This is a genomic window from Desulfovibrio sp., from assembly GCF_014803725.1.
Classification (GTDB): Bacteria; Desulfobacterota; Desulfovibrionia; order Desulfovibrionales; family Desulfovibrionaceae; genus Desulfovibrio.
The window spans coordinates 155093-210973 of the sequence record NZ_JAAVBE010000003.1 but is presented as its reverse complement, the minus strand read 5'-3'; the positions used below and the strand labels follow the sequence as shown (position 1 = coordinate 210973).

Genomic DNA, 55881 nt, shown 5'->3' with positions numbered 1-55881 from the left:
AAGGGCCGTTCGTGGACGGCCACCTGCTCAAGAAGGTCGATACCGCGGTGGCCAACAACGACCGCCGGGTGCTCAAGACCTGGTCGCGCCGCTCGACCATCCTGCCCGAAATGGTGGGGCTGACCTTTGCGGTGCACAANGGCAAGAAGTTCGTGCCTGTCTTTGTCACCGAAAACATGGTCGGGCACAAGCTGGGCGANTTCTCGCCCACGCGCACCTTCCACGGCCATGCCGCCGACAAGAAAGCCAAGGCCGGCAAGAAGTAGGGTAGGGATATGGAATCGAGAGCCATTGCGAAATACCAGCGCGTCTCGCCGCGCAAGGCCCGCCTTGTCGCCCGGAACGTCCAGGGCCTGGGGGTGGAGGAGGCCATGAACCTCCTGCGCTTCACGCCCAACAAGCCCGCGGGCATCATCTACGGCGTGGTCAAGAGCGCCCTTGCCAACGCCTCCCAGCTCGGGGGCGTGGATGTGGACGCCATGGTGGTGAAGGAAGTGCTGGTCAACGAAGGGCCCACCTGGAAGCGCTTCATGCCCCGCGCCCAGGGCCGCGCCAGCAAGATCCACAAGCGCACGAGCCACATCACCGTCATACTCCAAGAAGGCAAGGAATAGGCTATGGGCCAGAAAGTACATCCGTTCGGCTTCCGGCTTGGGTACAACAAGAACTGGCAGTCCCGCTGGTTCAGCAAGAAGGAATACCCGGCCTTCGTCCAGGAGGACCACAAGATCCGCGCCTTCGTGAAGAAGCTCCTCTACCATGCGGGGCTCTCCAAGATCGAGATCGAGCGGGCGGGCGGCAAGGTGCGCCTCATCCTTTCCACGGCGAGGCCCGGCATCGTCATCGGCCGCAAGGGCGTGGANATCGAGAAGCTGCGCACCGACCTGCGCCAGAAGTTCGGCCGCGAGTTTTCGCTGGAAGTCAACGAGATCCGCCGCCCCGAAATCGACGCGCAGCTGGTGGCCGAGAACATCGCCCAGCAGCTTGAGCGCCGCGTGGCCTTCCGCCGCGCCATGAAGCGCACGGTCTCCATGGCCCGCAAGTTCGGCGCCGAGGGCATCAAGGTCACCTGCTCCGGGCGTCTCGCCGGGGCGGANATCGCCCGCACCGAATGGTACCGCGACGGCCGCGTGCCCTTGCAGACCCTGCGCGCCGACATTGACTTCGGCTTTGCCGAGGCGCACACCACCTATGGCATCATCGGCGTCAAGGTGTGGGTCTATAAGGGTGAAATCCTTGACAAAGAGGTTGAACAATAATGCTTGCGCCCAAGAAAGTTAAATTCCGCAAGTGGCAGAAAGGCCGCTTGCGCGGGCTGGCGACGCGCGGCGCNTCCATCGCCTTCGGCGATATCGGCCTCAAGGCCATCCAGCACGGGCATCTTTCCAGCCAGCAGATCGAGGCCGCCCGTATCGCCATGATGCGCCACATCAAGCGCGGCGGCAAGGTCTGGATNCGCGTGTTCCCCGACCGCCCGGTGACGGCCAAGCCCCTCGAGACCCGCCAGGGCTCGGGCAAGGGCGCGCCGGTGGGCTGGTGCGCCCCGGTGAAGCCCGGCCGCGTGCTCTACGAGATCAAGGGCGTCAGCCTTGACCTCGCCCGCGAGGCGCTCACCCGCGCCGCGCACAAGCTGCCCATCAAGACCATCATCGTGGTAAGGGAGGGCATGTAATGGCTGCCAAGAAGAAAGGCGACAAGGAAGTCCGCGACGTGGCCGCCCTGCGCGCCATGGACGTGGCCGAACTGCGCGACAAGCTGGCCGACGAGCGCGAGGAGCTCATGCGCACGCGCTTCCGCCATGCGGCCGCNGCCCTTGAAAAGACCTCCGAGCTCAAGGCCCGCCGCCGNCAGGTGGCGCGCATCGCCACCATCTTGAACGAAAAGGAACAGAGGGCCTGAACATGCAAGCTCTGGAACACCGCAAGGGCAGGACGATGACCGGCATCGTGGTGAGCGACAAGAACGACAAGACCATCGTCGTGCGCGTCGAGACCCTGGTCAAGCATCCCCTGCTCAAGAAGTATGTGCGCCGCCGCAAGAAGTTCACCGCGCATGACCCCATGAACGAATGCGGCGTGGGCGACAAGGTCAAGATCGTCGAATACCGGCCCCTGTCGCGCAACAAGCGCTGGCATCTCGTCTCCATCCTCGAAAAAGCCGTGTAGGACAACGCCATGATCCAGGTAGAATCCACGCTCCAGGTCGCCGACAATTCGGGCGCCAAGAAGGTCGCCTGCATCAAGGTGCTGGGCGGCTCGCACCGCCGCTACGCCTCGGTGGGCGACATCATCATGGTNTCCGTCAAGGAGGCCATGCCCCACAGCAAGGTGAAGAAGGGCGACGTGATGAAGGCGGTCATCGTGCGCACGGCCAAGGAAGTGCGCCGCATGGATGGCAGCTACATCAAGTTCGACGGCAATGCCGCCGTGCTGCTCTCCAACCAGGGCGAGCCCGTGGGCACGCGCATTTTCGGCCCCGTGGCCCGCGAGCTGCGCGCCCAGAATTTCATGAAAATCATTTCCCTTGCGCCGGAAGTGCTCTAGGAGACCGCCATGAATATGTTTCGCATCCGCAAGGGCGACAATGTGATGGTGATCACCGGCAAGGACGCCGACAAGGACGTGCCGCGCAAGGTGCTCAAGATTTTGCGCAAGCATGGCAAGGTCCTTGTGGAGAAGGTCAACCTCGTCAAGCGGCACATGCGCGCCAATCCCTATGCCCAGCAGCCCGGCGGCATCGTGGAAAAGGAAATGCCCATCGCCATCTCCAATGTCATGGTGGTGTGCCCGGCCTGCCACAAGCCCACCCGCATCGGCTACCGCCGCATCGAGGTGGAGGGCAAGGAAAAGAAAGTGCGCTTCTGCAAGAAGTGCAACGAAGTCATGGAATAAGGTGAAACGATGACACGCCTTGAAAAGATATATCAGGAGAAGGTGGTCCCGGAGCTGCAGAAGGAGTTCAATTACACCTCCCCCATGCAGCTTCCCGGGATCGAGAAGATCTCCCTGAACATCGGCCTTGGCGCCGCCACGCAGAACAACAAGCTCATGGAAGAGGCCGTGGACGAGCTCTCCGCCATCGCGGGCCAGAAGGCCGTGATCACGCGCGCCAAGAAGTCCATCGCCGCCTTCAAGCTCCGCGAGGGCATGCCCATCGGCGCCCGCGTCACCCTGCGCAAGGACCGCATGTGGGACTTCCTCGACAAGCTCATGAACTTTGCNCTGCCCCGGGTGCGCGACTTCCGCGGCATCCCGGACCGCGGCTTTGACGGGCGCGGCAACTTCACGCTCGGCGTCAAGGAGCACACCATCTTCCCCGAGCTCGAGATCGACCGCGTGGAAAACCCCAAGGGCATGAACATCACCATCGTCACCTCGGCCAACACCGACAAGGAGGGCAAGTTCCTCCTCGACAAGCTGGGCATGCCCTTCCGCAAATAGGAGAATGCCATGTCCCGTACCTCGCTGGAAGTGAAGGCCCGGCGCAAGCCCAAGTTCAGCGCCCGCGCCTATAACCGCTGCCCGCTCTGCGGCCGCCCGCGCGCCTTCATGCGCCCGTTCGGCGTCTGCCGCATCTGCTTCCGCAACCTGGCCCTCAAGGGCGAACTCCCCGGGGTGCGCAAGTCCAGCTGGTAAGCCGGCGGACGAGCCTTTCCGGGCGGGAGCTTTCGCGTTTCGCGCTGCGGGAAGTGGCGGCATGGGGCCGCAAACCCCGCGGACACAACCTCAGGAGCTTTCGATGCTGACAGATCCCATTGCGGATATGCTGACGCGCATCCGCAACGCACATTTGGCCCTGCACAAGGAAGTGAATGTGCCGCGCTCGAAGATGAAGGAGGCCCTCGCCGCCATCCTCAAGCAGGAAGGTTACGTCGAAGATGTGGCCGTGGACGGCGACGTCATCACCATCACCCTCAAGTACTTGAAGGGGCGTCCCGTCATCACGGGCCTGAAGCGCGTGAGCACGCCCGGCCGGCGTGTCTATGTGAACTCGCGCCAGATTCCCAGGGTGCAGAACGGCCTNGGCATTTGCATTCTCTCCACGTCCAGCGGTGTCATGGACGGCGCTACCGCCCAGGAAAAGAAGGTGGGCGGCGAACTTCTGTGCGAAATCTGGTAGGCGGTGTCATATGTCTCGCATAGGCAAATTGCCCGTTCCCGTNCCGGCCGGCGTTGAGGTCAAGATCGGGACGGATGTTGTGGAAGTGAAGGGGCCCAAGGGCACGCTCTCGACGCCCGTNTCCCCGCTGCTCAANTATGAGCTNGCCGACGGCCACGTCACCCTGACNCGCCGCGAGGANACGCGCGAAAGCCGCGCCCAGCACGGCCTTCGCCGCACGCTGCTCGCCAACTGCATCGAGGGCGTGACCAAGGGCTTTTCCAAGGCGCTGGAGGTCATCGGCGTGGGCTACCGCGTTGCCGTCAAGGGCAATGTGGTGGAGCTCGCCGTGGGCTACTCGCACCCTGTCATCGTGGATCTCCCCGACGGCATCAAGGCCGCCGTCGAGGGGCAGGTGCTCACCCTCTCCGGGGTGGACAAGGAGCTTGTGGGCGAAACTGCCGCCCGCATCCGCCGCATCCGCAAGCCCGAACCCTACAAGGGCAAGGGCATCAAGTACGTGACCGAGACCATCCGCCGCAAGGTGGGCAAGTCCGGCGGCAAGAAGTAGGGGCTCTCTATGAACGTAAGCAAGAACGAATCCCGGCAGCGCCGCAAGATCCGCATCCGCAAAAAGGTGCGCGGCACGGCGGAACGCCCCCGGCTTGTGGTCTTCCGGTCGAACATGCATATCTACGCCCAGATCGTGAACGACCTCGACGGCGCGACCCTTGTCTCCGCCTCCACGCTCGCCCTCGNCAAGAGCGAGCCCGGCCTGCACTGCAACAAGGCCGGNGCCGAGCGCGTGGGCAAGGAGATCGCCCGCCTGGCCAAGGAAAAGAATATCAGCAAGGTGGTATTCGATCGCAACGGCTACATTTATCACGGCCGCATCAAGGCCGTGGCCGACGGCGCCCGCGAAGGCGGCCTGGAGTTCTGATATGCGTCAGGAAAACTCGAGCAACAGCGAGACCCAGCAGAACGAGCTGGGCGAAATCGAAAAGATCGTCTCCCTCAACCGCGTGGCCAAGGTGGTCAAGGGCGGCCGCCGCTTCAGCTTCAGCGCCCTCGTGGTCGTGGGCGACGGCAAGGGCGGCGTGGGCTACGGCCTCGGCAAGGCCCAGGAAGTGCCCGAAGCCCTGCGCAAGGCCACGGAGCGCGCCCGCAAGAACCGCGTGCGCATCCCCCTTCTGGAGGGCACGCTGCCCTATGAGGTGCTGGGCCGCTTCGGCGCCGGGCGCGTCATGCTGAAGCCCGCAAGCGAAGGCACGGGCATCATCGCGGGCGGCGCCGTGCGCGCGGTCATGGAGGCCGTGGGCGTGCGCGACGTGCTCGCCAAGGCCATCGGCACCAACAATCCCCACAATGTGCTGCGCGCCACCATGCAGGGCCTTGAGTCCCTGCGCAGCGCCGCCGAGGTTTCCGACCTGCGCGGCATGAAGCTCGAAGCCCCGAGGAAGTGACCATGGCCGAAATCAAAGTCAAACTTGTGCGCTCGCGCATCGGCACNACGCCCCACCAGCGCAGGATGTTGGACGCCCTTGGCCTGAAGCGCATGCAGATGGTCAAGACGTTCAAGGACACCCCGGCCATCCGGGGCATCATCGCCAAGGTTCCGCATCTTGTGGCCGTAGTGGAATAGCGGTCGCGCGAGGAGAAGACTATGCAACTGCACGATCTCTATCCCTTTCCTGAAGAGCGCAAACAGCGCCGCAGGGTGGGCCGNGGCCAGGGNTCCGGCCTCGGCGGCACTTCNGGCCGNGGNCACAAGGGCCAGAACGCCCGNTCCGGCGGCGGCGTGCGCCCCGGTTTTGAAGGCGGCCAGATGCCGCTCCAGCGCAGGCTCCCCAAGCACGGCTTCAAGAACGCCCTGTTCAAGATNCGCTANGACGTGGTGAACCTGGACACGCTGGCCGAGGCCTTCCCGGGCAAGACNGACATCACGCTGGAAGACATCTATGAGCGCNGGCTCGTCAAGGGCGGCTCCCTCGTCAAGGTGCTCTCCCGCGGCGACATCACCGCGCCCATGAANATCGAGGCCCACCGCTTCAGCCGCGCCGCCGTGGAGAAGATCCAGAAGGCCGGGGGCAAGGTGAACGAGCTTCTCGTGGAAGTGCTCACCGAGGCCCCGGAAGTGGTGGAAGAAGTTACGGAAGAAGTTGAAGCGAAATAGCCAGGGTTTCGGGATCTGACGCGCAAGGCTGCGGCATCACGGCCCCCNGGGGCTGTGATGCGCTTGCGCGTCTTGTCCCNTCTGGCGCGGCGCAGCTGTGGGCAGCTCGGCTGCGCCGGGCCGCGGCGCCCGCGGCTTTTGCTCACNGTAANGNACATCCGCTCCACGCGCGCCCCGGCGGGGCAGCNCAAACGAGAACGAGTCTTGCATGGCAACGGGAACGGCAAATACGATGGCGGGCCAGCCGGCCCTGGCGAAACGCCTGGGCTGGACCTTCCTCATCCTGTGCTGCTACCGGATCGGCGTCCATGTGCCGATCCCCGGCGTGAACGCNTCCGCCCTGGCCTCCTTCTTCGACAGCATGGCCGGCACGCTGTTCAGCCTTTTNGACATGTTCTCCGGCGGCGGCCTGTCCAACGTCTCCGTNTTCGCGCTCGGCGTCATGCCGTACATCTCGGCGTCCATCATCATGCAGCTNTTGCAGGTGGTNAGCCCGGACATCAAGCGCATGGCCCGCGAGGAGGGCCAGGCCGGCCGGCGCAAGATAACGCAATACACCCGTTACCTCACGGTGCTCATCACCCTGGTGCAGGGCCTNGGCATCGCCGTGGGCCTCGAGAACATGACGAGCCCGGCGGGCACGCCGGTGGTGCTNCATCCCGGCTGGGAATTCCGCATCGTCACCATGATCACCTTCACGGCGGGCTCGGTGCTCGTCATGTGGCTGGGCGAGCAGATCACCGAGCGNGGCATCGGCAACGGCATCTCGCTCATCATCTTCTGCGGCATCGTGGTNGGCATCCCGCGCGGCATCATCCAGTCCTTCGCGCTCATCGAGGCCGGCGACATGAGCATCTTCATGGCCATCGTCATCCTGGTGTTCATGGCCGCGGTCACGGTCTGCATCGTCTTTGTGGAGCGCGCGCAGCGGCGCATCCCCATCAGCTACGCCAAGCGCCAGGTGGGGCGCAAGATGTTCGGCGGCCAGAGCTCGCACCTGCCGCTCAGGCTCAACACNGCCGGCGTCATCCCGCCCATCTTCGCCTCNTCNCTNTTGCTCTTCCCGGCCACGGTGGGCCAGTTNTCNGGCAATGANTATGTGCGNCGCGCGGCNGAGTTCTTCTCGCCCAACGGNCTNATGTACAANGTGCTCTATGTGGNGCTNATGTTCTTCTTCTGCTACTTCTACACGGCCATCATCTTCGACCCCAAGGANATGGCNGAGAACCTGAAGAAGGCCGGCGGCTTCATCCCCGGCATCCGGCCCGGCGAAAAGACCGCAGGAATATATCGACAACGTGCTCTCNAGGCTCACGCTNTCGGGCGCGGTGTANATCTCGCTCGTGTGCCTCATGCCCATGCTGCTCATCCGCAANTTCAANGTGCCGTTCTATTTCGGCGGCACGAGCCTGCTCATCCTGGTGGGCGTCGCCATGGACTTCATGAACCAGGTGGAATCCCACATGATCTCCAGCCAGTANCAGGGCCTGATGCAAAAGGCCCGCAGGAGCGGCNNGGCCTAGGGCCGGCGGTGGGNCGATGAAAAAGTACCANGGNGCCTATATCAAGAACGACCGCGAGATCGCCTGCCTGCGCGANGCCAACCGCATGGTNGCCAATNTCCTCGACGCGGTGGGCGACNTGGTGGCCCCGGGCGTGACCACNANGCAGTTNGAGGANCTCGCGCGCGACATGTGCGCGGACTACAAGGTCAAGCCCGCCTTCCTCGGCTATTGCGGCTATCCCTTCGCCACCTGCTGCTCGGTGAACGAGCAGGTGGTACACGGCTTCCCNTCCGACNGGCCNCTTGAGGAGGGGGACATCGTGAGCGTGGACATGGGCGTGGTNTTTGANGGCTTNGTGGGCGATGCGGCGCGCACCTANCCGGTGGGNCGNGTGAGCGACGAGGCCCGGCGCCTCATGCGCGTNACCGANGAAAGCCTNTATGTGGGCATCGAGCAGGCGCGNCCNGGCAATGACGTGTACGCCATCGGCGCNGCCATCCAGAAGCATGTGGAGGCNGCCGGGCTCGGCGTGGTGCGCCGCTTCGTGGGCCACGGCGTNGGCGCCAANATGCACGAGAAGCCCGAGGTGCCCAATTTCCGGCCNGCGAGCCCCGGGCTCACNCTGCACAGCGGCATGGTCATCGCCATCGAGCCCATGGTGACGCTCGGCACNCANGAGGTGGACATCCTCGAGGACAAGTGGACGGCCGTCACCAANGACGGCAAATGGGCCGCGCATTTNGAGCACAGCGTNGCCATCACGCCCGACGGCCCGAAGATCCTGAGCATTTCCGACAGGGGNCTCAACCGGCACACCATTGCCGCTTGACAAGTTGGCNCAACACGGCTAAAGATTTCCGTTCTTGCCAGACATATGGNGCGGCGCGCNCNCAAGCNGCGTTGGCGCGAGCCCCGTTTTTCGGCGAAANCGGCANACGNNATGTGGAGTAGCGAGATGAAAGTCAGACCGTCCGTCAAGAAAATATGCCCCAAGTGCAAAGTCATCCGGCGCAAGGGAGTGCTTCGAGTCATCTGCGAAAACCCCCGGCACAAGCAGCGCCAGGGCTAGGGCAGGAGAACGATTGTGGCGAGAATAGCAGGTGTTGATTTGCCGCGCGGCAAAAGGGTGGACATTGCGCTTACCTANATCTACGGNATNGGCCGTACCACTGCCCTGAAGATCCTGGACACCACCGGGGTCAACTGGGAGCGCAATATTGACGATCTCTCCGCCGANGAGGTCAACGAGATCCGCAAGGANCTCGAGCAGCACTACAAGGTGGAAGGCGACCTGCGCCGCGAGGTTTCGGGCAATATCAAGCGGCTTATGGACATCGGCTGCTATCGCGGCCTGCGGCANCGNCGCGGGCTNCCCGTNCACGGGCAGCGCACNCANACCAATGCGCGCACGCGCAAGGGGCCGCGCCGCGGCGCCGTGGGCAAGAAAAAGTAATCGGCTCCTCCATCCAGCCAACTTGAGGGACAGTCATGGCAAGACCCAAGAAAGCGGTCAAGAAAAAGGAAAGGAAGAACGTGCCTCTGGGCATCGCCCACATNCAGGCCTCGTTCAACAATACCATCATCACCTTCACGGACACGCGCGGCAACGCCATTTCCTGGGCGTCGGCCGGGCAGAGCGGCTTCAAGGGCTCGCGCAAGTCCACCCCCTTCGCCGCCCAGGTGGCCGCGGAAACTGCCGCCCGCAAGGCGCAGGAAAACGGCATGCGCACCGTGGGNGTCTATGTGAAGGGCCCGGGNTCCGGCCGTGAGGCCGCCATGCGCGCCATCGCCGCCGCCGGCTTCCGCGTNGCCTTCATCCGTGATGTCACGCCCATCCCGCACAACGGCTGCCGTCCGCCCAAGCGNCGGCGCGTGTAGTTTCGCGGAGCTNCACCGCGCCGAACCAACGAAGAGGAACTATCCATGGCCAAATATACGGAAGCCAAATGCCGTCTCTGCCGCCGCGAGGGCTGCAAGCTNTTCCTNAAGGGCGACCGCTGCTTCACCGACAAGTGCGCCTATGAGCGCCGCCCCTANGCCCCCGGCCAGCACGGCCGCGCGCGCAAGAAGGTCAGCGAATATGCCGTCCAGNTGCGCGAAAAGCAGAAGACGCGGCGCGCCTACGGCGTGCTNGAGCGCCAGTTCCGCGGCTATTTTGAAAAGGCCGAGATGCACCGCGGCGTCACCGGCACCAACNTGCTNGTCACGCTCGAGCGCCGGCTCGACAANGTGGTCTACCGNCTGGGCTTCGCNAGCTCNCGCGACCAGGCCCGGCAGATGGTGCGCCACGGGCTGTTCACGCTCAACGGCCGCAAGGTGAACATCCCNTCGCTGCAGGTGCGCGTGGGCGATGTCATCGAGGTGCCGGAAAAGAACCGCAAGATCCCCGCGCTGGCCGTCGCCCAGGAGGCCGTGGCGCGCCGNGGCTGCCCCGCNTGGCTCGAGGCNGACGGCGCNGCCTTCAAGGGGACGGTCAAGGCGCTCCCGCAGCGTGACGATATCCAGTTCCCCGTCAACGAGCAGCTCATCGTCGAACTTTATTCGAAATAAGCCGGGGGCCNCATGCTTATCAAACAGGGCGAACGCCTCATCAACGCCCGCAANTGGTCGGAGCTCGTCAAGCCCGAGCAGATNCTGCGNGATGAGGAAAACGCAAGCGNCACNTACGCNAANTTCATNTGCGANCCGCTGGANCGCGGCTANGGCACCACCATCGGCAATGCCATGCGCCGCGTGCTCCTGTCGTCGCTTCAGGGNGCGGCCTTCGTGGCCGTGCGCATCAACGGNGTGCAGCACGAGTTCACCACCATCCACGGCGTTCTGGAAGANGTGACCGACGTGGTGCTCAACNTGAAGCAGGTGCGCCTGCGCATGGATACGGACGAGCCCCAGCGCCTCACCCTGCGCGCCGACAAGAAGGGCAATGTCACCGCGGCCATGATNCAGGCCAANCAGCATGTGGAAGTGCTGAACCCTGACCTGCACATCGCCACCCTCACCGAGGACATCCCGCTGGAAATGGAGCTNGAGGCCCGCATGGGCAAGGGCTATGTGCCCGCCGACATGCACGACGGCCTCGCCGAGGAGATCGGCCTCATCAAGCTGGACTCNAGCTTCTCGCCCGTGCGCAAGGTGGCCTACACGGTGGAGCAGGCGCGCGTNGGCCAGATGACCAACTANGACAAGCTCATCCTCGAGGTCTGGACGGACGGCTCGCTCACGCCCGAGGACGCCGTNGCCTACAGCGCCAAGATCATCAAGGACCAGATCTCGGTCTTCATCAACTTTGACGAGCGCGTCTCGGGCGACATGCACCTNGGCGTGGGCGACAACAGCGAGCTCAACGAGCATCTCTTCAAGAGCATCGANGACCTNGAGCTCTCCGTGCGNGCCACCAACTGCCTGCGCAGCGCCAATATNGCCACCGTGGGNGAGCTCGTGCAGCGCTCCGAGAGCGAGATGCTCAAGACCAAGAACTTTGGCCGTAAATCCCTGGACGAGATCAAGAGCGTCCTNCTGGACATGGGGCTTGATTTCGGCATGAAGGTGGACGGCTTCGACAAGAAGTACCAGGAATGGAAAAGGAAGCAGCAAAATGAGGCATAGCAATTCCGGCAGAAAATTNTCGCGGACGCCCTCGCACCGCAAGGCCATGTTGCAGAATCTCGCCAAGGCGCTGCTCATTCATGGCAANATCCGCACCACCGAGATGAAGGCCAAGGANCTGCGCCGCGTCGTGGANCCGCTCATCACCCTTGCCAAGCGCAATGACCTGCACGCGCGCCGCCTGGCCTACCGNGTGCTCAACGACCACGCCCTNGTCAAGCACCTGTTNGACGAGGTGGGCCCCATCTTCGCGGAGGTGCCCGGCGGCTATACGCGCGTGCTCAAGCTGGCCACGCGCCGCAAGGGCGACAATGCGCCCATGGCCATCATCGAGTTCTCGCGCACGGCGACCGCCCCCGCGGAGGCCAAGCCCGCCGCATAGCGCAGGCCCGCCCTGCGGGCTCATGCAACCGACACTTTCGGGGGCCGCACGGCCCCCTTTCTTTTTGTCCTTCTCCTTAAATTTCCCCGTCGTGCAGCGACCATTCGCTGGCCGGCAGCCCTTCCCGTTCCCAAGGCCCCGCGCTTGCCTTTACGCCCTTCGGCCTTATATTGATAGCGGCCGGAAAGCGCGGCCATGCCCGGCCACGCCCGGGCCGCGCGGCTTGCGGGCTTGTCGTGTCCATGCTAGATTTCCCCGATTTGCGAGGGTGGCGGAACTGGCAGACGCACTGGACTTAGAATCCAGCGCCTTCGGGCATGGGGGTTCAAGTCCCCCCCTTCGCACCACTGCCGACACCGGCCAGAAACCAAAGGAGCCCCTTGTGGAATACAGCGTCGAAGACATTTCCCCGGTCAAGAAAAAGGTGAGCATCACCATCGAGCCGCAGGAGGCGGAGGCCGCCATTCTCGGCGCTGTGGCCCTGTACAGGGATTCCGTACAAATGGACGGCTTTCGCAAAGGCAAGGTCCCCCCTTCCGTGGTGGAACAGCGTTTCCACGACCGCATCTATGACGAGGCCCGGCAGGATCTCATCAACGTGCATATCAACGAGGTGATGCAGAAGCTCGGCGTGCAGCCGGTTTCGGGCATCACTGTCAACGGTGCCGAGGCCCCGCTGGAGCGCGGCAAGGGCTATGCCTACACCATGGAGTTTGAAGTCCTCCCCACCTTTGAGCTGCCGCCCTACGAGGGCCTTGAGGTGGAGCAGGAGGCCGTGGGCGTGGACGACGCCGAGGTGACGGAAGTCATCGAGCGCATCCGCCGCGACCGCTCGAAGCTGGTGCCCGTGGACGGCACGGCGCCGGCCGTGGACGGCCAGATCGCCAATATCGACTTCGAGGCCTTCGAGAACGGCGCGCCCGTGCCCGGCGTCAAGGCCGAGGGTTTTGACCTCGCCCTGGGCGAGCGCGAGGCGCTGGAAGATTTCGAGGCCCTGGTCAAGACCATCCGCCCGGGCGAAGAGGGCGAGGCCGAGATCACCTTCCCCGCGGATTTCGTGGCCCATGACCTCGCCGGCAAGACCGTGACCATGAAGGTCAAGGTGCATGCCGTCAAGGAGCGCCAGCTCCCGGCGCTGGACGACGAGCTTGCCAAGCAGATGGGCCAGGAGAACGTGGAAAAGCTCAAGGCCGCCATCACCGACAGCTATGTCAAGACGCGCGAGCGGCTGCACAAGGGCGCGGCGCAGAAAAAGCTCCTCGACAGCCTGCTCAGGATGGTGGACTTCCCCCTGCCCGAGGCCATGCTCGAGGCCGACATGCGCACCCTCATGACCGACCTCGCCGTGCGCCTCGAGCGCCAGGGCAAGCGCCTGGACTCGCTCGGCAAAAGCGAGGAGGAACTGCGCAAGGAGCTTCTGCCCCAGGCCGAGGAGGCCACGCGCAGCCTTGTGCTGCTCCTCGCCATCGCCAAGAAGGAGGGCCTTGAGGTCAGCGACCAGGAAGTGCTCGCGCAAATCTACCAGAACAGCCTCCGCAGCGGGCAGGATTTCAAGACGCTCCAGCAGGAGTACGAGCGCAGCGGCCTCATCTTCCTTCTGCGTGACCGCCTCCTGGCCGACAAGGCCATGGACCGCATCTACGCCAAGGCCAAGGTGAAGGAAGTGCCCGCGGCCGATAGTGCGGCTGGCGCCAAGGCTGCCGACAAGGCCCCCGCGGACGCTCCCGAGGCCCCGGCGGCTGCCGAAAAAGCCGCTGACGCCCCTGCCGCCGAGTGATTCCCCGACGCCCCCGGGCGCCACGCCTTGTTTCGGTGCGCAGCCTGTGTTTCCGGGCCGCGNNNCCCTTTCNCCAAGCCCCCAGCGCGNCCGGAAGCCTCCGGCCGCAGACANNAAGAGGCATGCCATGTCGCTCATNCCCATGGTCATNGAAACCACAGGCCGNTCNGANCGCGCCTATGANATTTATTCCCGNCTGCTCAAGGACCGCATCGTGCTNCTNGGCACCGAGGTCAACGACACCGTGGCNTCNCTCATCTGCGCCCAGCTGCTCTTCCTNGAATCGCAGGACCCGGAAAAGGAGATCAGCCTNTACATCAATTCNCCCGGCGGCTCGGTGACGGCCGGCCTCGCCATTTATGACACCATGCGCTATATCACGGCGCCGGTNTCCACGGTGTGCATGGGCCTCGCCGCGAGCATGGGCGCCTTCCTNCTNGCCGCGGGCGAGCCCGGCATGCGATTTGCACTCCCCAACAGCCAGGTGATGATCCACCAGCCTTCGGGCGGCTTTCGCGGGCAGGCCACGGATGTGGAGATCCACGCCCGCGAGATCCTGCGCCTCAAGGAAAAGCTCAACCGCATCCTCGCCGANAATACNGGCCGNCCCTATGAGGAGGTCGTGCAGGCCACGGAGCGGGACAACTTTTTGACCCCGGAGGAAGCCAGGGACTTNGGCATCATCGACAAGGTCCTGGTCTCCCGCCGCGACGCTGCCAAGGACANCAAGGCATGAGTACGAAAAACCCGGTCAACGAGCCNNTGCGCTGCTCCTTCTGCGGGCGCAGCGANCTGGAGGTGCGCAACCTCATCGTCCAGGACGGCGCCAGCATCTGCGACAACTGCGTCAAGGCCTGCGGCGAGATCATCGCCCGCGACAGGATGGAGAGCGCGGACAGCGAGGAGCGCCTGCTCACGCCGCAGGAAATCAAGGNGCGCCTCGACGANTANGTCATCGGCCAGGACGAGGCCAAGAAGATNCTCGCCGTGGCCGTGCACAACCANTACAANCGCGTGTTCTGCGCCGAGGCCCTGGGGCAGGACGTGGAGCTTGAGAAAAGCAATATCCTCCTCGTGGGCCCCTCGGGCAGCGGCAAGACCCTGCTCGCCAAGACGCTNGCGCGCNTCNTGCGCGTGCCCTTCGCCATAGCCGACGCCACCACNCTCACCGAGGCGGGCTATGTGGGCGAGGATGTGGAAAANATCCTNGTCCAGCTCCTCCAGAACGCGGANTACGACNTCGAGGCCGCGAGCAAGGGNATCATCTATATNGACGAGATCGACAAGATCTCGCGCAAGGGCGACGGCCCCTCCATCACGCGCGACGTGTCCGGCGAGGGCGTGCAGCAGGCCCTGNTGAAGATCATCGAGGGCACCGAGGCCAACATCCCGCCCAAGGGCGGCCGCAAGCANCCGCAGCAGGAATTCATCCGCATGGACACGAGCAATATCCTGTTCATCGTGGGCGGNGCNTTNGTGGGNCTCGACAAGATNGTGGAATCGCGCGTGCAGGGCGCNTCCATGGGCTTTGGCGCCAAGGTGCGCTCGACCAAGGAGATGCCNCTTTCGGANCTCCTGGAAAANATCCATCCGCAGGANCTCGTCAAGTTCGGCCTCATCCCCGAATTTGTGGGCCGCATCCCCATCATCACCCATGTGGACGANCTGGACGAGCCGGACCTCGTGCGCATCCTCACCGAGCCCAAAAANGCGCTGGTGCGCCAGTACCAGAAGCTCTTTGGNCTCGACAACGTGAACCTGCGCTTCACGNCCAANGCGCTCAAGGCCATCGCCAAGCGCGCCATCGAGCGCAAGACCGGCGCGCGCGGCCTGCGCAACGTGATGGAAAAGATCATGCTGGACATCATGTACCGGCTGCCCTCNCTGCCCAATGTGCGGGANTGCGTCATCAACCGGGCGGTCATCGAGAAGGGCAAGGAGCCTGTCCTGCTCTATGGCGAAAACGGCGANCCCCGCGCCATCGAAGGCGCCAGGGACGCCTCCTGACCGCTTCGGCCCTGCCATAATGGAGAACNCCATGTCGGATGAAGCGCGCGGAAGCGCCATCGAGGAACTGCCGGTCATGCCCCTGCGGGAAGTGGTCATGTTCCCGCGGTCCATCATGCCCCTCTTCGTGGGCCGGGAGGCTTCCATCAAGGCCATCGAGGCCGCGCACGCCACCTACAGCAAGCAGATCTTCCTCGTGGCCCAGCGCGAGGCCGGCCTGGAAAAGCCGGACGCCGGNGACCTCTCNCCNGTGGGCGTGGTGAGCAAGATNCTCCAGATNCTGCGCCTGCCCGACGGCACCATCAAGGTGCTCTTCGAGGGGCTCTACCGCGCCACCTGGCAGGAGCTGCGCGAGCGCGGCCAGTATTCCGTGGCCTTNGTGCGNCGCGTGCCCGAAAGCCAGAGCCGCCCCGAGGAAAAGGAGGCNCTGGTGCGCGCCGTCCACGAGGCGCTGGAGGAATACGGCAAGAACAACAAGAAGATCTCGCAGGAGGCCATCCTCGCCATGNTGGCCCTGCAGGAGCCCGGCCCCCTCGCCGACGCGGTNATGCCNCAGCTCAAGCTGGANTACCGCAAGAAGCAGGAGGTGCTGGAGCTNTCCGACGTGACCCAGCGCCTCGAGCGGGCCTACGAGTACCTTCAGGGCGAGGTGGCGCTCTCCACGGTGGAAAAGCGCATCAAGAACCGCGTCAAGGTGCAGATGGAGCGCAACCAGCGCGAATACTACCTCACCGAGCAGATCAAGGCCATCAACAAGGAGATGGGCCGCGAGGACGACCCGCAGGCCGAGGTGGCCGAGCTGGAAGAGCGCCTCAAGGCCCGCGACATGCCCGAGGAGGCGCGNGAAAAGGCCCTCGCCGAGGTGAAGAAGCTGCGCTCCATGCCGCCGGCCGCCGCCGAATACACGGTGGTGCGCAACTATGTGGACTGGATCCTCGACCTGCCCTGGAACGACCTGAAGCAGATCGACATCGACATCGAGAAGGCCCGCGCCATCCTCGACGGCGACCACTACGGGCTTGAGCGCCCCAAGGAGCGCATCCTCGAATANCTCGCCGTNCAGAAGCTCTCGCACGGNCTCAAGGGNCCCATCCTCTGCTTCGTNGGCCCCCCCGGCGTGGGCAAGACCTCGCTCGCCANGTCCGTGGCNNGGGCCACNGGGCGNGACTTCGTGCGACTCTCCCTGGGCGGCGTGCGCGACGAGGCGGAGATCCGCGGCCACCGGCGCACCTACGTGGGCGCGCTTCCCGGCAAGATCATCCAGTCCCTCAAGCGGGTGAAATACAATAACCCGCTCTTCTGCCTCGACGAGGTGGACAAGCTCACCTCGGATTACCGGGGCGACCCGGCCGCGGCCCTGCTGGAGGTGCTGGACCCGGAGCAGAACAACACCTTCATGGACCATTACCTCGACCTGGAGTACGACCTCTCCAAGATATTCTTTATCACCACGGCCAACTCGCTGCACGGCATCCCCGGGCCGCTGCTGGACAGGATGGAGATCATTGAGCTCTCAAGCTACCTTGAGACGGAAAAGCGCCACATCGCGCGCCAGTTCCTCATTCCGCGCCAGCTGGAGGAGCACGGCCTGAAGCCGGAAAACCTGCGCGTGTCGGAAAACGCGCTCATGGAGATCATCCGCGGCTACACGCGCGAGGCCGGCGTGCGCAACCTCGAGCGCGAGATTGCTGCCCTCTGCCGCAAGACGGCCATCCGCCTCGTGGAGGAGAACGACCTTGAGCGCACGGTGCAGGTTTCGACCCAGAGCCTACCCTCCCTGCTCGGCGTGAAGAAATACCGCCACGAGGAGCGCGAGGCGGAACCCCAGGTGGGCGTGTGCGCGGGCCTGGCCTACAACCAGCGCGGCGGCGAGATATTGCTGGTGGAGACGAGCCTCATGAGCGGTTCGGGCCAGGTGGTGACCACCGGTCAGCTCGGCGAGGTCATGCAGGAGTCGGCCAAGGCCGCGCTCTCCTATGTGCGCTCGCGCGCGGAAAGCCTCGGCCTCGAACCGCGCTTTCACCGCAAGGTGGACATCCACGTGCATGTGCCGGCAGGCGCCACGCCCAAGGACGGCCCCTCGGCCGGCATCACGCTCGCCACGTCCATCACTTCGGCCTTGCTCGGCATCCCGGTGCGCAATGACGTTGCCATGACCGGCGAGATCTCGCTGCGCGGCCGCGTGCTGCCCATCGGCGGCCTGCGCGAGAAGCTTTTGGCCGCGCGCCGCAGCGGCATCAAGAAGGTCATCATGCCTGCGGACAATGAAAAAGACCTCAAGGAAGTGCCGGACGAGGTGCTGCGCGACCTGGAGCTCGTGTTCGTGGAACATGTGGACGAGGTGCTGCCCCAGGCGCTGGCCGCCACGCCGGAAGAGATTTTCTCCGGCAGGGCCACGGCCCAGCCGCTCTGGGCCTCCCTGCGCGCCCATGCCGCCGGCGAGGGCGGCAGCGAGGAGAACCACGCGGCGCAGTAGGCAGCTAACGGATTTAATACACAGAGGCGCGCCCACGTATGGGGGCGCGCCCTTTTGGTATCTTATTGGGAAGATTCACACTGAGCAAATATAAAAATTAATAATACTTTTAGGTCATTATTTGCTGTATGTAACTATTATGAAATACAAAAAAATTCCTAGTCCTAAACTAAACGCGCCAGCCCATAGATTCCCTAATCCCAAAGATAGTGGAATACCTATTCCACAGCATACAAAAAAAGCTAAACAACCTACTTGTTTATTTTCATCTTCGCGTTTTTTTAGTATCTCCCGTACTCTTTTCTCTCTAAGTTTTCTTGCTTCTTGCGCTGCCAATTCCTCATTTCTTTTACGCTCTTCAGCCTCCTTTTCTCGTAAATATATAGCTTCCCTGCCTTCGACTTGTGACCTCAAATGCTGATTACGATATTTCTCTTTATATGAAGATATGCTAATCGCAGCATGTTTTAATTCTAATATACAATTTTTTAAATCAAGTTTAAAAAATTCCTTATTAAAATTATATTTATATAATCTATTATGTGTAAGCCTCTCAAGGCCTTGATAATCATCAATATAAATACAATACTCTATAATGAAGGTCTTTGGCACTCCAGTAGTATATAATTCTTCTGCTCGTTTCCAAGGTGTTCGAGATGTACATCCAATTTTATATATACCTAGCATTGCCTCGTTGCTCATAATGTATACATATCCGCCCATTCAAAAATCTATCCTTGCTTGCGCAGATAAAACGCATACGCAGACAATGCGGCAACGAAAACCGCAAAAATCACCCATACCATTTACGCATCCTCGGTTGTCAGCGGGATAGACATCAATAAACAACCCATTCCCAGCCACAACGACGCCTGACGCTCTTGAAAAAGTCCGATTGCCAAGCTGACAACCGGACTTTTTCAAGAATATCAGTGGTGCGTTTAAATCAGTTTTTAAATCGTATTTCCTCTGGATACCGATTGGGGCCTGGCGTCAGGCCTGGGCCTGGGTTTCCGCCGCGGCCTTGGCGGCAGCCGGCTTGGCCTCCACGGTCTCGCCTTCCTTTTTGGCGCTCACGGCCTTCTTTTCCGGCATGGGCGGCTCAACGATGGTGCCGTCCGGCATCACCATGGAGAGCGCCTGCACGGGACAGGCCTCCATGCAGGCCGTGATCTTCTTGCCGTTCTCGATGCGCCAGGCGTGGCACATGTCGCAGCGCACGGCCACCTCGCGCCCGGGCGCCACCAGGGCCGGGGCCTCCTCGCCCTCGGCGGCGGGCACTTCCTGGGCCGCGGCGTCCATGGAAATGGTGCCGTACGGGCAGGACTTGATGCACATCTGGCAGGCGATGCACAGTTCTTCATTGAAGAGGATGCGGCCGTCCTCCTCCTGCTGGAGCGCGCCCGTGGGGCACACGTTGCAGCAGGGCGCGGGCTGGCACTGGTGGCAGCGCACCGTGGTCTTGAGCCCTTCCGCCTTGATCACCTGCACGCGCGCCACGAGCGTGTCGCGGTGCTTCATGGCCTCCTTGAAGCTCATGTTGTGGTGGGCGGCGATGCAGGCCACCTCGCAACGGCGGCACGCGCGGCATTTTTCGGGAGTGACGCGGATGTGTTCAATCATGGTGCGCTTCCTCGGTATCGACGCGCAGGGACTGGAGCGTCAGCCCGTGCCCGCCGCTGAAATGGATGTTTTCGCCGCCGCACTCGGGGCAGACGAAGTGGCGTTGCCGCAGTTCAAAAGCATGGCCGCAGTCTTCGCAGCGGCAGGCCAGGGGCGCGGTGGTGAGGGTCAGTTTGGCCCCCTCGGCCTCCGTGCCCTCGGCGAAAAGCTCAAAACAGGCCTCGAGCGTGCGGGGCTCCACACAGGCGATGAGGCCCATCTCGCAGACCAGCTCCTCGATGCGGGCGATGCGCCGCTCCGGGTGGGCGGCATTGTGCTCCGCAACCGACTTCAGGGCCAAGCCGAGCAGGCCCTGGACAAGGCTCGCCTCATGCACGGGCGCGCCGCCCGCTTGTCGGGGCGTGCGCCCCGTGGCCCGCGCTGGCCTGCGTGACCACGGGACGACGCGCCGGAATAGCCATATGCCCTAGCGCTCCGTGCAGGACACGCAGGGGTCGATGCTGTTGGTGATGAGCGCCACGTCGGCCACGGCGCAGTCGCGCATCATGACGCCCAGCGACTCCCAGTTCATGTAGGAGGGCACGCGCCACTTGAGGCGTTCGGGCGTTTCCGAGCCGTTGGTGCGGATGTAGTAGAACACCTCGCCGCGCGGCGCCTCGCTGCGGGCCGTGGCCTGCGTCACCGGGATGGGCTTCATGGCGCAGGTGACAGGGCCCTCGGGCATGCGCTCGCAGCACTGGCGGATGAGCCCGAACGACTCGAAGATCTCGTCGAGGCGCACCTGGGTGCGGGTGTGCACATCGCAGCCGTCCTTGATGATGGACTTGAACTCCAGCTCAGGGTAGGCGGCGTAGGGGGATTCCTTGCGCACGTCGTTCATGACGCCGGAGCCGCGCGCCACCGGGCCGACCACGCCGAGGCGGATGGCGTCCTCCTTGGGGAGGAGGCCAATGCCCTTGGTGCGCGTGACCACATTGTGGTTGGTGTTGTAGATGTCGCGGATCTCCTCCACCTGCGGCTCCATCTTGCCAATCTGCGAGAGGATGTATTCGAGCAGCTTCGGGTCCACGTCGCACTTGACGCCGCCGAGGCAGTTGGAGGCGAGGTTCATGCGGTTGCCGTAGACCGTCTCCTTCACGTCCTGGATGATCTCGCGCACTTCCATGACGTGCATGAAGAGCGACTTGAAGCCGATGATGTGCGCCTGGATGGCCGTGTTGAAAAGGTGCGAGGCCACGCGCTTGATCTCTTCGGCGAGCACGCGCAGATAGCGCGCCCTGGGCGGGATGCTCATGCCGAGCGCGTTCTCCACGGCCATGCAGTAGGTGAAGGAGTGGCTGTTGGAGCACAGCGAGCACACGCGCTCGGTGAGGGTGACGTTCTTGACGAGGTTGCGCTGCTGGGCCAGCGCCTCCATGCCGCGATGCACATGGCCGGAGGTGAGGTCCACATTGCGGATGGTCTCGCCCTCCACCTCAAGGCGGAAGTAGACCGGCTCCTCCAGGGCCACATGCACGGGCCCGAGGGGCATGGTGAAGGTATTCTTGCTCATGAGTTACTCCTTGCCCTGAAGGATGCGTTCCCAAAGGTCCTGGGAGCTGGCGCCGTTCATCATGATGGAGAGCGGCACGAGCTCGCCCAAAAGGCCCTTGTCCAGCTCTTCGTCAAGGAAGAGGCGGCGCGGGTTGGGCTGGTTGACGATCTTGATGCCATAGAGCTCCATCATTTCGCGCTCGTGCCAGTCGGCATTGTTAAAGAGCGGCGTGATGGAGGGCACCTGGGGGTGTTCCGCGTCCAGCGGCACCGTGACGCTGTAGACCACGCCCTCGAGCACGAACTGGTAGCAGAGCGCCTGCATGGGGCCCGTGTCCGAGTGGCGGTTGTAGGCCGTGATCATGGCCAGCCGCGAACCCTGCGAGTGCAGGATGTCCGCCGCCTGCAAGAGCTGGTGGGGCGTGTCGATCTGGAACCAGTGGTAGGCGTTGCCAAAGCTGTCGCTCGTGTGGCGCACGCTGCCCCCGTGGGCGCACAGGGGCTCGATGCCCTCGATGATGGTGCTGTTGCCGCGAATGATGTCGTGCATGGGGTATCCTGTCCTGAAGTTTATTGCCTTGGGAGCAATAACTAAGTCTTTTTTCTGCCTTGTCCGCCCGGGGGACTGAAAAAAACCGAAGGGGCTACGCCTTTTCTTCCGCCGGAGCCGCCTCCTCGGCGGGCAGGTTCATCTGCGTGGAGGGCGCATCTTCAAGCTTGCCCACCACCGGCTCCGGCGGCGCGGGAGGGTCCGGGAGTGCCGCGGCCTCCCTGATTTCCTCGGTCTCCACCGCCGGGTAGACACGCTCGATGCGCTTGGCGTCCTCGAGCTGGCGGCATTTGGGGCAGAGGTGCCGGATCTCCTCGGGGGAGATGTTGGCGTCATGCGCGTAGATCTTTTCCGCCAGCTTGAGCGGGATGGGCCGGATGAGCGTGCCGCAGTGCGCGCAGGGCTCGTAGTCGATGGTGTGCTGCTCCAGCATCTCGTACTTTTCCGATTCGGGATGCACGAGGTGCCAGTCATTGGTGATGCTCATGGCGCCTGTCGGGCAGTAGTGGCGGCAGTTGGCGCACAGGCAGCAGGAATCCTGCCAGATGGTGATGGTGTAGCCGCTCTTGTCCGGCTTGGGCGAGATGTCGATGGCGCCCGCCGTGCAGACATGGCGGCAGACGCCGCAGCCCACGCAAAGGTCGGGGTCGACCACCGCCTTGCCGCGCAGGCGCTTGGGCGTGAAGGTCGGGCCCAGCGGGAAGGGGTCCGTGCTCGGTCCGTCCAGAAGATTGCGGAACAGAACTTTCAGAAAGCCCGCCATATATCAGTCCTCCTGAGCCTTGGCGTCAATGGGGTGGGGGTTCGCAGTCGCGGCAGCGCCGGCCCGCGCCTCGGCGCGGTGCAGCCAGCCGGGCTCGCGCCCCATGAGGCCGCAGACATTGTGGCAGACACCACAGCGGTGGCAGCGCTCGCCGTCGTCGGCAAGGGCCGCGCGAAGGCGCGTAAGGGAGCGCGTGANNGAGGCNGCCGCCGGNTGCCCTCATCCCTCGATGCCCAGTTTCTTCTTCCAGATTTCCAGCGCCTTGGCCACGCCCTCGAGGATGGCCTGGGGCCGCGGCGGGCAGCCGGGCACGTTGACATCCACGGGGATGTAACGGTCGATGGGCCCCTCGATGGAATAGCCCCCGCGGAACACGCCGCACGAGATGGGGCAGATGCCCACGGCCACNGTCACCTTGGGTTCCGGGATCTCGTCCCAGACCTTGAGCACCCGGTCCTTGACGCGGGTGGTCAGGGGGCCGGTGATGAGCACGATGTCCGCATGGCGCGGGCTGCCGCAATACCGGCAGCCGAGGCGCTCCACGTCATAGCGCGGGATGCAGGCCGTGGTGGCGAGCTCCACGTCGCAGCCGTTGCAGGAGCCCGCATTGATGCGGAAGAGCCACGGCGAGCGGACGGAAAGTTTCTTCAGCGTAGTATCCAGAGCCACGGCTGCCTCCTTACATCACCCAGACAAGAATGAGACTGCACAGCGCGAGCCCGGTGGGCACCGTCACATAGAAGCGGAACGCCTGCTCGATGCGGTAGCGCCCCGTCGCCGACTTGACGATGGTGAGCGAGATGAGCATGAGCACCAGGCACTTGAGCACGAACCAGACGAGGTTCACCGGCCACCAGTCGCAGATGGTCCCGGGGAAGAAGAGCGCCACCCCGAGCCCGAGCACCACGAAGGTCTTGAGCGCGCTCGTCACCTGGAAGAGCGCCAGAAGCGGGCCGCCGTACTCGAGCAGGGGGCCTTCGAGGATCTCGGTCTCGGCCTCGGCGATGTCAAAGGGCGCGGCGCCCATGGTGCCGGGCAGGAAGATGAGATAGGCGACGAGCGCCGGAATCATGGCCGGGTTCAGCCCGAGGGAGCCGTATTCCTGCTGCCAGGCGACGATGTGCAGNAGGGAGAACTCCGCGCCCCAGGCGCCGCCGTTCATGGCCTTGCCCACGAGCATGGCCACGGCCAGGAGGATCATGAGCAGGGGCGTCTCGTAGGCGAGCATGAGCAGCATCTCGCGCGAGAAGCCCATGGCGCCGAAGGGCGAGCTGGAGGCCGAGCCGCCCAGCATGAGCGCCATGGCCGGAATGGGCAGNAGGTAGAAGATGACGAGCAGATCGCCCATGTTGAAGAGCCCGTCAAAGACNCCGGGGATGGGGATGAAGGCCGCGCACACCGCCATGCCNGTGAAGCCGAACACCGGCGCCAGCAGGAAGGCGGAGCGCACGGCCGTCTTGGGGATGAGCGTCTCCTTGGTGAGGAGCTTGGCCGCGTCCAGCCAGGGCTGGATGAGCGGCGGCCCCACGCGGCGCTGGAGGCGCGCTTCCACGCGCCGGTCCAGGCCCTTGAAGAGGAAGCCCACAATCAGGGCAAAGGCCCCGCCGGGGAAGATGCACATGTGCAGGATGGCAAGCAGGGTGTCGCTCATGAGCGGTTCTCCTTGGGGGCGCTGTCGCCGCCGAGCATGCGCACGAGGTCGCCGTAGATGCTCGCGGGCGTCATGCGGCTGGTGGCCGTTTCGGTGGGCAGGCCGCAGGTGTGGACATCGATCTCACGCAGGCGCGTGAAGCGGCGCACGAACCAGGCGCCGCCGGCGAAGGCCAGCGCCATCATGATGAACATGCCCGTGGCGTTCCAGGTGCCGGGGCCGGACAGGATGCCCGAGATGCCCACATCCAGCGGCGNGGCGCCGTACTGGGCGAGGATATTGTTGATGTGCATGAGCGGCAGNCCGGGGAAGATGCCCGTGACCACGCAGCCCANGGCCAGGATGCCCATGGGCACGCGCATGACGAGCGGCGCCTCCTNCACCTTGTCCAGATGCGGCCCGGGCTGGCCCAGGAAGGCCGCGTGCATGAACTTGGCGATATAGGCNAGCGTGATGACGCTGCCCACCAGCGAGAGCAGGGCCAGGAAGGGCTGGTCNGCCTGCATGAGCGCGTGGTAGATGAGCCACTTGGAGGAGAAGCCGCTCGTCGGCGGCACGCCCACCAGCGAAAGGCCCGCGATGGCGAACATGAGGAGCGTGAACGGCATCTTGCGGCCGATGCCGCCGAGGTCGTCCAGGGTGTCCGCATGCGTGGCGAACATCACCGCGCCGCAGATGAGGAAGAGCAGGTCCTTGAAGAACACATGGTTGATGAGGTGCAGAAGGCCGCCCGCATAGCCGAGCGCGCCGCCCGCGGCCACGGCGAGCACCATGTAGCCGAGCTGGCTCACCGTGGAGTAGATGAACACGAGCTTGATGCCGTTGGCCCGAAGCGCCTGGATGGCGGCCATGATGATGGTGATGCCGCCGATCCACATCACCACCGTGGTGATGATGCTCTCGCCGAAGCCGCTCACGAGGCCCGCCAGCGCGAAGCCGCCGCCGAGCAGCATGAAGAGCTTGACGAGGCCGATGATGGCGCTCTTCAGGAGCACGGAGGAGATGTAGCCGGAAACGGGCGTGGGCGCCAGCGCCGGGTGCATCTGCCAGTCAATGCGGAAGGGCAGCTGCGCCGCCTTGAGCACAAAGCCGATGGCGAGCAGCGCCATGCCGAGCCACGCGGCCCAGGGGGAGACGCCNCCGAGGATGCCCGAGAGCAGGCTCGTGTTGAAGGGCGTGAAGGGCCCGAGCACGGCGAGGCCCACAAAGAGGAAGCCCGCGCCGAAGAGGTTGAAGAGGAAGTACTTGAACGCCTCGCGCAGCGAGTCGCGGTCGCCTTCATGGGCGATGGACATGTAGAGCGTCCAGGAGCTCATGATTTCCCAGAAGAGGAAGAAGCTCAAAAGGTACTGGCTCGCGGACATGCCCACGAGGCCGCCGCACATGCAGGTGAAGGCGCAGTAGAAGCGCCACTGCGAGTGGCTGTGCGACATGTAGCCCACGGCGTAGGCCATGTTGATGGCGCCCACCAGGGGCACGATGAGGGCGAAGCAGAAGGAGAGCGTGTCGAGGTCGCGCCCGAAGATGAGCACGAGCAGCGCCGTCACGAGCAGCACGCCCACGCTCATCCAGCCGGCCATGCGCGGCTTCCCGCAGAAGAGNGCNGGCAAGACGGCGCCGAACACCGGGAAGATGACATAGATGGGCCAGTTGACGCTCATGGCCGCGAGGATGGCCGGGGCCTGNGCCGGCACTTCGTAGGCCAGCGACGCCACCGGGAGCACCAGCGGCATGAGCAGTTGCGGCGCGAGGCCGAAAACGAGGCTCAGCGCGGCGAGCACCAGCATGGCGATGCGCATGGTGAAGGGCGCCTCTTCGGCCACGGGNAGGTCCGCGGGCCGCTGCTCGAAGACCAGGGTCTTGAGGATGCGCCCGTAATACACCGCGCCCACCAGCGCGCCGGCCAGAAGCAGCACGGCCACCCAGACGTGGCCCGCGCTCACCGCGGCCTGGATCATGAGAAACTTGCTGTAGAAGGCGCCGAAGGGCGGCAGGCCCATGATGCTGATGAGGCCCACGCACATGCAGGCCACCGTCCAGGGCATCTGGTGCCCGAGGCCGCGCAGGTCGGCGAGGTTGCGGCTGCCGGCGCGCATGATGAGCGCGCCCGCGGCGAGGAAGAGCAGGTCTTTCATCACCGCGTGGTTGAACACATGCCAGAGGGCNCCGGCCGTGGCGAGCCAGGTGCCCAGGCCGAGCACCAGCGCGATCTCGCCGATCTGGCCCATGGTGGAGTAGGCGAGCATGCGCTTGATGTCGCTCTGCATGAGGGCCATGATCTCGCCGTAGATGAGCGTTGCCGCGCCCATGCCGCAGAGCCATGTCCCGAACCAGGAAAGGCCGAACATGCCGGGGAGTTCCGCCTCGGGCCGGCCCACCCCGATGATGATGACGGAGAGGATGCCGAAAATGCCCATCTTGGTGATGACGCCGGAAAGGGGCGCGGACACCGAGGAGGGCGCGGCCGGGTGCGCGTCGGGCAGCCACGAGTGCAGGGGCACGAGGCCGGCCTTCACGCCGAAGCCGGCGAGGCAGAGGATGAGCCCCATCTGGAGCCACGCGGGCAACTGGAAGACGAGCCCCGGCTCCAGCGAGAACACCTTGAGCAGGAAGAGCCCGGGCAGCATGAAGAGCGCGCCGCCCGCGCACATGACATAATACTTGAGGCCCGCGTCGTAGGCCGCCGGCTTCTCCTCGTGGACCACGAGGAAGTAGGAGGCGAAGGTCATCAGCTCCCAGTAGCCGTACATGGCCATCACGTCGGGCGTGGAGACGATGCCCGCGAGCGACGCGAAGGTGAGGAGCAGGAAGAACCAGTACCAGCCCTTGCGCCCGTCGTGGATGTAGCTCAGGGAGTAGACGGCCACCACGAGGCCGATGAGGGCGATGATGACGAGGAAGAACTGCGCGAGCGGCGCGGCCTCGGCCACGCAGACCGCGGCCAGCGCGCAGGCGAAGAAGAGCGTGCCGATATAGGGCGCCACCTGCACGCGCATGAGGAAGGCCGCGCCCGTCACGAAGGCGCCGATATAGAGGCACCAGAAGGCCGGGCTCACCGGGCTGTGCGGCAGCACGAGGCCGAAGGCGCCGCCGATGGCGTCGGTGATGGGGCCGCGGAACACGCCGAGCAGGGCCACCGCGAGGCCGAGGACGAAGAGCGCCGGCGTAAGCCCGGTGCCGAAGAGGCCGGCCTTCTCGCCNGCGNCTTCCTTGCCCTCGGCGGGGCGCTCAAGGCAGATGTGCCGCACGGCCACCACGTAAAGCCAGATGAAGATGGTGGTCGCCGCGGCCATGAGCATGAGGCAGAAAAAGCCGCCNGCGGGCAGCGTTTCCAGAAGGCCCACGGTGAGGAGCGCCCGCGCCTCGGGCAGGAGGAAGGGGCTCCCGCCGACAGCGGCCANAAGGCCCAGNCCGAAGAGCGCGCCGGCCCAGGGCCTGGCCTGGCCCCGCCCGTTCAGCTCGTCCAGCGAGGGGCCCGCCGCNAGGACATTGCGGAAGGGACAGGCGCACGCGCCCTCCGCCGGGGCCGAAAGCCGTGCCAGGGCACACCAGGCGAGGAGGCGCGCGGCGATCTGGAAGATGGCGAAGAGCCAGAGGCCGGTGAGCCCCGCCGCCACCTGCGCGCACAGCGCCATGCAGATGACGCCCACATCGTGCAGGCCGCCCCAGAGGATGAGCCGGCGCGGGTCGTTGCGCTGCTGCACGGCCTTGGCGGTGGCGTAGAGCAGGAGGAGTGAGCCGACGGCCAGCGGCAGCCAGGAACCGCTTGTGGTGAACAATGCTGCTGTCATAGACGCCCCATTGGTAGGAATCTTCAGGCCNGCCCGCATCCGGCGGCGCGCTGGCGATGGTGCCCGCTGCCGGCATCCGGGGAGNTGACTGAAAAATTCNAATATGNAGAAANCTAGCCNATTCGGTCTACCCTGACAAGCGCCAAAAACTTTTTTTCNGATGTGAAAAAAAGTTTTTTTCAAGGGGCTGCGAGTCAAGGAATATCCGGCAACAGCGGCAGGGTGGAGCGAGGGACAGCCCGCATGGAGGCTACGCTTCCCGAGGGAGCGCCCGGGGCTCTCCAATCCACACTCCCGTGGGCACAGCCCTGCAACAAAAAAGGGCGCCCCGAAGGGCGCCCCGAACGTCAGCGGCAAGCCGCGCAGCCACGCTTACATGGTGCTGCCGGAGGCGGCGCGCTGCATCTTGATCTCGACCTTGTCGGTCAGGCCCTCGTAGTACTTGCGGAGGATCTCCAGCACTTCGGGACGGCCGAAGTGGTCCGGCACTTCCGCGCCTTCGGAGAGCATCTTGCGCAGCTTGGTGCCCGACAGGATGACGCGGTCTTCCTTGCCGTGCGGGCAGGTGCGCATGGAGGCCATGCCGTCGCACTTCTTGCAGTAGAAGGTCCAGTCGATGTCAAGGGGCTGGCAGAGCAGGCGCTTGCCTTCCTCTTCGGGCTGCGGGATCTTCTTGAAGATCTCCTGGGCCTCGAACATGCCGTAGAAGTCACCCACGCCCGCGTGGTCGCGGCCCACGAGCAGGTTGTTGATGCCGTAGTTCTGGCGGAAGGTGGCGTGCAGCAGGGCTTCGCGCGGGCCGGCATAGCGCATGTCGAGCGGATAGCCGGACTGGATGACGAATTCCTTGACGAAATAGTTGTCAACGAGGGTGTCGATGCACTTCACGCGCACTTCGGCCGGGATGTCGCCGGGCTTGAGCGAGCCCACGAGGGAGTGGATGACCACGCCGTCGCAGACCTCGATGCCGATCTTGGCGAGATATTCATGCGAGCGGTGCATGGGGTTGCGGAGCTGGAGCGCCGCAACCTTCTCCCAGCCGCGCTCGTCGAGCTTTTCGCGCAGCTGCGCCGGGGTCATGTAGACGCCGGGGAAGCGCTCGGGGAAGTCGCCCTGCGAGAGCACTTTCACCGGGCCGGCGATGTTGTACTCCTTCTGGGCGAGCACCATCTTGACGCCCGGATGGTCATTGGGCGCCACTTCCCAGAACTTCTCGGAGTCCGGGCCCTCGCCCTTGAAGACCATCTCGCATTCCCACTTCTTGTCGGCCTCGGTCATCTCGTAGATCTCTTCGATCTTCATGGTCGCCATGATCTCGCCATTGCGGACCAGGGCCACCTCTTCGCCGACCTTGAGGCCCTTGGCTTCCTCGGCGGAAATGTCGAGCGTGACCGGCAGCGGCCAGAAGGTGCCGTCCGTGAGCAGCATCTTTTCGCAGACGCTCTTCCAGTCGGCCTTGTTCATGAAGCCGTTGAGGGGCGAGAAACCGCCAATGCCCATCATGATCAGGTCGCCCTTGGCGCGGGAGGAGATCTCGATCTTTTTCAGGCCCTCGGCCTTTTTCTTTTCATCTTCCAGGGCCTTGCCTTCGAGAAGGCAGCACACGAGTCCCTTGCCGCCATGCGGGGGTACCAGCTTGGACATTGCGAAATCCTCCATGTTTTGGTTCCGGGCGAACCGCTCCCGGCGGCTGCCCGGCAGCCCCGCGGTGCGGCTTCGGGGCGCACCCGCTGCGCCGCCAGTGGAATGGTTCCGTGACCATCTTGTGAATATTCTAACAAAAAGTCAACCACCTTTGAAAACTTTTCGCGCTTAAGTGCGCCCTGGAAATGGGGAAAAAGAGAGGGGAGACTGCCGGAAAGGATTGCGCCGCGCGGCGATGCGGGCGCGGGGGCAGCACGGGCTCAGGCGCCGATTTTTTCGCGGATGAAGGCGAGCCTGTGGCCGTAAGTGTGGCTGGCGCGCAGATGCTCGCGCCAGGCCTGGCGCAAATCCCGCGCGTGTTGCGGGTTTGCGGCGAGGGACGCGAGGCGCGGGCCGAGCTTCGCGCGGGAAGTGAGGGTAATGGGCGCCGTGAGCTCATCGGGGAAGATGTCGAGGCCCTTTGTGGCATCGCTGAGGAGAAGGCCCCCGGCCGCCCAGACATCGAAATGGCGCTGGCTCAGGCTCTCAGGCAGGAGGAGGCTCGTGACGTTGAGCACGGCGGAGGCTTCGCGGTAGAGGGTGGGGAGGCTGCCGTAATAATCCACAGGGGCTTCGGGCTCGCAGCCGGGCACGAGCTCGCGCCAGAGCGCGTCCCCGGTGACGCGCAGGCCCAGCGGCAGGCCGGCGGCTATCCAGCGGGCGCGGTTGGCCTGGGCGCAGCGCTCCGCGCCGAGGCCCGCGGCGCGCACCTCATGCCCGGGCCAGAGGCGCACATGGAGGCGTTCGGCCCACCAGTGGAAATTAGCCTGTCGGGCGGGTTCGGCATTCTCGTCCGTCAGGGCGAGGCCATGGGCCAAAAGCTCCCCGGGCACGCGTGCGGCCGCGAAGAAGCGCTCCCGCGCGGGAAAGGCCGCGCGCCCCACGAAGCGCGGCGCAAGCAGCGCGAGGCGTCCTGCCTCGGCCGCATCCGGGAGCGGCCGCCACATGTGCGGGGCCACGGCCAGCGGGAGGGGGTGGACGCTTTGCGCCCCATACTTAGTGAGGCCGGGGATGAAGCTCGCGTCCGTCACGAAGAGATGGGCCTCGCGCCACCACGGGAGGCGCGCCTGGGGGAGCACATGCCAGGGATCATCCACGAACCACAGCGCCACGGGCACGCCGAGCGCCCGGCAGGCGTGGAAGATGCGGCCGTCCGCATCCATGCCGCGCAGGTTGACGGAGAGCGCAAAGGCCGGGAGCCTGCCGCCCCAGGCATTTGGCAGGTCGGCGGCGGCCGCCGGGGCAACATCGCAGACGGGAGAAAAGCCGGCTTCCTCCAGCGAGGTGCGCAGTTCCCGGTGCAGGAGTTGTGTTTCATCGCCCGGGAGCCAGACCGTCGGGGCGGGTGCCCCCGGCAGAGACGCGGCCTCGGCTTCGATGCGTCCGGCGAGCGGCCCCCAGAAGTCCGGCGCGAGCCTGAGGGAAGGGCGGTAGAGGTAGACGGCGGCGCCGGAAAGCCGCACGGCCTCCCCGGGCGTGAGCCGCCGCCAGCCGGGGTGGGCGAAGCCGTCGGGTCGGAGCCGGCTCAGGGTCTGGTCGTCCTCCACCCAAAAGACCGTGCCCCCGCGTTCGACGGCCGCGCGCACGAAGGGCAGCTCCTGCGGGTTGCCGGGGCCGAGCCCGAGGAGGAGCACATCCCGGCAATCACTCCCGGGCCTGAGCTCTTCCCAGGTGCCGGGCGTATCGGGCAGGCTCACCGGGCGGCCGGCGAAGTCGGGGAGGCGCGGACGCGCCGTGGCGCTCATGTGTCGCCCCCGACGGCGGAAATGAAAAATTCGCGCATCGTCCCCGGTTCGCAGCCGAGGAAGAGCCGTTCCCAGGAGAGGTTTTCCAGCGCGGTCCGCACGGCCCCGGCCGGGCAGCCTTCGAGGCGCTGTTCCAGCGTCTCCACGCCGTCATCGCTGAAAAAGTCGCCGGTGACGCGCGCGCTGCGGATGCGGCCGTCCCGAAACTCCAGCCGCAGTTCCACCGTGCCCCAGGGGAAGCGCCGGGCCACGCTGCGCGCAGCGGGGGGAAGGGCGCCGAGGTTCCATTCCGGGTTGCGGTACTTGCGTTGCGCCAAAAGCTCGGCCATGACGTCGAGCCCCGCCGGCTTTTCTGCCGCTTCGGGCGCGCACCGGGCGAGGAGGGCGGCTTCAAGGTCTGCCATGGTGGTGCCGGCCGCCCAGAATTCCGCCACATTGGCCACCCGGCCGCGCACCGAGGCAACGCCGTGGGAGTGCCGTTTTTCCGTCGGCGGTGTGAGCAGACGCCCGAGCCGCGAGAGGTCGGCATTGATGAGCAGTGTGCCGTGCACCAGGAGGCGCCCGCCGGAACGGAATTGCGCGCTGCCCGAGATCTTGCGCCCTTCTGCTTCGAGGTCGTTGCGCCCCGTGAGACGCGCGGCAACACCCACATCGGCCAGGGCCTGCGTCACAGGGACGAGCAGGGGCGCGAAGGCCGGCCCCATGCCCGCGTCGTTCGCTATCCGCGAGAAGCAGAGCGTGCCCGCATCGTGGCACACAGCGCCGCCGCCGGTGATGCGGCGCACCACCGGGACGCCCTCGGCCGCCGCGCGCGCTGTGCCCACTTCGTCCGGCACACACTGGTGCCGCCCCACGATGACGGCCGGCTCGTTCCGCCAGAGGAGGAAGAGCCCGGGATGCCCGGGCGCCAGCGTACGGAACAGGGCCTCTTCCGCGGCGAGATTGCGGGCCGCGTCCCTGAGGGGCAGCACAAGGTGGCGTAGCGGCATGCCTTATTTGGGCCAGAGCGCCGTGGCAGCTGCGTAGAGCCCGAGGCGCTTGGCGCCCTCGGGGAAGGAGGCTGCCGAGGCGGCGAGAGCCCCGGGCGCCGGGATGCGCGCGTCCGCCTTGGCCGCGGCCGTGAGCGCCGTGAAGAGCGCGGCGGAAAAGGCCTGGCAATTGTCCGACTTGCCGGGCGTGAACTCAAGGTCGGTGAAGCCCGCGTATCCGCAAGCTTTGGACGCGAGCTCCGGCTGCTGGCCGAGCGCCCGGAAATAGAGGTAGTCATAAAAGGCGCTGGGGGGCAGCGCGTCCTTCTGGCCGTCCCTGGGGGGCCAGGCGTCCAGCGGCCAGTCTTCGTCAAAAAAACGGAAGCCGGCAAGATGGCACTTGGCGAGGCGCGAGTCGCGCTTGGCGGCCACGGCATCCTCGGCATAAAGCTCCTGGTACGGGCCGGCCACACCATTGCCCGCACGGCAGAGCTTGCTGCCCTGAAAGAGCGATTCCACCGGCATGCGCCTTCCGTGGGCCTCCAGGCAGAGCTCGAAGCCGCTCAGGGCGCGGCCGTCCGCCTCGGCGGACTTGGTGGAGATCTCAAGCAGGCTCGCCTTTGGCGCGAGCGCATGCGCCGCGGCCTGCATGGCGTCGATGGAGCGCCGCTTCTGCGCGAGCGACATGCCCGGGAACCACTGGAAGCTGACCTCCTCCACGCGGACCCATGACTCGGCGGGCGTGGTCACGAAAAAGACGGGGCGCGTTGCCATGCGGCCTCCTTGGGATGTTCAGGCGAGCGGAGTGTTCGTCGGCTCTTCAATGTCGAAAAAGCGGCGCGCGTTCCTGCCGCACATCCGCCAGAGCTCGGCGGGGTCGACGCCCCGCGCCTCGGCCACGGCCCTCGCGGTGAAGACCGTATACGCCGGCTCGTTGCGCGTGCCCCGCCAGGGTACGGGCGAGAGATAGGGCGCGTCCGTCTCGAGCAAAAGGCGGTCTTCCGGGATGATGGCAACGGCCTCCCGGAGCGCCCCGTTGGCGGGATAGGTGACCGGCCCGGGCACGGAGACGTGCCAGCCGTTGGCGAGGATGCGCCGCGCCAGTGCCGGAGCGCCGCCGAAGCAGTGCCACAGCAGCGGGTAGCCCGCGAAGCCCCGCGCCTCGAGGATGCTGAGGCATTCCGCCTCCGCCTCGCGGCAGTGGAGCACCACGGGCTTTTCAAGGGCGCGCGCCATATCGAGCTGCGCGGCGAAGGCGGCCATTTGCAGCTCGCGCGGGCAGTCGTCCCAGTGGAAGTCGAGGCCGATCTCGCCCACGGCCCGCAGGCGCGGCTCCGCGGCGAAGGCGGAGGCTATGCTGTCGAGGCAGGCGGGCGTGCACTTTTCGCCGTCACAGGGATGAATGCCGAGCAGGAAGAAGACCTCCGGGTGATCGGCGAAAAGCCCGCGGCGTTCGGCGAAGGCCTCGGGCGAAAGAAAGACATTCCCGATGCCCGACACGCCGGCCTCGCGGGCGCGGGCGAGCACGGCCTCGCGGTCGGGGTCGAATTCCTCCCCGTCGAGGTGGGCGTGGCTGTCCACGCCGCCCGGGGGCAGGGCGACGGTGAGCGGGTCGATGCGCTGCGGTTTCTTGTATCCCATGGTTGGTTGGCCGTGGTCTGGCGGCGTCGCCGCCCCGGGTTTGCGTGAAGCCGCCATCCTAGCAGAGCGGCGGGACGCGCGCAAGAAAGCCATTGCCATGCCCGCTCTTTGCGCGTAAGAGTGCGGTGCGCGCCCGGCCGGCAAAACGCCGCAAGAGGCGCGGGGAGGAGAGCATGCACTTGCATAAACGTGTCCTTGTCACTGGCGGTTCCGGCTTTCTCGGCTCGCACCTCTGCGCCCGTCTCCTAGACGAGGGGCATGAGGTTATCTGCGTGGACAACTTTTTCTCCAGCGCCCGCTCCAATGTGGAAGAGCTCAGGGACAACCGGCGCTTTGAGCTCATCCGCCATGACGTGACCTTTCCGCTCTATATAGAGGTGGACGAGATCTACAATCTCGCCTGCCCGGCCTCGCCCGTCCATTACCAGCACGACCCGGTGCAGACCATCAAGACCTGCGTGCACGGGGCCATCAACATGCTCGGGCTTGCCAAGCGCTTGCGCGCGCGCATCTACCAGGCCTCGACGAGCGAGGTCTACGGCGACCCCGAGGTGCATCCCCAGCCCGAATCCTACTGGGGCCACGTCAACCCCATCGGCATCCGCTCCTGCTACGACGAGGGCAAGCGCTGCGCCGAGGCGCTCTTCTTCGCCTACTGGCGCCAGGGGGGCCTGCCCATCAAGGTGGGCCGCATCTTCAACACCTACGGGCCCAAGATGCACCCCAACGACGGCCGCGTGGTCTCCAACTTCATCGTCCAGGCGCTCAAGGGCGAGCCCATCACCATCTACGGCGACGGCAGCCAGACGCGCTCCTTCTGCTATGTGGACGACCTCATCGACTGCATGGTGCGCTTCATGGCCTCGCGCGAGGACTTCACCGGGCCCATGAACATGGGCAACCCGGGCGAGTTCACCATCCGCGAACTGGCGGAAAAGGTGGTGGACATGACAGGGAGCCGTTCGCGCATCATCCACGAGCCCCTGCCCGCCGACGACCCGGCCAAGCGCCGCCCCGACATCACGCTCGCCCGGCGCGAACTCGGCTGGGAGCCCGTGACGCCGCTTGCGGCCGGCCTTGAGAAGACCATCGCCTATTTCGACGGCCTGCTCAAAGAGGGGCGTATCTAGCGGCGGACGCGTGCCCGGCCACAGGCAGGGCGTGAGGGCAGCTTTCAGGTTTTCCGGAAAACTTCCCCGGGGTGCGGGTCTTCCATGGATTGTTATCTCGGCAGTCTTTGCGTTTTCGTGGCCTCCGCCCTCGTGCTCGGGGCGGCGGCCGTGGCGGCGTCCTTCCGGCCGCCGCGCCCGCGCCGAAGCCGCCGCGTCAACGCGCTGGGCGCCGGCTGCGCGGCCTTGGGCTGCGCCGTGGGCTTTGCCGGCGCCGTCGAGGCCCTGCTCAAGGGTGGCGCGACGGTGGAGCTCCTTTGGGGCCTGCCCGTAGGGCACCTCGTGCTCCGGCTGGACGCGCTGTCCGCCTTCTTTCTTCTGCCGGTGTTCGGGCTCGGCTTTGTCTGCGCGCTTTCGGGCGGCATCGCCCTGCGTTCCGTGCGCCCGGGCGAACACAATCTCGCCGCGCACTGGTTCTTCTTTCTCCTGCTGCTCACAGGCATGGCCTGCGTGATGTGCGCGGCCGACGCCATCTTCTTCCTGCTCGCGTGGGAGATCATGTCGCTCGCGCCCTTCTTCCTCATTGATTTCAATGATGGCGACAGCAAGGTGCGCGACGCCTCCTGGGTCTATCTCGTGGCGGCGCATCTCGGCGCGGTCTTCCTCATCGCGTTCTTCGTGCTGCTCTGGCAGGTGACGGGCTCGACGGCCCTTACGTTCGCGGCCTGCGCGCCGCTCTCTGACGCCGGCGCGGGGACGCTCTCGGTGCTCTTCGTGCTGGCCGTGGTAGGTTTCGGAGCCAAGGCGGGCATAGCCCCCTTGCATGTGTGGCTGCCCGAGGCGCACCCCGCCGCGCCGAGCCATGTGTCGGCCCTGCTCTCCGGGGCCATGATCAACGCGGGCCTCTACGGACTCATCCGCGCCCTTAGCCTGTTGGGCGGCTCGCCCTCGGCCGGGGTGCTGGGGGAGCTTCCCGAATGGTGGGGCTGGTTCCTGCTGCTGCTCGGGCTCGCCACGGCGCTGCTCGGCATACTCAAGGCGCTGGGGCAGGGCAACCTCAAGCGCCTGCTCGCGTATTCCAGCGTGGAGAACATGGGCCTCATGTTCATGGGCGTGGGCGCGGGCCTTGTGGGCGTGAGCGCGGGCGACGGCTGGACGGCCGCGCTGGGTTTTGCCGGCGCGCTTCTGCACATGCTCAACCACGCGGGCTTCAAGGGCCTGCTCTTCCTGTGCGCGGGCGAAGTGCTGCACGCCGCGGGCACGGTGCGCATGGAGCTTCTGGGCGGCCTGCAACGCCGCCTGCCCCTGGTGGGCGCGGCCTTCGCCCTGGGCGCCGCGGCCATCGCCTGTTTGCCACCGCTGAGCGGCTTCGCCTCGGAATTCGTGCTCGCCATGTCGCTTCTGGACGGCGCCTCGCTCCCCGGGGTGGAGCGGCAGCTCGTGCTGCTGTTCACGCTGGCCGGGCTCGCCCTCGTGAGCGGGCTCGCGGCCGCGGTCTACGTGCGGGCCTATGGCATCACCTTTCTCGGCGAGCCGCGCACGGGCTTTGCGGCCAATGCCCATGCCGTTGGCTGGCGGGGCGTGTGGCCGCTCATCATCCCGGCGGCGGCCTGCGTGGCCGGGGGGCTGCTCGCGCCGTATTTCTTTGACCTTGCCGCCGGGACGGCCGCTTCCGCCATCCCCCTGCCGCAGGGCCTGACCGGCTCGGCCACCGGGGCGGACATGCAGATGCGCAGAAGCCTCGCCATCGTGGCCATGGTGGGCGGCGCTGGCGTGGCGCTGGCCTTTTTGCTCTTCGCCGTGCGCGGCCTGCTCCTTCGGCGGCACGGCGTCCTGCGCGAAAACACCTGGGGCTGTGGGTATCAGGCCTCCTCGGCGCGCATCCAGTATACCGCGGCCTCCTTTGCCGAGCCGCTGGCGCGGCTTTTCGCGCCCGGCATGGGCCTTCTGAAGCGCGGCGGCGCGCCGGAGGGCATCTTCCCGGAACGCGCGGTCTTCAGCACCTCCGCGCCTGACAGGCTCAGGACCCATGTCTTCGCGCCGCTCTTCGAGCTCGTGGAACGGGCCTGCAATGCCTGCAAGATCCTCCAGCACGGCAAGATCCATCTCTACATCCTCTATATCCTCGCCACGGTGGTGGGGCTGCTCGTCTGGGGGCTCAGGCCATGAACGCGCCCGCCTGCTTCCTCGTCCAGCTCGGGCTCGCGCTCGTGCTCGCGCCGCTTCTGCCGGGCGTCATCAACCGCGTCAAGGCCAAGGTGGCCGGCCGGCGCGGCAAGCCCCTGCTCCAGACCTACTATGATATAGCCAAGCTCCTCGGCAAAGGCGAGGTCATAAGCCGCACCACCACCTGGACTTTCGCCGCCGGCCCCGGCGTGTCGCTGGCCGCGGCCCTGTGCGCGCTGGCCCTTTTGCCCATGGGCGGCGTAGCCTCGCCGCTGGCCTTCGGCGGGGACTTCCTGCTCGCCGCCTATCTGCTCGGCATGGGGCGCTTCGCCACGATGCTCGCCGCGCTCGACACCGGCTCCTCCTTCGAGGGCATGGGCGCGAGCCGTGAGGCTGCCTTTTCCGCCCTGGGCGAGCCCGCGCTCTTCCTCGCCTTTCTCACGCTCACGAGCCTCTCCCTTGACCTCGGGCGCGGGGCGGCCGGGCTTTCCGTGGTGGACGCGCGCGCGGCATTTTCGCTCTCCGCGCTGTTCAACGGCGACATGGCGGCCTTCTGGCAGTCGGGCCGGCCCGAGCTTCTGCTGGCGCCGGCGGTGTTTTTCGCGCTGCTCCTGGCCGAGAACTGCCGCATCCCCGTGGACGACCCCACCACCCACCTCGAACTGACCATGATCCACGAGGTCATGGTGCTGGACCATTCCGGCCCCAACCTCGCCATGATCGTCTACGGCGCGGCGCTCAAGCTCTGGTTTTTCGCGGCCCTCGTGGCCGGCCTCCTCGTGCCGCCGCTGCCGCTTTGGCAGCATGCGGCGCTTTCGCTCGCCGCCATCTTCGGCATCGGCGCCTGCGTGGGCCTTGTGGAATCGGGCATGGCCCGGCTCAAGCTCACGCGCGTGCCGCATTTTCTCGGCGTGGCTGCGGCCCTGGCGGCGCTGGCCCTTATCCTGACGCAGGCCCGGTAGCCGCCGAAGCCACGGAGAGCGAGCCCCATGATCCCGCTGATTTCGCTGACCTCGCTGTTTTCCACCATGTTGTTTCTGCTTTTGCTGAACAACCTGCTCCTTCTGGGCGCGCCGGGCATCCGCGCGCTCATCCGGCTCACGGCCTTTCAGGGCATCCTGCTGAGCGTGCTGCTCTTCGGCATGGAGCACGCGCTGCTCGCCTGCGCGGTGCTCGGCATCAAGGGCCTGCTCCTGCCGGGCCTTTTGGAGCGCACCCGCCGCAGGCTCGGCGCCGCTGACGAGCCAAGGCCGCGCATGCACCTTGGCGTGTGCGTGGTCACGGGCATCCTGGGCCTCGTCTTTTCGCTCTGGCTCGAGACGCGGCTCCCCATCCTGCCCGACCTCTTCCCGCCGCTGCTTTTGCCCACGGCGCTCACCACGCTCTTTTGCGGGCTCATCCTCGTGGTGGGACGGGCCACGGCCATCTCGCAGGTCATCGGCTATCTCGTGGCGGAAAACGGTATCTTCCTCCTCGGCATGCCGCTCATGGCCGCGGGCGCCATCTGGTTCGAGCTCGCGCTCCTGCTCGACATCTTCGTGGCCGTCTTCGTCATGGGCAATGCCATCGGGCATATCGGCGAGACCTTTGACTCCCTCGACACGGGCCGCTTCCGCAGCCTCCGGGACTGATCATGCTTGAAGCCCTGATCCTCCTCCCGCTGGTGGCGGGCGTCCTCATGCTGGCCGTGGGCAACGCGGCTTTCTGCCGCGCCCTTTTGCCGCTCACGGGGGCCGGGCACGTCTCGCTCTCGCTCGCCACGGTGGCGGCCGTCGCCCGGGGCGAGCACCCCGCGGCGCTCGGCGGCCTCATGGCGCCGGACGCGCTGGGCGGGCTCTTCCTCATTTTGGCGAGCCTGCTATTTTTCGCGGCCTCCATCTACGCCGTGGGCTATCTGCGCGAGGAGGAGGCCATCGAGGTGCGCACCTGCATCCATGACGGGCGCCCCTTCACCAACTCGCCGGAACGCCGCTTCACCGCCTGCCTCTGCTTCTTCCTCGCGGCCATGAGCCTTGTCACCACCACCCCGCACCTGGGCGCCCTGTGGGTGGGCATCGAGGCCACGACGCTCTCGAGCGCCCCGCTCATTTACTTTCACCGGCACCGGCGCTCGCTGGAGGCGACCTGGAAATACCTCATCATCTGTTCCGTGGGCATCGCGCTCGCCCTGCTCGGCAACATCCTGCTTTCCGTGGCCTTCTACGCGCCCGGGAGCGGCGCCGAGAGCCCGGTGCTCGCCGACGACATCGACTCCCTCGGCTGGTTCGTGGCCCATGCGCCCGCGGCAGCGCCCCCCTGGCTCAAGGCCGCCTTCATCTTCCTGCTCGTGGGCTATGGCACCAAGATGGGGCTGGCGCCCTTGCACAACTGGCTGCCCGATGCGCACAGCCAGGCGCCCTCCCTGGTGTCGGCCCTGCTCTCCGGGGCGCTGCTCAACTGCGCGCTCCTCGGCATCCTGCGCGGGCACCAGATATTGCTCGCCGCCGGGCTCGGCGGCTTCAGCGGCGGGCTGCTCGTGTTTTTCGGCATCCTCTCCCTGCTCACCGCGGCCATCTTCATCGTGGGCCAGGGGCATTACAAGCGCCTGCTCGCGTACTCCAGCGTGGAGCACATGGGCATCCTCTCCCTCGGCATCGGACTCGGCGGCATCGCCGTGGAGGGCGCGCTGCTCCACTCCGTCTGCCATTCGCTGACCAAGTGCCTGCTCTTCCTGCTCTCCGGCAATATCCTCGCGCGCTACCACACCTATTCGAGCTACGACGTGCGCGGCCTGCGCTGGACCATGCCGGCCACGGGCGCGCTCTGGACGGCGGGCTTCCTCGCCGTGGCGGGCTCGCCGCCCTTCGGCATCTTCGTGAGCGAGCTCATCATCCTCAAGGGCATGCTGGCCGACGGCGCGTGGCTCGTGGCCGGCATCTATCTTGCGGCGCTCGCGGTCATCTTCGTGGGCATGTCCGTGGCGGTGCTGCGCATGGTGCAGGGCGCGCGCCCGCTGGACATGTCCGCGAGGCCGCGCAGCCGCCGCGAGCCGCTTTGGAGCGTGGTGCCCCCGTTGGCGCTCGCCGTGGCCGTGCTCGGGCTCGGCCTCTGGGTGCCTTCGTGGCTCTGGCATTTTCTCGAAATGGGCGGACGGCTCATCGGGGGGCAGTGATGTACGAGTTTGACTATCGCGAGGCCGTCGCGCTCAACGAAGTCCCCGTCCTCACCGCCGAAGCGCTGGGCGAGCGCATCCTCCAATACGTCCGGGACGGTTGGCGCGTGCTCGCGTATTTCGGCCTGCCCGAGGCCGGAGGGGACGGCGCGGCCGGCCTGTGCTGCGTGCTCGCCCACGATGCAGAACAGCGCCTTGCCGCGGCCCGGACGGCGCCGCTCACGGCCTTTCCCTCGCTGGCCGAAGCCTGCCCGCAGGTGGAGCTTTTCGAGCGCGAGATTTATGAGGAATGGGGCATCCTGCCCGAGGGGCACCCCTGGCTCAAGCCCGTGCGCCGCTCGCCGGACGCGCCCGGCGGGTCGGGCCGCGATTTTTACCGCGTGGACGGGAGCGAGGTGCACGAAGTGGGCGTGGGCCCGGTGCATGCGGGCATCATCGAGCCGGGGCATTTCCGCTTCCAGTGCTATGGCGAGATCATCCTGCATCTGGAGATAGCGCTCGGCTACCAGCACCGCGCCCTCATGGAGCTTTTGCGCCCGCGGGCGGCGGGAGCGCCGGTGGCCGCCGTGCGCCTTGCGGAATGCGCGGCCGGCGATTCCAGCGTGGCGCACGCCACGGCCCTTTGCGTGCTGCGCGAGCGCCTTTTGGGCCTTGGCGAGCTTTCGGAGCGGTGCCAGCGCCTCCGGCGCGTGGGCCTTGAGCTCGAGCGCCTCGCCAACCATTGCGGCGACCTCGGCGCCATCGCCGGCGACACGGGCTTTTTGCCCACCTCGTCGTGGAACGGCCGTATCCGCGGGGATTTCCTCAATCTCACAGCAACGCTTTGCGGCAACCGCTTCGGGCGCGGGCTGCTCGCCTACGGCGGCGCGGCCTGGGGCCTTTCGCCCGACGAATGTGCGGACATGGCCGGGCGCCTCGCCGCCACGGGCAGGGACGCCGCGGGTTCGGCGAAAACCATGTTCGCCTCGTCCAGCGTGGGCCAGCGCATGGCCGGCACCGGGCAGGTGACGGAGGCCCTTGCGCGCGAGATCGGCCTTGTGGGCGTGGCGGCGCGGGCCAGCGGCCTTCCGCGGGACGCGCGCTTTCATGCGCCGTTGTCGGGGCTTGCGCAGGCGGCGCCCGCCCCGAGGACGGAGCGCACGGGCGACGTGTTCGCCCGCGCCGCGGTGCGCCGGGCGGAAATGGAGGATTCGCTCACCATGGTGGCCGCAGACCTCGACTGGCTGGCGCGCCACCCCGAAGACGCGGCCTGGCGGGAGCAGGCGCGCGGCATGGAAAAAGCCGCGCTCGCACCGCTTCCGCCATTCCGGCTGTCCGTGGCCCAGGTGGAAGGCTGGCGCGGCGAGATTTGCCATGTGGGCGTCACCGGGCCGGCCGGGGATTTTCTGGCGCTCCGGGTGGTGGACCCCTCCTTCCATAACTGGACGGGCATGGCGCTCGCCATGCGCGGCGGCCAGATCTCGGATTTCCCGCTCTGCAACAAGAGCTTCAATCTGTCCTATTGCGGCTATGACCTGTGAGGGCTCGCCATGTTCCGCATCCTTGCCGAGCGCCTGAAACAAGGCTCGCGCACCCTTGACTGGCCCCGCAAGGAGCCCGCGCTCTCTCCGCGCTACCGCGGGCGACCCGAGCTGGCCGACACGGCGTGCGGGGAATGCCGCGCCTGTTACGCCGCCTGCCCGGCAGGGGCGCTCCTGGCGCGGGCGGACGCGCCGGGGCGCACGCCGCTGCTGGACATGGGCCGCTGCATCTTTTGCGGAGCCTGCGCGGATGCCTGCCCCGAGGGCGCCATTCGCTTCAGCGGGGACTACCGGGTGGCCGCGGCCACGCGCGAGGGGCTTCTGGTGCGGCCGAAGGCAGCGGGTGAGGAGGGGGAAGAACCCGTGCCCGCCGACCCCGCAGCGCTCATGGGCGGGCGCTTCCGGCTGTTCCGGCGCTCGCTCAAGCTGCGCGAGGTGAGCGCCGGCGGCTGCAATGCCTGCGAGGCGGACACCAATGTGCTCGGGACGCTCGTCTATGACCTGGGCCGCTTCGGCATCGAGTTCACGGCCTCGCCGCGCCATGCCGACGGGCTCGTCGTCACCGGCCCGGTGACGCGCAACATGTGCGCGGCCCTTATCGACACTTGGGCCGCCGTGCCCCGGCCGCGCCTGCTCGTGGCCGTGGGCGCCTGCGCCATCTCCGGCGGCCTGTTCCGCGAGGCGCCCGAATGCCTGGGCGGCCTCGGGGGCACGGCCGGGGACACGCGCCCGGCGCCCGTGGCGGACGCCCTCGCGGAAGCCGGCCTCACGCCGGACATCTATGTGCCCGGCTGCCCGCCCAATCCCTGGAGCATCCTCGCCGGCATCCTTGCCCTGCGCGGCGAGGGCGGCCGCTGAGAGCTGGGCGCCCCGATACGCGTCCCGTTCAGGCGCCGCTCCGCTCCAGCTCGTGAAGGGCGGCCCGCGCCGTCTCGAAGAGGCCTTCGCTCAGGGTGGGATGGGCGTGGATGGTTGAGGCCATCTGCCAAAGGTCGGCCTTGAGGGACAGCGCAAGGGTCGCTTCGCCCAGCATGTCCGAGGCGTGGGCGCCGGCCATGTGGATGCCGAGCAGGCGCCCGTCCCCGCGGCTCGCCACTATCTTGAAGAAACCGGGCAATTCGCCCATGGCGTGCGCCTTGCCCAGCTGGCGCACGAGCGTGGTGGCGCAGACCACTTCCTCGCCGCCGGCGCGCGCCTGGCTTTCCGTGAGGCCCACGCAGCCTATCTCGGGGGTGGTGAAGATGGCCGAGGGCACCGCGGCATAGTCCACCTGGCCGTGGCCCCCGAGCAGGGTCTCCACGCAGGCGAGGCCCTCCATGGCGGCCACATGGGCCAGCATGCTGCGGCCCGGCCCCAGAGCGTCCCCGGCGGCACAGATGCCGGGGACCGAGGTGCGAAACTCCGCATCCGCCCCGATCCAGCCGTGTTCGTCCACGCGCACCCCGGCTTCGGCGAGGCCCAGGCCCTCCGTGTCGGGCGCGCGCCCCACGGTGACGAAAAGCCGCGCCGCTTCCAGCTCCTCCCCGTCGCCCTGCGCCCCCTCCCCCCACGGCACGGCCGTGGCGCGCACCTTGCCGTCTTCCACGCGCACGCGGTCAAGCGTGCGCCTGGTGAGCATGCGTATCTTGCGCTTGTGCATCTCGCGTTCGAGCAGGGTGCTGATATCCGCATCCACCGAGGGCAGCGGCAGCAGCCTTTCCTGCGCCTCGACCACGGTCACGCGGCTCCCGAAAGCGGAGAGGATGCCCGCGAGCTCGCAGCCGATGACGCCGCCGCCCACGATGATGCAGCTCTCGGGGATCTCCGTGAGGTCCAGCGCGTCGTTGCTGTCGCAGATCCGTTCATGGTCGGGCCCAAGGCCGGGCAGATTCCGGATGCGCGAACCGGGGGCCAGGATGACGGCATCGCCCTCCACCCGCGTCTCCTCCCCGTCGCTGCGCACGCTGACGGTGTGCGCGTCCCTCAAGCGCGCCGCGCCGTGCAGCCGGCTGATGCCCAGCCGCTCGCAGCTTTTGGCGAGGCCGGTCCGCAGGATGCTTATGACCGACTCCTTGCGCCTCTGCACCGCCCCCGCGTCGATGCCCGGCGCGCCCATGCCCGTGACGCCGAATTCCGCAAGGCGCGCCGCCAAAAGCACGGCGTCGGCGCTGGCGCGCAGGGTCTTGGTGGGGATGCAGCCGCGGTTGAGGCAGACCCCGCCCAGGGAGTCGCGCTCCACCAGCGTCACCGCGCAGCCGCGGCGCGCGGCTTCAAAGGCCGCCGTATAGCCGGCGGGGCCGCTTCCGATGATGGTGATGCGCATGGTCTCTCCTTGGCAGGGGCTTTCTCAGAACAGGTATTCCGGGAAAAAGATGTGCATGATGTCGGTGAAGAAGAGCTGGAAAAAGAGGAGGAAGCCGGCCACAAAGGCCAGGTCGGCCAAAAGGGCGCGGCCGGTGCGCCGGGGCGTGAGGATAAGGAGCATGGCGATCATGCCCGCGGCCATGGCGCACAGGAACGAGACATACATGGCGCCGAGCACCTGGAGCAGGAAGATGGCGCAGATGGCGCACCAGCGCAAGGGGGGGATGCCGGCGAAGAAGGAGAGGCTGCCGCTCGCGCGCAGACCGTTGAGCGCGAGCAGAAGGCTCGCGCCCATGATGCAGTAGAGCGTGCTGAGCGGAAAGATGGTGCCCTCCACGGGCACGCCCTCAAGCTGCGCGCGCATCATCAGGGCAAAGGCGAACAGGGCCGCGGCGGAGAGAATATCGGCGGTGCGTTGGGTCATGGAGCGCCCCCGGTTCATTCGTTCCGGTTTTTCCATTCCTTCCACACGGCATAGCCGAGGGAAAGCAGGGTCAGCCCCACGAGCACGAGGCTCTGGGGCCGGGAGAAGAAGAACAGCACGACATTGCCCTCGGCCGCGCCGAGATGGAGGGAGAGCTTGAAGCCCTCCTCCATGGTGGTGCCGAGGATGAGGCCGAGGGCCGCGGGCGCCACCCCGAACCTGAAGCGAATGAGAGTATAGCCGAGGATGCCGCAGACCGCCATGGAAAGAACGTCGGTGGGCGAATTGTTGATGGAATAGGCGCCCACGATGGACAGTGCGAGGATGGCCACCACGAGGAAATGCTGCGGGATCTTCAGCGCCCGCGCGAAAATGCGCACGAGCACGAGCCCGAGCAGGAGAATGAGGATATTGGCGACGATGAGGCCGAAGGCATAGGTGTAGACCGTGTTGCCCTGCTCGGAGAACAGCTTGAAGCCCGGCTTGAGGCCGTGCGTCATGAGCGCGCCGAGCATCACCGCCGCAGGGGCGCTCCCGGGGATGCCGAGGGTGAGCATGGGGATCTGCGCGCCGCCGACCACGGCGTTGTTGCAGACCTCGGGCGCCATGATGCCCTCCATGAGGCCGGTGCCGAATTCCTTGCCCTTGCGCGAAAAGCGCTTGGTTTCGTTATAGGCCACGAAGGTGGCGATATTGCCGCCGGCGCCGGGCATGATGCCCACGATGACGCCGATGACGCCGGCGAGCCCCACCACCCAGATGCGGCGCAAAAATTCGCGCAGGGTCTTGAGGAACACGCCGGGTGTGGAGATATAGGGCGCCATGACGGCTTCGCCCGTGTCCGCCGGCTTGAGGAGGAGCAGGGCCTGCGGGATGGCGAACAGCCCGATGAGCGCGGGCACCACGCTGATGCCGCCCATGAGCTCCATGGTGTTGAAGGTGAAGCGCGGGTAGCCGGTGATGGGGTCCATGCCCACGCAGGCGAGCACCAGGCCGAGCAGGGCGCCGAGGATGCCCTTGAGCACATTGCCGGACGAGAGCGAGGCGATGATGGTCAGGGCGAACACGCAAAGCCAGAACTGTTCCGGCGCGCCGAACTGCATGGAGATGGCGGCGAGCGGCAGCGACAGGAAGATGAGCGCGGAAACGCCGAACAGCCCCCCGAACACCGAGGAGATGAGCGCGGTGAACAGCGCCTTTTGCGCCTGGCCCTTCATGGCCATGGGATAGCCGTCAAAGGTGGTGCAGAGCGCGGCCGCGGTGCCCGGCGTGTTGATGAGGATGGCGGGGATGGAGCCGCCATACTCCGAGCCGCAATAGACCGAGCCCAGCATGAGCAGGGCCGTGGCCGGGTCGAGCCCGAAGGTGAAGGGCAGGAGCAGGGCGATGCCGAGCGTGCCCGACAGGCCGGGCACGGCGCCCATGATGATGCCGAAGCACGCGCTCAGAGTCATGAGCGCCAGGGTGAACGGGTCCGCCAGGTTGGCGAGGATGGTCAGGGGCTCGAACATGGGGCCCTCCGCCGGAAGAGCAGGCTGCGGCAGGCGTTTGGAGGCACGGGGGCGGCCCGGCGCCCTCGGGGGGCTGTGCGCCGGGCCGCCGCGTGAAGCCCTTACTTGAGCAGGCCGAATTCCGTGAGGATGGCGCGGGCCCGGGCCTCCTCATTCTTGATGATCTCGGCAAAGGCGGCGCTGTCCCGGTAGTCGGGCATGAGGCCGCCGGCCTTGACGGCCTTCTGATATTCGGGGTCGGCGCAGAGTTCGCGGAACTTGCTTTCAAGATAGTCGCGCGCGTCCTTGGGGATGTTCAGGGGCGACGCGATGCCGCGGTACTTGCCGGAGGTGATGTCGTAGCCCAGTTCCTTGAAGGTGGGCACATCGGGGCAGAGCTCATAGCGCTCGGGGGAGCCGATGGCGAGCCCGCGCGTGTTCTCCATGCGCAGGAAGCTCGAGCCGGAGCCGAAATAGGCATCGGCTTCGCCGCTCTGGAGCGCCGGGATGGCCTTGCCGCTGCCGGGATAGGGCACCTGGGTGAACTTGGCGCCCGTGGCCTTTTCGATCTGCATGAGGAAGAGGTGGTCGCCGGTGAGCTTGCCCACGGTGGCCACCTTGATCTTGCCGGGATTGGCCTTGGCGTGCTCGATGAATTCCGCAAAGGTCTTCCACGGGCTTTTCTCGGGCACCATGACCACGTCGGCGTCATAGACGAGGTTGCAGATGGGGCTCAGCTGGTTGGTGGTGTAGCCGGCCTGCCCGCTCGGGCGCAGCATGGGCTGGAGGACGATATGCGGCAGGTCGACGCCGCCGATGGTGTAGCCGTCCGGCTTGGCCTGGGCGAGCCACGTCCAGCCGATCTCGCCGCCGGCGCCCGGCTTGTAGATGACAACGAGGGGCTCGGCGAAGATGCCCTTGGCGTATTTCTCGAGCAGGCGGTGGCTCACGTCGCTGCCGCCGCCGGGGTTGAAGGCCGTCATCAGGGTGATGGGCTTGGTGGGGTAGTCCGCGGCGAACGCGGGGGCCGCCAGGAGCCCGACAACGAGGAACATGGACAGGAATACGCGTTTCATGCCTCCCTCCTCTTGGGGAAATGTGGAGAATGCTACGGACGGCCGCGCAACGCGGCTTCCACGGCTTCCACAGTGGGCGCCGTGACGTCCGGGAAATCCTCATCGCTGGTGGCCACAGCGGGCGCGTTCAGGCCGTGGCCCGTGATATTGCACACCGTCACCCCGGGCGAGGCGAATGCCGGCAGCTTCACGAGCTTCGTGAGCGCCGCCACGGACGCGGCGCCCGCAGGTTCGGCGAAGATGCCCTCCTCCCGGCCCAGCTCGCGGATGGTGCGGAGAAACTCCTCGTCGCTGACAGAGATCATGGTGCCGCCGGTCTCGCGCACGGCCTTGAGGCAATAGCGGCCCCAGTAGGGGTTGGCGTTCATGATGGCGTCGGAGCGCGAGGGCTTTTTCTCCACCGGGCGCACCGTGTCCTCGCCGGCATGGAAGGCCCGGGCGATGGGGTCGCAGGCTTCGAGCTGCACGCCCACGAGCCGGGGCAGCCGGGTGATGACGCCCGCGGCCAGCATTTCGGTAAAGGCGTCGTGCGCGGCCACAAGGCCCGCGCCGCCCCCGCAGGGAATGAGCAGCACGTCCGGCGCCTGCCCAAGCTGCTGCACGATGCCGTAAGCGAAGGTGCGCTTGGCGACGATGCGGTAGGGGTTGGGGCCGCCGCACTGGAACCAGTGATGGCGTTCCACCATCTCGTTGCAGATGCGGCTCGCCGTGGCCATGTCGCCGTCGATGCGCACCACGCGGCCGCCGTAGACCACGCTCTTGCACACCTTGGCCGGGGAGACCTGCTTTTGCACGAAGACCACGGCCTCAAGGCCGGCGCGCGCGCCATAGGCCGAGACGCTGGCGGCATTGTTGCCGGACGAGGCCACGCAGACCGTGCGCCGCCCGAATTCCAGCGCCTTGAGCACGCACAGGGAGGTGCCGCGGTCTTTCAGCGAAAGGGTGGGCCCCTGTTCGACCTTGAAGCGCAGGTCGCGGATGCCGAGGCGCGCGCCCATGCGCAGCGAGGGCAACAGCTGCGTCTCCCCTTCGCCGAGGCTCACGCGGGGGATGAGCGCCATGTCGCTGATGGGCAGGATGTTCCGCCACTGGTGCAGCGCGGAGCGGCCTGCCGGCGCTGGCAGGCCGTCGGCCAGGGTGCGCGCGAGGCCCGCCGGGTCAAAAACCACGCGCATGGGCGCGCCGCAGTCGGGACAGGTCAGGACGAACTTGGCTTCGGGAACGCGGGTACCGCATTCCCGGCAGACCAGGCCCAGACAAGGTGCTTGCATGGCATCCCCCTGAAAAGCTGTGCCATTCCCGACGAGGCCGGGATGTGCCGTTCAAGGCCAGCATATGTGAAAGAAAGGGCAATGGCAAGTTTTTGTCGACAGAAAATGTCAACTATATTTCTGCCGACAAAAGAAAAACGGCCTGCCCAAGCAAGGACAGGCCGTTTTGAAGCAATGGGCCGCCAATGCGGCGTGAGCGGCGGCGCCTAGAGGACGGCGATGGCCTCCACCTCGACGCGGGCGCCCTTGGGCAGCGAGGCCACAGCCACGCAGGAGCGGGCCGGCGGGTCGGCGGTGAAGGTGCGGGCGTAGACATCGTTCACGGTCTGGAAGTCGGCCATGTCCGTGATAAACACCGTGACCTTGCACACGTCGGCGACGCTGGCGCCGGCCTGGGCGAGCACGGCCTTCATGTTGGCGAGCGCCTGGGTGGTCTGCTCGGCCACGTCCTGCGAGATGAGCTCGCCCGTAGAAGGCACGAGGCCGATCTGGCCCGAAAGATAGAGGGTGTCGCCCTTGCGGATGGCCTGGGAATAGGGGCCGATGGCCGCCGGGGCACTGGCGCTCTTGATGACGGTTTTCATGGATGTTTCCTCGCGGGGGCTAACGCGCCCATTTGAAGGTGAAGACCTGCTCCACATCGGGATGCAGGCTGAGATGGACAGGGCAGGTGAGGGCCGCCCGCTCGATCATGAGCTTCTGCTTGTCTGTGTAGTCGCGGTCGGGCATGTGGAAGACCACCTCGATCTTGCCGATGCGGCGCGGATTGGCGCTCATGGTCTTGGTCACGTCGATGGTCGTGCCGGTCACGTCCACGTCATGCGACTGGCCGTAGATGCCGATGATGGTCATGGCGCAGGCGGCGAGCGCCGTGGCGCAGAGATCGGTGGGCGAGAAGGATTCCCCCTTGCCCTGGTTGTCCACCGGCGCGTCGGTGACGAGCGTGGTGCCGCTGGCGACATGGACGCATTCGGTGCGCAGATTCCCAAGATATTTGGCGGTGACGGTGGCCATGGCATCCTCCCTTGTGGTGTGTTCGTATCCTATGGTATAATCAAGGCTTGCTCAAGCATAGGGGGGAGCAAAAGCATTGTCAACAGTATACGGTCGACAAAACATGCCGGGAGGAGGCGGCGAGGCCAGCCGGGGCGCACCCGGGTCCGATGCTGCGCCAGACGCTGCGCCAGAGGCTCCCCCGGACGCTGCCCCAGACGCTGCTCCAGAGGCTGCCCCGGACGCGCCCGCCTTTGCGGCCCTGCGCGCTTTGGGCCTTGCGGCGCTGCGCCTCGACTATGCCTTCACCGAAAGGGGCGGAACGGCCGACGCGGCCCGCAAGCTCGGCCTGGACGAACATCTGGTGGTGAAGAGCCTGGTGTTCGACGACGGCACGGGCGCCCGCGCGCTCATGGCGCTCATGCACGGCGACATGCGCGTTTCCGTGCGCCGGCTGGAGCGGCTTGCCGGCATGCGCCGCCTTGTGCCCAGCGCGCCCGCCACGGCCCACAGGCTGACCGGCTATCTGCCGGGCGGCATCTGCCCCTTCGGCCTCCTCGCGCCGCTCCCTGTCTTCGCGCAGGAAAGCCTGTTCCGCCAGGAAACGCTCTATATCAACGCCGGGGCGCGGGGCGTCATCGCCGTCATCTCGCCCGAGGCCCTGCGGCGCCTCGGTGCCGTCAGCGGCGATTTCGCCAGCGTTCGCCCTTGACCGCCAGCGGCGGAAACGTCTATAAATACCTGTAAGCCGTGGATTTTGGGTATTTTGTTTTCCTGGCTGGCCCCTTGCCGCAAAGGGGCGCGGCCCGGGCGCGGCAGCGGCCTTTTCGGTTCCCGCCCTGCGGGTGAACGAGGTAGGGGAGAATGGCGCAGGACAAGAGCGCAAAACTCGACAAGCCCACCTATGGCGCGCAGGTCGCGCGCCTGGTGCGCCAGCGCATCCGCAGCGGCAAGCTCCGCGGCGGCGACCGCATCAGCGAGGCGAGCCTCGCCGATGAATGCGGCATCAGCCGCGCGCCCGTGCGCGAGGCCCTCTACCAGCTGGAGACCGAGGGCCTGCTCATGTCCCACCCCAAGCGCGGCAAGTGCGTGACCCTGCTCACCGGCGAAAGCATCCGAAACCGCTATGAGCTCTGTGGGCTGCTGGAAGGCGCGGCCGCGGCCGAGGTGGCGCTGCGCCATCCCGACGGCCCGTGGCCCGACCTCGAGGACGTGCTCGAGCGCATGCACCAGTGCGTGCAGGAAAACGCCCCCGTGGACGTGCATGCGGAGCTCGGCACCCTCTTCCACGAAACCCTGCTCGCCCGTGCCAGCAATACGCTGGTGGTGGGCATCGCGCGCAGCTCCTGCCGCGTCATCTCCAAGTACCTCATGTTCCAGCAGTGGCAGCACCTCTACACCACCGCCGAATTGCTGCAACGGCATACGGATGTCTACGAGGCCCTGCGCCTCAAGGACGCCCAGGCCATTGAGCGCGCGGTGCGGCGGCACTATGCCGAGTCTGCCGAGCGGCTGGCCGCGCTCTGCCCGCTGCCGCGTTCCGGCAGGGGCTCGCCGCGCCGGCGCGCGCATTTCCCCGCGGAATAGCGCGGGGCCTCATCCCTGACTGTTTTTCTCCGGGCTTGTTTAGGACATGTCGGGCAGGACGGCGAAGACCGCCGGCTGGCCGGGCGCCAGCGTGCCCGCGCCCGCCGGGAAACCCAGGGCCGCGGCGCCGTTGACCGTGAGCAGGCGCACGAGCGCGCGGACGGGGATATCCAGATGCTCGCGCAGCCAGAGGGCCTCGGTGCGCACGTCAAGGTCGCTGTTGGAGGAGAGGCCGTCCGTGCCGAGGCAAAGCAGGACGCCGCTTTGCATGAGCTGGCGCACGGGCGCGACACCCACGCCGAGATGTTCGTTGGAGCGCGGGCAGAGGCAGAGCGCGGCGCCGCTGGCGGCAAGCGCCGCGATTTCCTCCCCGTTGAGCTGGACGCCGTGCACGGCGAGCACGCCGGGGCCGAGCAGCCCGAGGCCCAGGGCAAAGGCCGCCGGCCGCAGGCGCGGCGCCCGCCAGCCGGCGGGGAGCACCGTGCCCTCGTAGCAGGCGCGCAAGGGGCCTGTGCCCTGGGTGAGCAGTTCGGTTTCTTCCGGGGATTCCGCCAGATGGAAGCTGAAGACGCGCCCGGCACGGGCGCACCACTCCCGCGCGGCCTGTAAAATCTCCGGCGCCGTGGAGTAGAGGGCATGCCCGCCCGGCGCACAGGCGGCTTCAAGCCCCGCATCCGCGGCGATTTCCGCGCGGCAGCGGGGGGGCCAGGGGCTCTCTCCGTCCACGAGCGGCGGCGCGAACCCGAACCACTCGCAAAACTGGCGGATTTCAAGCCCGGCGGCGTCACAGGCCTCACGCACGGCCGTGAGCGCCCCGGGCGCGGAGCCGCCCACATCGCCGACCCAGCGGGTGCCGCACTCGGCCAGCGCTGTACAGGCTGCGGCCACGGCGTCCCGTCTCCGCTTTGCCTCCTCGCTCTCTACCGGCGCAACCACCTGCGGGATGAGGCTCGTGAGCCACGCCGCAAAGCCGTGCCCCCACAGTGTGCGCCCGGCGAGCCACGAAAGCTGCACATGGGTGTGCGCGTTGGTGCAGCCCGGCATGAGGCAGACAGAGCCCAGATCCCGCACCAGCGTCCCCACCGGGAGGCGCGTGCCCTTCCACCGGCCCACGGCCTCGATGCGCCCCCCCCGCGTCAGAAGGAGGGCGTCGTCCACGCGGGCGAGCGGCGCCAAAAGGCCGGCCCCTCGCGCGGGCCCCTCCCCGGCGAGCGAGAAAAGGCTCCGGGCCCGAAAGGCAACGGGGCGCCCGGCACTCTCCCGGGGCATGCCCTAGCGGCCCTGGCGCGCGAACTGGCCGCCCGAGACGTAAAAGGTGTTCTCGACGATGAAGAGCGCGTGCGGGTCGATGGTATAGACGAGGTTTTCCAGCCGCTTGAGGGCGACGTTGTTGGTGACGGTGAGCAAGATCTCGCGGTCCGTGCCGGAATAGGCGCCCTTGGCGCGGATCATGGTGGCGCCGTAGCGCTCGCTCGCCAGCACGGCCTCGCCGATCTCCTCGCCGCGGTTGGAGATCACCATGACGAGCTTGCGGCGGTTGAACATGCCGAGCACATATTCCAGCGTCTGCGAGGAGATGAACATCATCAGGATGGAGGCCACGATGAGGTCCGCGGGCAGGCGGAAGGCGCCGATGAGAAAGAGGCTCGCGTTGAAGAGAAAGTTGAACTGGCCGATGGGAATGTTCCAGCGCTCCTTGAGCAGGATGGCGAACACGTCCGTGCCGCCGCTGCTGCCGAGGGTGCGGAGCATGATGCCCGCGGCCGCGCCGTTGAGCACGCCGCCCACGAGGGCCGCGTACACGTCGTTGGAAAAGGGCAGCTCAAAGGTGACGAAATAGCCGAAGAAATTGATGGCCAGCGTGCCATAGACCGTATAGAGCAGGAAGCGCCGCCCGAGGAGGAACCAGCCCACGATGTAAATGGGCAGGCAGAGCGCGAGATACCAGACGAGGGGCGGCAGGCCGTGCGCCCAATAGTTGAGCAACAGCGCCACGCCCATGACGCCGCCCGCGAGGAAGTTGTGCGGCGCGGCCACGCTCTGGATGCAGACGGTCATGAGGAAGGCGCCCACGGTGAGCCAGAGCAGGTTCCACCAGACGGATTCGGTGAGCTTGCGGTTATAGGTGGTGAGCATGGCGCGGGCGGTCTAGAGCAGATCCCAGAGCATCTTCAGGCCCACAACGATAAGGAAGAACGCGAAGAAACGCTTGAGCTTCTTCGTGGGCAGCGAGTGGGAAAGGCGCACGCCGATGGGCGCGGTCAGGCAGCTCGCGCAGGCGATGCCGAAGAGCGCCCAGAGGTGCACGAAGCCAAGGCATGACGCGGGCAGGTCTGGCCGGCCCCAGCCGCCCACGATATAGCCAAGGGTGCCGGCCACGGCTATGGGGAAGCCGATGGCCGCGGAGGTGCCCACGGCCGTGTGGATGGGCACGTTGCAATAGGTCATGAACGGCACGGAGAGCGAGCCGCCGCCGATGCCCACGAAGCTCGAGACCATGCCGATGATGCCGCCCACGCCCGCCGTGCCCACGGCGCCGGGCAGGTCACGGCTGGCCGGGGGCCGGTAGTTGGAGATCATCTGCGCGGAAATGGCGAAGAGGAAGCAGATGAAGAAGATCTTGAGGAACATGGTGGGCAGGTGCGTGGCGATGAGGCCGCCGAAAAAGGTGCCGAGCAGGATGCCGGGCACGATGTGGCGGAAGATGTCCCACCTCACGGCGCCGCGCAGGTGATGCGCCCGCGCGCTGGAAATGGAGGTGAACATGATGCTGGCGAGCGAGGTGCCGAGGGCGAGCTGCTGCACATACTGCGGGGGCACGCCCTCATAGGGGAAGACGGCCACGAGGATGGGCACGATGACCGTGCCGCCGCCCACGCCGAGCAGCCCGGCGAGCACGCCGACGACGGCGCCGCAGCAGAGGTAGATGAGAAGCGAGACGAGCATGCGTTTCCTCCCTGAGGCAGTGGCCCCGCTGGCATGCGGCCTTTCCGCGCAGCTATGCCGGCCGCGCGGGAAGGCCCACGGTAGTCAAAGGCCCGGGCGCCGTCAACCGCTTCACGGAAGCGCCGGGATTTTTTCTTTACAATGCCAGGTGCCGCGCCTAAACTTCAGGCATGGATACCCAGCCGCCTGCCGCTTGCGCGTGGCCGCACGCCGCCGCGCAGACTTTTGCGCGGGCCTTGTCCCGTCCCGCCGGCCCCGCCGTTTGGGCAGCCGTTTCCCCGTTCCCGAGAGCGGGGATTTTTTTTGCCCCCGTCCCGGNNCGCCGCNTCACCCGCNGCCAAGGAGGNCCGCCGCGCCATGCCCGATGACAACCGCCACCCCTGGCCGCACAAGGACCTNCTCGACGTGACCCAGCTTGANNCCGNCGAGGTGCGCCGCCTGCTGGATCTCGCCGCGGGCTTNCAGGAGATCAACCGCCGCCCGGTGAAAAAGGTGCCCACCCTCAAGGGCAAGACCGTGGTGCTGTTCTTCGCCGAAAACAGCACGCGCACCAAGACCTCCTTCGACGTGGCGGCCAAGCGCCTCTCGGCNGANACCTTCGCCCTNTCCACGGCGGGCTCGAGCATCAACAAGGGCGAGAGCCTCAAGGANACGGGCCTGACGCTNCAGGCCATGAACCCGGATGTCATCGTCATNCGNCACCAGTCGAGCGGCGCGGCCCGCTANCTNGCGGANCTTCTGCCCTGNGGCGTGGTCAACGGCGGCGACGGCTGGCACGCCCATCCCACCCAGGCCCTNCTCGACTGCTTCAGCCTGCGCGANGTCTGGGGNGACGATTTCGCCGGCCGCGAGCTGCTCATCCTGGGCGACATCGCCCACAGCCGCGTGGCGCGCTCCAACCTGCACCTNTTGCGCATGCTCGGGGTCAAGGTGCGGCTCTGCGCGCCGCGCACCCTGNTGCCCGCCGGGGTGGANCACTGGCCGGCNGAGGTNTATNCCGACCTNGACAAGGCCATGGACGGCGTGGACGCGGTCATGTGCCTGCGCCTCCAGCTCGAGCGNCAGCAGGCCGGCCTNTTGCCGGANCTCTNCGAATATTCGCGCCGCTATTGCCTGGACTTCCGGCATCTTGNNAAGGCGAAGCCNGGCTGCCNGGTNCTNCACCCCGGGCCCATGAACCGGGGCCTNGAAATTTCGAGCGCCGTGGCCGACGCNCCGGAATGTCTCGTGCTCGACCAGGTGGCCGCGGGCGTGGCGACCCGCATGGCCATCCTCTACCTGCTCGCCACGCGCACCGAGGGAGGAGCCNNNTGANGCTCTNNATCCGCAATGCCCGGCANCTGGACGCGCCCGTGGACCTTCTGGTGGACGGCGNCCGCATCNTCACCATGACGCCCGCGGGCCATGTGGCGCCNCCCGAGGGCTGCGAGGTNTTCGAGGCCCACNGCCTGCGCCTGTTCCCGAGCCTCACCGACGCGCATGTGCACCTGCGCGAGCCCGGCTTTGAATACAAGGANGANATCGCCACGGGCCTTGACGCGGCGGCGCACGGCGGCTTCGGGCAGGTGATGTGCATGGCCAACACNAAGCCNGTCAANGACACGGCNNCGGTGACGCGCTTCATGCTCGAGCGCGCGCGGGAGAGCCACCCCGACGGCCCGCGCCTCTACCCGGTGGCCGCGGCCAGCGTGGGNCTNAANGGCGAGGCCCTGNCGCCNCTCGCCGAGNTGCGGNCCGCGGGCTGCGTGGCCGTGTCCAACGACGGGCGCCCCTTGGAGAGCGCGGAGCTCGTCCGGCGCATCATGGAATACGCGGCCGACCTCGGCATGGTCT

62 protein-coding genes, 1 tRNA gene and 1 pseudogene (2 of these 64 only partly in view) are annotated in these 55881 nt (G+C 66.5%); 40 read left to right on the top strand and 24 right to left on the bottom strand.

The features are described from left to right. The 29 genes and pseudogenes from rpsS to lon form a co-directional block, all read left to right on the top strand. Window positions 1–266, top strand: partial view of a 30S ribosomal protein S19 gene (gene rpsS / locus HDR50_RS01320; RefSeq protein WP_291355268.1) — the 3' portion only. 19 nt of this gene lie to the left of the window's left edge; only the last 266 of its 285 coding nucleotides appear in the window; the start codon falls outside the window, past its left edge; its stop codon occupies window positions 264–266. Between the two features lie 9 nt (window positions 267–275). Continuing rightward, window positions 276–614, top strand: coding sequence for a 50S ribosomal protein L22 (gene rplV / locus HDR50_RS01315; protein WP_165075531.1), 339 nt, complete (start codon window positions 276–278; stop codon window positions 612–614). A 3-nt stretch (window positions 615–617) separates the two neighbouring features. Beyond that, complete coding sequence (rpsC, locus tag HDR50_RS01310) at window positions 618–1259, top strand: 30S ribosomal protein S3 (RefSeq protein ID WP_291355266.1); 642 nt, start codon at window positions 618–620, stop codon at window positions 1257–1259. Beyond that, window positions 1259–1672 (top strand): 50S ribosomal protein L16, encoded by a 414-nt coding sequence (gene rplP, locus HDR50_RS01305; RefSeq protein ID WP_291355264.1) that lies wholly within the window; start codon window positions 1259–1261, stop codon window positions 1670–1672. The genes rpsC and rplP overlap by 1 nt, the downstream gene beginning before the upstream one ends. 56 nt (window positions 1673–1728) lie before the next feature. Next, on the top strand, window positions 1729–1899 hold the full coding sequence (gene rpmC, locus HDR50_RS01300; protein ID WP_291355289.1) for a 50S ribosomal protein L29: 171 nt from the start codon (window positions 1729–1731) through the stop codon (window positions 1897–1899). A 2-nt stretch (window positions 1900–1901) separates the two neighbouring features. Then, window positions 1902–2165 carry a 30S ribosomal protein S17 gene (gene rpsQ, locus HDR50_RS01295; RefSeq protein WP_291355262.1) on the top strand — a complete coding sequence of 88 codons (264 nt, stop codon included), beginning with the start codon at window positions 1902–1904 and terminating at the stop codon, window positions 2163–2165. A gap of 9 nt (window positions 2166–2174) precedes the next feature. Next, the gene (gene rplN, locus HDR50_RS01290) at window positions 2175–2543 is read left to right on the top strand and encodes a 50S ribosomal protein L14 (protein ID WP_008685833.1); all 369 of its coding nucleotides are present in this window, start codon (window positions 2175–2177) and stop codon (window positions 2541–2543) included. 9 nt (window positions 2544–2552) lie between these two features. Beyond that, complete coding sequence (rplX, locus tag HDR50_RS01285) at window positions 2553–2891, top strand: 50S ribosomal protein L24 (protein WP_165075592.1); 339 nt, start codon at window positions 2553–2555, stop codon at window positions 2889–2891. 9 nt (window positions 2892–2900) lie between these two features. Then, window positions 2901–3440, top strand: coding sequence for a 50S ribosomal protein L5 (gene rplE, locus HDR50_RS01280; RefSeq protein ID WP_291355260.1), 540 nt, complete (start codon window positions 2901–2903; stop codon window positions 3438–3440). A 9-nt stretch (window positions 3441–3449) separates the two neighbouring features. Further along, window positions 3450–3635 carry a type Z 30S ribosomal protein S14 gene (locus HDR50_RS01275; protein ID WP_165075598.1) on the top strand — a complete coding sequence of 62 codons (186 nt, stop codon included), beginning with the start codon at window positions 3450–3452 and terminating at the stop codon, window positions 3633–3635. 103 nt (window positions 3636–3738) lie between these two features. Then, window positions 3739–4119, top strand: a complete 381-nt coding sequence (gene rpsH / locus HDR50_RS01270; RefSeq protein WP_291355257.1) for a 30S ribosomal protein S8 — start codon at window positions 3739–3741, stop codon at window positions 4117–4119. Window positions 4120–4129: 10 nt separating this feature from the next. Then, window positions 4130–4669, top strand: a complete 540-nt coding sequence (gene rplF, locus HDR50_RS01265; protein ID WP_291355255.1) for a 50S ribosomal protein L6 — start codon at window positions 4130–4132, stop codon at window positions 4667–4669. 9 nt (window positions 4670–4678) lie between these two features. Further along, entirely contained in the window at window positions 4679–5038 is a 360-nt protein-coding gene (rplR, locus tag HDR50_RS01260) for a 50S ribosomal protein L18 (protein ID WP_291355253.1), read from the top strand. A gap of 1 nt (window position 5039) precedes the next feature. Next, window positions 5040–5561 carry a 30S ribosomal protein S5 gene (rpsE, locus tag HDR50_RS01255; RefSeq protein ID WP_291355251.1) on the top strand — a complete coding sequence of 174 codons (522 nt, stop codon included), beginning with the start codon at window positions 5040–5042 and terminating at the stop codon, window positions 5559–5561. 2 nt (window positions 5562–5563) lie between these two features. Next, window positions 5564–5740 carry a 50S ribosomal protein L30 gene (rpmD, locus tag HDR50_RS01250; RefSeq protein WP_291354876.1) on the top strand — a complete coding sequence of 59 codons (177 nt, stop codon included), beginning with the start codon at window positions 5564–5566 and terminating at the stop codon, window positions 5738–5740. Between the two features lie 21 nt (window positions 5741–5761). Further along, window positions 5762–6271 carry a 50S ribosomal protein L15 gene (gene rplO / locus HDR50_RS01245; RefSeq protein ID WP_291355249.1) on the top strand — a complete coding sequence of 170 codons (510 nt, stop codon included), beginning with the start codon at window positions 5762–5764 and terminating at the stop codon, window positions 6269–6271. Between the two features lie 208 nt (window positions 6272–6479). After that, window positions 6480–7794, top strand: a pseudogene (secY, locus tag HDR50_RS01240) (preprotein translocase subunit SecY). Window positions 7795–7810: 16 nt separating this feature from the next. Continuing rightward, complete coding sequence (gene map, locus HDR50_RS01235) at window positions 7811–8605, top strand: type I methionyl aminopeptidase (protein WP_291355247.1); 795 nt, start codon at window positions 7811–7813, stop codon at window positions 8603–8605. 126 nt (window positions 8606–8731) lie between these two features. Next, the gene (gene rpmJ, locus HDR50_RS01230) at window positions 8732–8845 is read left to right on the top strand and encodes a 50S ribosomal protein L36 (protein WP_005027799.1); all 114 of its coding nucleotides are present in this window, start codon (window positions 8732–8734) and stop codon (window positions 8843–8845) included. A 15-nt stretch (window positions 8846–8860) separates the two neighbouring features. Further along, window positions 8861–9229: a 30S ribosomal protein S13 gene (gene rpsM, locus HDR50_RS01225; protein WP_291355245.1), complete on the top strand. Its 369-nt coding sequence runs from the start codon at window positions 8861–8863 to the stop codon at window positions 9227–9229. 35 nt (window positions 9230–9264) lie between these two features. After that, window positions 9265–9654 carry a 30S ribosomal protein S11 gene (rpsK, locus tag HDR50_RS01220; protein ID WP_291355243.1) on the top strand — a complete coding sequence of 130 codons (390 nt, stop codon included), beginning with the start codon at window positions 9265–9267 and terminating at the stop codon, window positions 9652–9654. A 45-nt stretch (window positions 9655–9699) separates the two neighbouring features. Continuing rightward, complete coding sequence (rpsD, locus tag HDR50_RS01215; RefSeq protein ID WP_291355241.1) at window positions 9700–10326, top strand: 30S ribosomal protein S4; 627 nt, start codon at window positions 9700–9702, stop codon at window positions 10324–10326. 12 nt (window positions 10327–10338) lie between these two features. Beyond that, window positions 10339–11382 (top strand): DNA-directed RNA polymerase subunit alpha, encoded by a 1044-nt coding sequence (locus HDR50_RS01210; RefSeq protein WP_291355239.1) that lies wholly within the window; start codon window positions 10339–10341, stop codon window positions 11380–11382. After that, window positions 11372–11764, top strand: a complete 393-nt coding sequence (gene rplQ, locus HDR50_RS01205) for a 50S ribosomal protein L17 (RefSeq protein ID WP_291355237.1) — start codon at window positions 11372–11374, stop codon at window positions 11762–11764. The genes HDR50_RS01210 and rplQ overlap by 11 nt, the downstream gene beginning before the upstream one ends. 262 nt (window positions 11765–12026) lie before the next feature. Continuing rightward, window positions 12027–12111, top strand: a tRNA-Leu gene (locus tag HDR50_RS01200). A gap of 35 nt (window positions 12112–12146) precedes the next feature. Continuing rightward, complete coding sequence (gene tig, locus HDR50_RS01195; protein WP_291355236.1) at window positions 12147–13541, top strand: trigger factor; 1395 nt, start codon at window positions 12147–12149, stop codon at window positions 13539–13541. A gap of 127 nt (window positions 13542–13668) precedes the next feature. Further along, window positions 13669–14277 (top strand): ATP-dependent Clp protease proteolytic subunit, encoded by a 609-nt coding sequence (locus HDR50_RS01190; protein WP_291355234.1) that lies wholly within the window; start codon window positions 13669–13671, stop codon window positions 14275–14277. Next, the gene (gene clpX / locus HDR50_RS01185; protein WP_291355232.1) at window positions 14274–15548 is read left to right on the top strand and encodes an ATP-dependent Clp protease ATP-binding subunit ClpX; all 1275 of its coding nucleotides are present in this window, start codon (window positions 14274–14276) and stop codon (window positions 15546–15548) included. Before HDR50_RS01190 ends, clpX begins: the two co-directional genes overlap by 4 nt. 31 nt (window positions 15549–15579) lie before the next feature. Continuing rightward, window positions 15580–18024: an endopeptidase La gene (gene lon, locus HDR50_RS01180; protein ID WP_291355230.1), complete on the top strand. Its 2445-nt coding sequence runs from the start codon at window positions 15580–15582 to the stop codon at window positions 18022–18024. Between the two features lie 117 nt (window positions 18025–18141). Here the strand turns inward: lon and HDR50_RS01175 are convergent, their stop codons facing one another. The 14 genes from HDR50_RS01175 to HDR50_RS01110 all read right to left on the bottom strand — a co-directional run bounded on the left by HDR50_RS01175 (window position 18142) and on the right by HDR50_RS01110 (window position 33972). Next, on the bottom strand, window positions 18142–18747 hold the full coding sequence (locus HDR50_RS01175) for a GIY-YIG nuclease family protein (protein WP_291355228.1): 606 nt from the start codon (window positions 18745–18747) through the stop codon (window positions 18142–18144). A gap of 270 nt (window positions 18748–19017) precedes the next feature. Further along, window positions 19018–19647, bottom strand: coding sequence for a 4Fe-4S dicluster domain-containing protein (locus tag HDR50_RS01170; protein ID WP_291355226.1), 630 nt, complete (start codon window positions 19645–19647; stop codon window positions 19018–19020). Beyond that, window positions 19640–20023, bottom strand: coding sequence for a hydrogenase maturation nickel metallochaperone HypA (locus HDR50_RS01165; RefSeq protein WP_291355225.1), 384 nt, complete (start codon window positions 20021–20023; stop codon window positions 19640–19642). Before HDR50_RS01165 ends, HDR50_RS01170 begins: the two co-directional genes overlap by 8 nt. 90 nt (window positions 20024–20113) lie before the next feature. Further along, entirely contained in the window at window positions 20114–21199 is a 1086-nt protein-coding gene (locus HDR50_RS01160; RefSeq protein WP_291355223.1) for a nickel-dependent hydrogenase large subunit, read from the bottom strand. Window positions 21200–21202: 3 nt separating this feature from the next. Further along, window positions 21203–21730, bottom strand: coding sequence for an NADH-quinone oxidoreductase subunit C (locus tag HDR50_RS01155; protein WP_165075681.1), 528 nt, complete (start codon window positions 21728–21730; stop codon window positions 21203–21205). 94 nt (window positions 21731–21824) lie between these two features. Beyond that, on the bottom strand, window positions 21825–22493 hold the full coding sequence (locus HDR50_RS01150) for a 4Fe-4S binding protein (RefSeq protein WP_291355220.1): 669 nt from the start codon (window positions 22491–22493) through the stop codon (window positions 21825–21827). A gap of 219 nt (window positions 22494–22712) precedes the next feature. Further along, complete coding sequence (gene nuoB, locus HDR50_RS01145) at window positions 22713–23162, bottom strand: NADH-quinone oxidoreductase subunit NuoB (protein ID WP_291355218.1); 450 nt, start codon at window positions 23160–23162, stop codon at window positions 22713–22715. 10 nt (window positions 23163–23172) lie between these two features. Beyond that, the gene (locus tag HDR50_RS01140) at window positions 23173–24144 is read right to left on the bottom strand and encodes a complex I subunit 1 family protein (RefSeq protein ID WP_165075700.1); all 972 of its coding nucleotides are present in this window, start codon (window positions 24142–24144) and stop codon (window positions 23173–23175) included. Then, window positions 24141–27935, bottom strand: a complete 3795-nt coding sequence (locus HDR50_RS01135; protein WP_291355215.1) for a proton-conducting transporter membrane subunit — start codon at window positions 27933–27935, stop codon at window positions 24141–24143. Before HDR50_RS01135 ends, HDR50_RS01140 begins: the two co-directional genes overlap by 4 nt. Window positions 27936–28307: 372 nt before the next feature. After that, a complete protein-coding gene (gene sat, locus HDR50_RS01130; RefSeq protein WP_291355213.1) occupies window positions 28308–29579 on the bottom strand; it encodes a sulfate adenylyltransferase in 1272 nt (423 codons plus the stop codon). Window positions 29580–29839: 260 nt separating this feature from the next. Then, window positions 29840–31363: a glycosyltransferase gene (locus HDR50_RS01125; RefSeq protein WP_291355211.1), complete on the bottom strand. Its 1524-nt coding sequence runs from the start codon at window positions 31361–31363 to the stop codon at window positions 29840–29842. Beyond that, on the bottom strand, window positions 31360–32352 hold the full coding sequence (locus HDR50_RS01120) for a lipoate--protein ligase (protein ID WP_291355209.1): 993 nt from the start codon (window positions 32350–32352) through the stop codon (window positions 31360–31362). The genes HDR50_RS01125 and HDR50_RS01120 overlap by 4 nt, the downstream gene beginning before the upstream one ends. A 3-nt stretch (window positions 32353–32355) precedes the next feature. Beyond that, complete coding sequence (locus tag HDR50_RS01115) at window positions 32356–33105, bottom strand: hypothetical protein (protein ID WP_291355207.1); 750 nt, start codon at window positions 33103–33105, stop codon at window positions 32356–32358. An 18-nt stretch (window positions 33106–33123) separates the two neighbouring features. Further along, a complete protein-coding gene (locus tag HDR50_RS01110; protein WP_291355205.1) occupies window positions 33124–33972 on the bottom strand; it encodes a TatD family hydrolase in 849 nt (282 codons plus the stop codon). A gap of 173 nt (window positions 33973–34145) precedes the next feature. Between HDR50_RS01110 and HDR50_RS01105 the strand changes: the two genes are divergently transcribed. The 7 genes from HDR50_RS01105 (at window position 34146) to HDR50_RS01075 (ending at window position 42776) form a co-directional block, all read left to right on the top strand. Then, window positions 34146–35102: a UDP-glucuronic acid decarboxylase family protein gene (locus HDR50_RS01105; RefSeq protein ID WP_291355203.1), complete on the top strand. Its 957-nt coding sequence runs from the start codon at window positions 34146–34148 to the stop codon at window positions 35100–35102. 84 nt (window positions 35103–35186) lie between these two features. After that, window positions 35187–37250 carry a proton-conducting transporter membrane subunit gene (locus HDR50_RS01100; RefSeq protein ID WP_291355201.1) on the top strand — a complete coding sequence of 688 codons (2064 nt, stop codon included), beginning with the start codon at window positions 35187–35189 and terminating at the stop codon, window positions 37248–37250. Further along, entirely contained in the window at window positions 37247–38209 is a 963-nt protein-coding gene (locus HDR50_RS01095) for an NADH-quinone oxidoreductase subunit H (RefSeq protein ID WP_291355199.1), read from the top strand. Before HDR50_RS01100 ends, HDR50_RS01095 begins: the two co-directional genes overlap by 4 nt. A gap of 27 nt (window positions 38210–38236) precedes the next feature. Further along, the gene (locus HDR50_RS01090; protein ID WP_291355197.1) at window positions 38237–38878 is read left to right on the top strand and encodes a hydrogenase-4 component E; all 642 of its coding nucleotides are present in this window, start codon (window positions 38237–38239) and stop codon (window positions 38876–38878) included. 2 nt (window positions 38879–38880) lie between these two features. Next, entirely contained in the window at window positions 38881–40398 is a 1518-nt protein-coding gene (locus HDR50_RS01085; protein ID WP_291355195.1) for a proton-conducting transporter membrane subunit, read from the top strand. Next, entirely contained in the window at window positions 40398–41918 is a 1521-nt protein-coding gene (locus HDR50_RS01080) for an NADH-quinone oxidoreductase subunit C (RefSeq protein WP_291355193.1), read from the top strand. The genes HDR50_RS01085 and HDR50_RS01080 overlap by 1 nt, the downstream gene beginning before the upstream one ends. Window positions 41919–41927: 9 nt before the next feature. Then, window positions 41928–42776, top strand: coding sequence for a 4Fe-4S dicluster domain-containing protein (locus HDR50_RS01075; protein ID WP_291355191.1), 849 nt, complete (start codon window positions 41928–41930; stop codon window positions 42774–42776). 28 nt (window positions 42777–42804) lie between these two features. Here HDR50_RS01075 and lpdA read toward each other — a convergent pair whose 3' ends face one another. The 7 genes from lpdA to HDR50_RS01040 form a co-directional block, all read right to left on the bottom strand. Further along, on the bottom strand, window positions 42805–44220 hold the full coding sequence (lpdA, locus tag HDR50_RS01070) for a dihydrolipoyl dehydrogenase (RefSeq protein ID WP_291355189.1): 1416 nt from the start codon (window positions 44218–44220) through the stop codon (window positions 42805–42807). 24 nt (window positions 44221–44244) lie between these two features. After that, window positions 44245–44685: a hypothetical protein gene (locus tag HDR50_RS01065; RefSeq protein ID WP_291355187.1), complete on the bottom strand. Its 441-nt coding sequence runs from the start codon at window positions 44683–44685 to the stop codon at window positions 44245–44247. Window positions 44686–44699: 14 nt separating this feature from the next. After that, window positions 44700–46196, bottom strand: a complete 1497-nt coding sequence (locus tag HDR50_RS01060; RefSeq protein ID WP_291355185.1) for a tripartite tricarboxylate transporter permease — start codon at window positions 46194–46196, stop codon at window positions 44700–44702. 101 nt (window positions 46197–46297) lie between these two features. Then, entirely contained in the window at window positions 46298–47251 is a 954-nt protein-coding gene (locus HDR50_RS01055; protein ID WP_291355183.1) for a tripartite tricarboxylate transporter substrate binding protein, read from the bottom strand. A 32-nt stretch (window positions 47252–47283) separates the two neighbouring features. After that, entirely contained in the window at window positions 47284–48522 is a 1239-nt protein-coding gene (gene thrC / locus HDR50_RS01050) for a threonine synthase (RefSeq protein ID WP_291355181.1), read from the bottom strand. A 206-nt stretch (window positions 48523–48728) separates the two neighbouring features. Continuing rightward, entirely contained in the window at window positions 48729–49106 is a 378-nt protein-coding gene (locus tag HDR50_RS01045) for a RidA family protein (protein ID WP_291355179.1), read from the bottom strand. Window positions 49107–49125: 19 nt separating this feature from the next. Continuing rightward, window positions 49126–49536, bottom strand: coding sequence for an OsmC family protein (locus HDR50_RS01040; RefSeq protein WP_291355177.1), 411 nt, complete (start codon window positions 49534–49536; stop codon window positions 49126–49128). 103 nt (window positions 49537–49639) lie between these two features. On the opposite strand from HDR50_RS01040, the gene HDR50_RS01035 reads away from it, so the two are divergent. Both HDR50_RS01035 and HDR50_RS01030 read left to right on the top strand, forming a co-directional pair. Further along, the gene (locus tag HDR50_RS01035; RefSeq protein WP_291355175.1) at window positions 49640–50227 is read left to right on the top strand and encodes an aminoacyl-tRNA deacylase; all 588 of its coding nucleotides are present in this window, start codon (window positions 49640–49642) and stop codon (window positions 50225–50227) included. Window positions 50228–50379: 152 nt separating this feature from the next. Next, on the top strand, window positions 50380–51102 hold the full coding sequence (locus tag HDR50_RS01030; RefSeq protein WP_291355173.1) for a GntR family transcriptional regulator: 723 nt from the start codon (window positions 50380–50382) through the stop codon (window positions 51100–51102). Window positions 51103–51141: 39 nt separating this feature from the next. On the opposite strand, the gene HDR50_RS01025 is transcribed toward HDR50_RS01030, so the two are convergent. The 3 genes from HDR50_RS01025 to HDR50_RS01015 all read right to left on the bottom strand — a co-directional run bounded on the left by HDR50_RS01025 (window position 51142) and on the right by HDR50_RS01015 (window position 54048). Then, complete coding sequence (locus HDR50_RS01025; RefSeq protein WP_291355171.1) at window positions 51142–52278, bottom strand: amidohydrolase family protein; 1137 nt, start codon at window positions 52276–52278, stop codon at window positions 51142–51144. A gap of 96 nt (window positions 52279–52374) precedes the next feature. Then, on the bottom strand, window positions 52375–53238 hold the full coding sequence (locus HDR50_RS01020; RefSeq protein WP_291355169.1) for a YitT family protein: 864 nt from the start codon (window positions 53236–53238) through the stop codon (window positions 52375–52377). A gap of 12 nt (window positions 53239–53250) precedes the next feature. Next, complete coding sequence (locus tag HDR50_RS01015) at window positions 53251–54048, bottom strand: sulfite exporter TauE/SafE family protein (RefSeq protein WP_291355167.1); 798 nt, start codon at window positions 54046–54048, stop codon at window positions 53251–53253. Window positions 54049–54405: 357 nt separating this feature from the next. Between HDR50_RS01015 and HDR50_RS01010 the strand changes: the two genes are divergently transcribed. Then, a complete protein-coding gene (locus tag HDR50_RS01010; RefSeq protein WP_291355166.1) occupies window positions 54406–55362 on the top strand; it encodes an aspartate carbamoyltransferase catalytic subunit in 957 nt (318 codons plus the stop codon). A gap of 38 nt (window positions 55363–55400) precedes the next feature. Further along, window positions 55401–55881: the 5' end (the start) of a dihydroorotase gene (locus tag HDR50_RS01005; RefSeq protein ID WP_291355165.1), read on the top strand. It continues 740 nt past the right edge of the window; the window shows 481 of its 1221 coding nt (coding positions 1–481); it begins with the start codon at window positions 55401–55403; its stop codon lies beyond the right edge, outside the window.

Coding starts and splice junctions, on each gene's coding strand:
- HDR50_RS01160 (WP_291355223.1), bottom strand. CDS start 21,199: ATGAGCAAGAATACCTTCACCATGCCCCTCGGGCCCGTGCATGTGGCC.
- HDR50_RS01045 (WP_291355179.1), bottom strand. CDS start 49,106: ATGAAAACCGTCATCAAGAGCGCCAGTGCCCCGGCGGCCATCGGCCCC.
- rpmJ (WP_005027799.1), top strand. CDS start 8,732: ATGAAAGTCAGACCGTCCGTCAAGAAAATATGCCCCAAGTGCAAAGTC.
- HDR50_RS01065 (WP_291355187.1), bottom strand. CDS start 44,685: ATGACCCAACGCACCGCCGATATTCTCTCCGCCGCGGCCCTGTTCGCC.
- HDR50_RS01095 (WP_291355199.1), top strand. CDS start 37,247: ATGAACGCGCCCGCCTGCTTCCTCGTCCAGCTCGGGCTCGCGCTCGTG.
- HDR50_RS01090 (WP_291355197.1), top strand. CDS start 38,237: ATGATCCCGCTGATTTCGCTGACCTCGCTGTTTTCCACCATGTTGTTT.
- rpsQ (WP_291355262.1), top strand. CDS start 1,902: ATGCAAGCTCTGGAACACCGCAAGGGCAGGACGATGACCGGCATCGTG.
- rpsE (WP_291355251.1), top strand. CDS start 5,040: ATGCGTCAGGAAAACTCGAGCAACAGCGAGACCCAGCAGAACGAGCTG.
- HDR50_RS01120 (WP_291355209.1), bottom strand. CDS start 32,352: ATGCCGCTACGCCACCTTGTGCTGCCCCTCAGGGACGCGGCCCGCAAT.
- HDR50_RS01015 (WP_291355167.1), bottom strand. CDS start 54,048: ATGCTCGTCTCGCTTCTCATCTACCTCTGCTGCGGCGCCGTCGTCGGC.
- HDR50_RS01075 (WP_291355191.1), top strand. CDS start 41,928: ATGTTCCGCATCCTTGCCGAGCGCCTGAAACAAGGCTCGCGCACCCTT.
- HDR50_RS01125 (WP_291355211.1), bottom strand. CDS start 31,363: ATGAGCGCCACGGCGCGTCCGCGCCTCCCCGACTTCGCCGGCCGCCCG.
- HDR50_RS01155 (WP_165075681.1), bottom strand. CDS start 21,730: ATGCACGACATCATTCGCGGCAACAGCACCATCATCGAGGGCATCGAG.
- HDR50_RS01275 (WP_165075598.1), top strand. CDS start 3,450: ATGTCCCGTACCTCGCTGGAAGTGAAGGCCCGGCGCAAGCCCAAGTTC.
- HDR50_RS01020 (WP_291355169.1), bottom strand. CDS start 53,238: ATGCTCACCACCTATAACCGCAAGCTCACCGAATCCGTCTGGTGGAAC.
- HDR50_RS01080 (WP_291355193.1), top strand. CDS start 40,398: ATGTACGAGTTTGACTATCGCGAGGCCGTCGCGCTCAACGAAGTCCCC.
- HDR50_RS01110 (WP_291355205.1), bottom strand. CDS start 33,972: ATGGGATACAAGAAACCGCAGCGCATCGACCCGCTCACCGTCGCCCTG.
- HDR50_RS01100 (WP_291355201.1), top strand. CDS start 35,187: ATGGATTGTTATCTCGGCAGTCTTTGCGTTTTCGTGGCCTCCGCCCTC.
- HDR50_RS01030 (WP_291355173.1), top strand. CDS start 50,380: ATGGCGCAGGACAAGAGCGCAAAACTCGACAAGCCCACCTATGGCGCG.
- sat (WP_291355213.1), bottom strand. CDS start 29,579: ATGTCCAAGCTGGTACCCCCGCATGGCGGCAAGGGACTCGTGTGCTGC.
- rplV (WP_165075531.1), top strand. CDS start 276: ATGGAATCGAGAGCCATTGCGAAATACCAGCGCGTCTCGCCGCGCAAG.
- HDR50_RS01170 (WP_291355226.1), bottom strand. CDS start 19,647: ATGATTGAACACATCCGCGTCACTCCCGAAAAATGCCGCGCGTGCCGC.
- rplX (WP_165075592.1), top strand. CDS start 2,553: ATGAATATGTTTCGCATCCGCAAGGGCGACAATGTGATGGTGATCACC.
- HDR50_RS01040 (WP_291355177.1), bottom strand. CDS start 49,536: ATGGCCACCGTCACCGCCAAATATCTTGGGAATCTGCGCACCGAATGC.
- HDR50_RS01115 (WP_291355207.1), bottom strand. CDS start 33,105: ATGGCAACGCGCCCCGTCTTTTTCGTGACCACGCCCGCCGAGTCATGG.
- lpdA (WP_291355189.1), bottom strand. CDS start 44,220: ATGCGCATCACCATCATCGGAAGCGGCCCCGCCGGCTATACGGCGGCC.
- HDR50_RS01085 (WP_291355195.1), top strand. CDS start 38,881: ATGCTTGAAGCCCTGATCCTCCTCCCGCTGGTGGCGGGCGTCCTCATG.
- HDR50_RS01060 (WP_291355185.1), bottom strand. CDS start 46,196: ATGTTCGAGCCCCTGACCATCCTCGCCAACCTGGCGGACCCGTTCACC.
- HDR50_RS01035 (WP_291355175.1), top strand. CDS start 49,640: ATGCCGGGAGGAGGCGGCGAGGCCAGCCGGGGCGCACCCGGGTCCGAT.
- HDR50_RS01150 (WP_291355220.1), bottom strand. CDS start 22,493: ATGGCGGGCTTTCTGAAAGTTCTGTTCCGCAATCTTCTGGACGGACCG.
- HDR50_RS01175 (WP_291355228.1), bottom strand. CDS start 18,747: ATGGGCGGATATGTATACATTATGAGCAACGAGGCAATGCTAGGTATA.
- thrC (WP_291355181.1), bottom strand. CDS start 48,522: ATGCAAGCACCTTGTCTGGGCCTGGTCTGCCGGGAATGCGGTACCCGC.
- HDR50_RS01055 (WP_291355183.1), bottom strand. CDS start 47,251: ATGAAACGCGTATTCCTGTCCATGTTCCTCGTTGTCGGGCTCCTGGCG.
- HDR50_RS01105 (WP_291355203.1), top strand. CDS start 34,146: ATGCACTTGCATAAACGTGTCCTTGTCACTGGCGGTTCCGGCTTTCTC.